The 57,671-nt window shown below is 67.6% G+C and carries 37 protein-coding genes and 1 tRNA gene (1 of these 38 running past the window's edge); 15 read left to right on the plus strand and 23 right to left on the minus strand.

Annotated features, from left to right (window positions below):
- Positions 1 to 151: 151 nt before the first annotated feature.
- Together clpB and VFK57_25220 are read right to left on the minus strand one after the other, a co-directional pair.
- Positions 152 to 2,785, minus strand: coding sequence for an ATP-dependent chaperone ClpB (gene clpB / locus VFK57_25215; protein HET7699044.1), 2,634 nt, complete (start codon positions 2,783 to 2,785; stop codon positions 152 to 154).
- A gap of 27 nt (positions 2,786 to 2,812) precedes the next feature.
- Entirely contained in the window at positions 2,813 to 3,835 is a 1,023-nt protein-coding gene (locus VFK57_25220) for a DnaJ C-terminal domain-containing protein (GenBank protein ID HET7699045.1), read from the minus strand.
- A 31-nt stretch (positions 3,836 to 3,866) separates the two neighbouring features.
- Here VFK57_25220 and VFK57_25225 point away from each other — a divergent pair, with 31 nt between their 5' ends.
- A complete protein-coding gene (locus VFK57_25225) occupies positions 3,867 to 4,604 on the plus strand; it encodes a hypothetical protein (protein ID HET7699046.1) in 738 nt (245 codons plus the stop codon).
- A 13-nt stretch (positions 4,605 to 4,617) separates the two neighbouring features.
- Here the strand turns inward: VFK57_25225 and VFK57_25230 are convergent, their stop codons facing one another.
- From VFK57_25230 to hemH, 3 genes are read right to left on the minus strand one after another with little or no spacing between them, the layout of a single operon-like run.
- Positions 4,618 to 6,453 (minus strand): carboxypeptidase-like regulatory domain-containing protein, encoded by a 1,836-nt coding sequence (locus VFK57_25230; GenBank protein ID HET7699047.1) that lies wholly within the window; start codon positions 6,451 to 6,453, stop codon positions 4,618 to 4,620.
- A 53-nt stretch (positions 6,454 to 6,506) separates the two neighbouring features.
- Positions 6,507 to 8,327 carry a carboxypeptidase-like regulatory domain-containing protein gene (locus VFK57_25235; protein ID HET7699048.1) on the minus strand — a complete coding sequence of 607 codons (1,821 nt, stop codon included), beginning with the start codon at positions 8,325 to 8,327 and terminating at the stop codon, positions 6,507 to 6,509.
- A gap of 29 nt (positions 8,328 to 8,356) precedes the next feature.
- The gene (hemH, locus tag VFK57_25240) at positions 8,357 to 9,331 is read right to left on the minus strand and encodes a ferrochelatase (protein HET7699049.1); all 975 of its coding nucleotides are present in this window, start codon (positions 9,329 to 9,331) and stop codon (positions 8,357 to 8,359) included.
- A gap of 29 nt (positions 9,332 to 9,360) precedes the next feature.
- On the opposite strand from hemH, the gene VFK57_25245 reads away from it, so the two are divergent.
- Together VFK57_25245 and surE are read left to right on the plus strand one after the other, a co-directional pair.
- Positions 9,361 to 10,659 (plus strand): MFS transporter, encoded by a 1,299-nt coding sequence (locus VFK57_25245; GenBank protein HET7699050.1) that lies wholly within the window; start codon positions 9,361 to 9,363, stop codon positions 10,657 to 10,659.
- On the plus strand, positions 10,631 to 11,392 hold the full coding sequence (surE, locus tag VFK57_25250) for a 5'/3'-nucleotidase SurE (protein HET7699051.1): 762 nt from the start codon (positions 10,631 to 10,633) through the stop codon (positions 11,390 to 11,392). Before VFK57_25245 ends, surE begins: the two co-directional genes overlap by 29 nt.
- Here surE and VFK57_25255 read toward each other — a convergent pair.
- Together VFK57_25255 and VFK57_25260 are read right to left on the minus strand one after the other, a co-directional pair.
- On the minus strand, positions 11,389 to 12,345 hold the full coding sequence (locus VFK57_25255) for a hypothetical protein (protein ID HET7699052.1): 957 nt from the start codon (positions 12,343 to 12,345) through the stop codon (positions 11,389 to 11,391). The two genes, surE and VFK57_25255, sit on opposite strands and share 4 nt — an antisense overlap.
- The gene (locus VFK57_25260) at positions 12,342 to 16,154 is read right to left on the minus strand and encodes an IPT/TIG domain-containing protein (protein ID HET7699053.1); all 3,813 of its coding nucleotides are present in this window, start codon (positions 16,152 to 16,154) and stop codon (positions 12,342 to 12,344) included. Before VFK57_25260 ends, VFK57_25255 begins: the two co-directional genes overlap by 4 nt.
- Positions 16,155 to 16,456: 302 nt before the next feature.
- Between VFK57_25260 and VFK57_25265 the strand changes: the two genes are divergently transcribed.
- The 5 genes from VFK57_25265 to VFK57_25285 all read left to right on the plus strand — a co-directional run bounded on the left by VFK57_25265 (position 16,457) and on the right by VFK57_25285 (position 22,235).
- Positions 16,457 to 17,590 carry a hypothetical protein gene (locus VFK57_25265; GenBank protein HET7699054.1) on the plus strand — a complete coding sequence of 378 codons (1,134 nt, stop codon included), beginning with the start codon at positions 16,457 to 16,459 and terminating at the stop codon, positions 17,588 to 17,590.
- A gap of 58 nt (positions 17,591 to 17,648) precedes the next feature.
- Complete coding sequence (locus tag VFK57_25270; protein ID HET7699055.1) at positions 17,649 to 20,099, plus strand: ADOP family duplicated permease; 2,451 nt, start codon at positions 17,649 to 17,651, stop codon at positions 20,097 to 20,099.
- Between the two features lie 69 nt (positions 20,100 to 20,168).
- Positions 20,169 to 20,245, plus strand: a tRNA-Pro gene (locus tag VFK57_25275).
- Between the two features lie 337 nt (positions 20,246 to 20,582).
- Positions 20,583 to 20,789, plus strand: coding sequence for an excisionase family DNA-binding protein (locus tag VFK57_25280; GenBank protein HET7699056.1), 207 nt, complete (start codon positions 20,583 to 20,585; stop codon positions 20,787 to 20,789).
- A gap of 9 nt (positions 20,790 to 20,798) precedes the next feature.
- Positions 20,799 to 22,235, plus strand: a complete 1,437-nt coding sequence (locus VFK57_25285) for a site-specific integrase (GenBank protein ID HET7699057.1) — start codon at positions 20,799 to 20,801, stop codon at positions 22,233 to 22,235.
- Between the two features lie 1,000 nt (positions 22,236 to 23,235).
- Here the strand turns inward: VFK57_25285 and VFK57_25290 are convergent.
- The gene (locus VFK57_25290) at positions 23,236 to 24,498 is read right to left on the minus strand and encodes a hypothetical protein (protein ID HET7699058.1); all 1,263 of its coding nucleotides are present in this window, start codon (positions 24,496 to 24,498) and stop codon (positions 23,236 to 23,238) included.
- Positions 24,499 to 24,974: 476 nt separating this feature from the next.
- On the opposite strand from VFK57_25290, the gene VFK57_25295 reads away from it, so the two are divergent.
- From VFK57_25295 to VFK57_25305, 3 genes are all read left to right on the plus strand, one after another.
- Positions 24,975 to 25,850, plus strand: coding sequence for a DUF3800 domain-containing protein (locus VFK57_25295; protein ID HET7699059.1), 876 nt, complete (start codon positions 24,975 to 24,977; stop codon positions 25,848 to 25,850).
- A 66-nt stretch (positions 25,851 to 25,916) separates the two neighbouring features.
- Entirely contained in the window at positions 25,917 to 26,906 is a 990-nt protein-coding gene (locus VFK57_25300) for a PIN domain-containing protein (GenBank protein ID HET7699060.1), read from the plus strand.
- Positions 26,907 to 27,595: 689 nt separating this feature from the next.
- Positions 27,596 to 28,279, plus strand: coding sequence for a hypothetical protein (locus VFK57_25305; protein ID HET7699061.1), 684 nt, complete (start codon positions 27,596 to 27,598; stop codon positions 28,277 to 28,279).
- Between the two features lie 126 nt (positions 28,280 to 28,405).
- On the opposite strand, the gene VFK57_25310 is transcribed toward VFK57_25305, so the two are convergent.
- The 6 genes from VFK57_25310 to VFK57_25335 form a co-directional block, all read right to left on the minus strand.
- Positions 28,406 to 28,735 carry a helix-turn-helix transcriptional regulator gene (locus VFK57_25310; protein HET7699062.1) on the minus strand — a complete coding sequence of 110 codons (330 nt, stop codon included), beginning with the start codon at positions 28,733 to 28,735 and terminating at the stop codon, positions 28,406 to 28,408.
- Between the two features lie 105 nt (positions 28,736 to 28,840).
- On the minus strand, positions 28,841 to 28,981 hold the full coding sequence (locus VFK57_25315; GenBank protein ID HET7699063.1) for a hypothetical protein: 141 nt from the start codon (positions 28,979 to 28,981) through the stop codon (positions 28,841 to 28,843).
- Positions 28,982 to 29,473: 492 nt separating this feature from the next.
- Positions 29,474 to 33,094: a hypothetical protein gene (locus VFK57_25320; GenBank protein HET7699064.1), complete on the minus strand. Its 3,621-nt coding sequence runs from the start codon at positions 33,092 to 33,094 to the stop codon at positions 29,474 to 29,476.
- Positions 33,095 to 33,110: 16 nt separating this feature from the next.
- Positions 33,111 to 37,649, minus strand: a complete 4,539-nt coding sequence (locus tag VFK57_25325; protein HET7699065.1) for a hypothetical protein — start codon at positions 37,647 to 37,649, stop codon at positions 33,111 to 33,113.
- 362 nt (positions 37,650 to 38,011) lie between these two features.
- Positions 38,012 to 40,321: a hypothetical protein gene (locus VFK57_25330; GenBank protein ID HET7699066.1), complete on the minus strand. Its 2,310-nt coding sequence runs from the start codon at positions 40,319 to 40,321 to the stop codon at positions 38,012 to 38,014.
- Positions 40,321 to 41,706 carry a phosphatase PAP2 family protein gene (locus tag VFK57_25335; GenBank protein HET7699067.1) on the minus strand — a complete coding sequence of 462 codons (1,386 nt, stop codon included), beginning with the start codon at positions 41,704 to 41,706 and terminating at the stop codon, positions 40,321 to 40,323. Before VFK57_25335 ends, VFK57_25330 begins: the two co-directional genes overlap by 1 nt.
- 201 nt (positions 41,707 to 41,907) lie before the next feature.
- Between VFK57_25335 and VFK57_25340 the strand changes: the two genes are divergently transcribed.
- Complete coding sequence (locus tag VFK57_25340; protein HET7699068.1) at positions 41,908 to 42,408, plus strand: SRPBCC family protein; 501 nt, start codon at positions 41,908 to 41,910, stop codon at positions 42,406 to 42,408.
- Between the two features lie 9 nt (positions 42,409 to 42,417).
- On the opposite strand, the gene VFK57_25345 is transcribed toward VFK57_25340, so the two are convergent.
- The gene (locus VFK57_25345) at positions 42,418 to 44,040 is read right to left on the minus strand and encodes an AarF/UbiB family protein (GenBank protein ID HET7699069.1); all 1,623 of its coding nucleotides are present in this window, start codon (positions 44,038 to 44,040) and stop codon (positions 42,418 to 42,420) included.
- A gap of 30 nt (positions 44,041 to 44,070) precedes the next feature.
- Here VFK57_25345 and VFK57_25350 point away from each other — a divergent pair, with 30 nt between their 5' ends.
- Both VFK57_25350 and VFK57_25355 read left to right on the plus strand, forming a co-directional pair.
- Positions 44,071 to 45,666 (plus strand): AarF/UbiB family protein, encoded by a 1,596-nt coding sequence (locus VFK57_25350; protein ID HET7699070.1) that lies wholly within the window; start codon positions 44,071 to 44,073, stop codon positions 45,664 to 45,666.
- Positions 45,667 to 45,770: 104 nt separating this feature from the next.
- The gene (locus VFK57_25355) at positions 45,771 to 46,595 is read left to right on the plus strand and encodes a hypothetical protein (GenBank protein HET7699071.1); all 825 of its coding nucleotides are present in this window, start codon (positions 45,771 to 45,773) and stop codon (positions 46,593 to 46,595) included.
- Here VFK57_25355 and VFK57_25360 read toward each other — a convergent pair.
- The 8 genes from VFK57_25360 to VFK57_25395 are packed head-to-tail and all read right to left on the minus strand — an operon-like array spanning position 46,552 to position 56,297.
- Positions 46,552 to 47,598 (minus strand): NAD-dependent epimerase/dehydratase family protein, encoded by a 1,047-nt coding sequence (locus VFK57_25360; protein ID HET7699072.1) that lies wholly within the window; start codon positions 47,596 to 47,598, stop codon positions 46,552 to 46,554. The two genes, VFK57_25355 and VFK57_25360, sit on opposite strands and share 44 nt — an antisense overlap.
- Positions 47,599 to 47,604: 6 nt before the next feature.
- Entirely contained in the window at positions 47,605 to 49,014 is a 1,410-nt protein-coding gene (locus tag VFK57_25365; protein ID HET7699073.1) for an aspartate aminotransferase family protein, read from the minus strand.
- A gap of 8 nt (positions 49,015 to 49,022) precedes the next feature.
- Positions 49,023 to 49,862 carry an alpha/beta fold hydrolase gene (locus VFK57_25370; protein ID HET7699074.1) on the minus strand — a complete coding sequence of 280 codons (840 nt, stop codon included), beginning with the start codon at positions 49,860 to 49,862 and terminating at the stop codon, positions 49,023 to 49,025.
- Positions 49,859 to 51,004 (minus strand): enolase C-terminal domain-like protein, encoded by a 1,146-nt coding sequence (locus VFK57_25375; protein ID HET7699075.1) that lies wholly within the window; start codon positions 51,002 to 51,004, stop codon positions 49,859 to 49,861. The genes VFK57_25370 and VFK57_25375 overlap by 4 nt, the downstream gene beginning before the upstream one ends.
- A complete protein-coding gene (locus tag VFK57_25380; GenBank protein ID HET7699076.1) occupies positions 50,995 to 52,707 on the minus strand; it encodes a GH3 auxin-responsive promoter family protein in 1,713 nt (570 codons plus the stop codon). Before VFK57_25380 ends, VFK57_25375 begins: the two co-directional genes overlap by 10 nt.
- Positions 52,704 to 54,131 carry an alanine racemase gene (locus VFK57_25385; protein ID HET7699077.1) on the minus strand — a complete coding sequence of 476 codons (1,428 nt, stop codon included), beginning with the start codon at positions 54,129 to 54,131 and terminating at the stop codon, positions 52,704 to 52,706. Before VFK57_25385 ends, VFK57_25380 begins: the two co-directional genes overlap by 4 nt.
- A complete protein-coding gene (locus VFK57_25390) occupies positions 54,094 to 55,227 on the minus strand; it encodes a GNAT family N-acetyltransferase (GenBank protein ID HET7699078.1) in 1,134 nt (377 codons plus the stop codon). Before VFK57_25390 ends, VFK57_25385 begins: the two co-directional genes overlap by 38 nt.
- A 2-nt stretch (positions 55,228 to 55,229) precedes the next feature.
- The gene (locus VFK57_25395; protein HET7699079.1) at positions 55,230 to 56,297 is read right to left on the minus strand and encodes a hypothetical protein; all 1,068 of its coding nucleotides are present in this window, start codon (positions 56,295 to 56,297) and stop codon (positions 55,230 to 55,232) included.
- A 266-nt stretch (positions 56,298 to 56,563) separates the two neighbouring features.
- Here VFK57_25395 and VFK57_25400 point away from each other — a divergent pair, with 266 nt between their 5' ends.
- Positions 56,564 to 57,671, plus strand: partial view of a thioester reductase domain-containing protein gene (locus tag VFK57_25400; GenBank protein ID HET7699080.1) — the 5' portion only. It continues 2,207 nt past the right edge of the window; the window shows 1,108 of its 3,315 coding nt (coding positions 1-1,108); the start codon lies at positions 56,564 to 56,566; its stop codon lies beyond the right edge, outside the window.

Below are 57,671 nucleotides of genomic sequence, written 5' to 3' on the forward strand. Positions count from 1 at the left end.
CGGGCCATCGGGCCATCGGGCCATCGGGCCATCGGGCCATCGGGCCATCGGGTGATCGGGCCATCGGGTGATCGAGGGATCGAGCTCGTCGGACCGCCCGATCACCGCGATCGCCCGATCACCGCGATCGCCCGATCACCCGATCGCCCGATCACCCGATGACCCGATTCCCTACAAGCGTATCCTGTTCCGCCTTCTCAAACGAGAGATCTCCCGCCTTGACCGTTATGCGCACGCGGTCGCCTTCGCGGAAGTCTCCCTGCAGCACGCGCATGGCCAGCGGGTCGAGGATGCGGCGCTGGATCGTCCGCTTCAACGGCCGCGCGCCGTAGGTCGGGTCGTAGCCCTCCTCGATGATCAGGTCCTTCGCCGGGTCCGCCAGCTCCACGTGGATCTTGCGATCCTCCAGCCGCTTGACCAGGCCGCGAAGCTGGATGTCGATGATCGTCCGCATCTGGTCGCGGGTCAGCGGATGGAAGACGATGATGTCGTCGACGCGGTTGATGAACTCGGGGCGGAAGTGGCCGCGCAGCGCGTCCATCACCTCGCGCCGCACCCCCTCTGACAGCGCGTCGCCGCGCAGCGCCGCGTCGGCGATGAAGTGGCTGCCGATGTTCGAGGTCATGATCACCACGGTGTTCTTGAAGTCGACGGTGCGCCCCTTGCCGTCGGTCAGGCGGCCGTCGTCGAGCAGCTGCAGCATCACGTTGAGCACTTCGGGATGCGCCTTCTCGATCTCGTCGAACAGCACGACGGAGTAGGGGCGCCGGCGGACCGCTTCGGTGAGCTGGCCGGACTCCTCGTAGCCGACGTACCCCGGAGGGGCGCCGATCAGCCGCGACACCGTGTGCTTCTCCTGGTACTCCGACATGTCGATGCGGATCATCGAGTGCTCGTCGTCGAACAGGAACTCGGCGAGCGCCCGGGCCAGCTCCGTCTTGCCGACGCCGGTCGGCCCCAGGAAGATGAAGCTGCCGAGCGGGCGATTCGGATCCTGCAGCCCGGCCCGCGCGCGGCGGATCGCGTTCGCCACGGCGGCGATCGCTTCGTCCTGGCCGACGACGCGCTGGTGGAGGCGTTCCTCCATCCGGATCAACTTCTGGATCTCGCCTTCCATCAGGCGGCTGACCGGGATGCCGGTCCAGCGGCCGACGACTTCCGCGATGTCTTCCTCGTCGACCTGCTCCTTCAGCATGCGCTGGCCCTTCTGCTGCTCGGCCAGCCGCTCCTCCTGCTCGCGGATGCGGCGCTCCAGCTCGGGAATGCGGCCGTACTGCAGCTCCGACGCCTTGGCGTAGTCGCCCAGCTGCTGCGCGCGCTGATGGTCGTTGCGCGCCTGCTCGAGCTCCTCCTTCAGCTTCTGCGAGCCCTGGATCGCCGCCTTCTCCTGCTCCCAGTGCGCGGTCAGCCGGTTCTTCTCCTCCTTCAGGTTCGCCAGCTCGCGTTCGAGCTTCTCCAGGCGTTCCTTCGACGCCGGATCGGTTTCCTTGCGCAGCGCCTCGCGCTCGATCTCGAGCTGCATGATCCGGCGGTGCACTTCGTCGATCTCCGCCGGCATCGAATCGATCTCCATGCGCAGCCGCGACGCCGCCTCGTCGATCAGGTCGATGGCCTTGTCGGGCAGGAACCGGTCGGTGATGTAGCGGTGGGAGAGCACCGCCGCGGCGACGAGCGCGGCGTCCTTGAACTTCACCCCGTGATGGATCTCGTAGCGCTCGCGGAGGCCGCGGAGGATGCTGATCGTGTCTTCAACCGTCGGCTCGCCGACCATCACCGGCTGGAAGCGGCGCTCCAGCGCGGCGTCCTTCTCGATGTGCTTCCGGTACTCGTCGAGCGTCGTCGCGCCGATGGTGTGGAGCTCGCCGCGCGCGAGCATCGGCTTCAGCATGTTGGCGGCGTCCATCGCCCCTTCCGCCGCCCCCGCCCCGACCACGGTGTGGAGCTCGTCGATGAAGAGGATGACCTGCCCCTGCGCGTCGGCGACTTCCTTGAGCACCGCCTTGAGCCGCTCCTCGAACTCGCCGCGGTACTTCGCGCCGGCGACCAGCGCGCCCATGTCGAGGGCGACGATCTTCTTCTGCTTCAATCCCTCCGGAACGTCCTGCCGCACGATCCGCTGCGCCAGCCCTTCGACCACCGCCGTCTTGCCGACGCCCGGCTCGCCGATCAGCACGGGATTGTTCTTCGTGCGCCGCGACAGCACCTGGATCACGCGGCGGATCTCGTCGTCTCGTCCGATGACCGGATCGAGCTTCCCCTTGCGCGCCAGCTCCGTCAGATCGCGGCCGTACTTCTCGAGGGACTGATACGTCCCCTCCGGGTTCTGCGAGGTGACCCGCTGCGAGCCGCGGATCGAAGTGAGCGCCTTCAGGATGGCGTCTTTCGTCCCCCCCGCCTGCTGCAGGACCCGCGCCGACGGCGCGGTGCGGCCGGTCTCGGACGCGAGCGCGAGCAGCAGGTGCTCGGTGCTGACGAAATCATCCTTCAGCCGCTGGGCCTCGGCCTCGGCGGCGTTGGCCACCTGCCGGAGCCGCGCCGACAGCGCGGGCTGGGACCCGCCGTGCGCGCGGGGATTTTTCCCCAGCTCCGACTGCACGCCCGCCGCGATGGCCCCCGGCTCGATGTTCATCTTGCGGAGGATCTCCGGGACGATGCCGCCCTCCTGGGTGACCAGGGCGAGCAGCAGGTGTTCCGGCGTGATCTCGGGGTGCCCTTCGCGGTCGGCCATCGACTGGGCGTTGATGACGGCTTCCTGGGCTTTCTCGGTGTACTTCTGGATGTTCATGGTCAGTCGGGCTTGCTGGTTGAAGTACTAATTACGACTCTCGGTTCGTCGGATCTGTTCCCACGCCTGCCGCTGATCCTTGGAGAGCGCGCGGGGGAGCTGGATGTCGGCGGTCGCGTAGAGATCTCCCTTCTGATCCGTCCGGCCGACGATCGGCATCCCGTGCCCCTTCAGCCGGAAGATCTGCCCCGGCTGCGTCGTCTCGGGGATCCTGAGGCGGACGGAGCCGGTGATCGTCGGCACCTGCGCCTCGCCGCCGAGGACGGCCGTGGTCACGGGCAGCGACACCTTGGTGTAGAGGTCATCCCCCTTGCGCTCGAACACCGGGTGCGGCTTGATGCGGACGCGCAGGAACAGGTCCCCCGACGCGGCGCCGCTCGTACCGGCCTCGCCTTCCCCGGACGCGCGGACGCGCGATCCGTCCTTGACGCCCGCCGGGATCCGCACGTCGACGCTTCGCGCGCTGCCGCCGAGGGTGATCGAGATGCGGCGCATCGCGCCGTGGTACGCCTCCTCGAGTGTCAGCTCGGCCTCCGACTCGATGTCGCGCCCCTTCTGCGCCCGCGGCGCGCGCCCGCTGCGGCCGCGCGTCTCGCCGCCGCCTCCGCCGCCGAAGAACGTGCGGAAGAAGTCCGAGAACGGATCCTCCGTTCCGAACATGTCGCGCATCTCTTCTTCGGTCATGGTGCGCGTGCCGCCGGGGCCGCCCATGTTGATCGTCCACGCGCCCCCTTCGCCGCCGCCGCCGCCGCCGAATCCGCCGCCGAACCCGCCGAAGGGGGAGCCGCCGGGGAAGGGCTGGCCCTGCTGCTGCGCCTGCTCGTACATCCGCCAGTTCGCGCCGAGCTCGTCGTACTTGCGGCGCTTGTCGGGATCGCCGAGCACTTCGTACGCCTCGTTGATCTCCTTGAACTTCGCTTCGGCCGCCTTGTCGCCCGGGTTGACGTCCGGGTGATGCTTGCGCGCCAGCTTCCGGTATGCCTGTTTGAGCTCCCTGTCGGTCGCCGTCTTCGACACTCCGAGCGTGGCGTAGTAGTCCTTAAACTCCATCACTTACTTGATAAAGTAATCCGGTCGCCACATGGACGTCCAATTCTCCGACTTCCTGACAATCGGCTTGCTCGTCCTGCTCGAAGGGCTTCTCAGCGCCGACAACGCTCTGGTTCTTGCAATCCTGGTGCTCGGACTGCCGCGCCGGCAGCAGCGCAAAGCGCTGCGCTACGGCATCCTCGGCGCGTTTGCGTTCCGGATCCTTGCCGTTCTGCTGGCGGTGCACCTGATTCAGATCGCGTGGGTGAAGCTGATCGGCGCGCTCTATCTTCTGTACTTGTCGGCGGCGCATTTTCTCGCGGCCGGCGGCGCGCAAGCTCGACGGCAGGTCAAGCCGGCCACGCCATGGATGGGCTTGACCGCGTTCTGGGCGACGGTGGTGAAGGTCGAATTGACCGACATCGTGTTCGCGGTCGACTCGATCCTGGTCGCGGTAGCGATGTCGCCGAAGACGTGGGTGGTGATCACCGGCGGCATCCTCGGAATCATCACGATGCGGCTGGTGATCGGCAAGCTGCTGGCGCTGGTGCGGCGCTATCCCGCGCTCGTGGACGGCGCCTTCATCATCATCGCGTGGGTCGGCGTGAAACTGCTGCTGGAGTACCTGTCGACCTCGGGAATCATCCATCTCGAGATCAACAAGTGGTTCTCGTTCGCGCTGATCGTGACGATCTTCCTGATCTCGTACGTCTACGCCCGGCGGCAGGGTCCGGCGGAAACCGACGATCCGGAGGACGAAGCCGCCGAGCTGCTCAACAAGGTGAGCTGAGTAGCTCGACCGATCAGGACCCCGACAGCTTCAGGTCGAGCGTCTTCGCCGCCCCTTCCTCGAGCGTCACCCGCGTCGCGTTCTTCGCCGCCCGCGCCAGCCATTCCGGATCCGTCCATTCGCCCGAGGCCACGTACTCGACCGCGATCGCGTGATAGCTGCCGGGCGGCAGGTTGGTGAACCGGAACCGCCCCTCCTGATCCGGCCGGGCGGACGCCGTCCAGCGGTTCATCGGCAGCACCCACTTCGACGGGTCCTCAGGGAAGATCACCACCGTGTAGTCCTTCAGCGCCTCGCCGCGCGCGCTGGTGACGGCGCCGCTGATGGTCGTGGAGCGGTTGGTCAGCTCGATCTCGATGCCGCTGACCTCCTCGCCGGGCTTGAACTCCACGCCCTTGTCCGTCACGTCCTCGCCGTTGTGGACGACGCGCTTCAGGAACCAGCCCTTCGGCAGATTGGCGGCGCGGAAGATGCGTCCGCCGATCAGCCCCTCGATTTCGAACGCGCCGGTGTCCTTCACGCTCGACGCGCCGAAGGTCGGCATCGGCATCGCGTCGACGTCGGCGGGCGGCGCGGTCACGCGAATCGCGGTGGCCCCCTCCGGCTTCATGCCTCCTTCGAACGCGATCGTGCCGATCGCCTTCGCCCCGCGCGATCCCACCACCACCATGCCGCTGATGTCTTCGCCGGCGACCGTGACGTTGGCCATCGCGAACTCCCGCTCCTGCTGCCCGGGGGCGCCGCCGGCCGGGCCGCGGTCGGCGGTGGAGAACACGAAGCGCATCGCATCGCCGGAGGCCGCCGTGAAGACGCCGCCGGACGACTGGACCTGCAGCGAGTAGTCTCCGGGAGTCACGCCGCTCAGCGTGAATTGCCCGTCGCTGTTCGTGCGCGCCGAGGAGCCGGGCAGGATCATGACCGAATCGGTCATCTTCGGCATCAGCATGACCATGGCGTTCGCCATCGGCTTGCCGTCGGACCCCACCGCGCTGCCGGAGATCTTGGCGAGCCGCACCGGCTGAAGCTGGATGTCGACGCTGGCCAGTTCCTGACCGACCGCGACCGAGACGCGCTGCGCTTCGGCGGGATTCGGCGTGCCCGGATAGTAGGTCGACGCGTAGCCGGTGTTCTGGTTCGAGCCCTGCGGACCGCCCGGGCCGCCGCCGAGCAGATCGACGACGAGCGCGTTCATGTTGCGGAGCGACGCGGTGACGTAGTACTCGCCGGGCGGGAGGCCGTAAATGCGGAACTGGCCGAGATCGTTGGTCGTGCCCATGCGGCCCGACGGCGTCAGCCGGCGCCTGCCGTTCTGGAACTGCAGCCGCATCGCCTGCACTTCGGCGTCCGCCACCGCTTCGCCGAATTCGTCGGCGACGCGTCCGGCGAGCACGCTGCCGCGCGGCAACGAGATGTCAGCCCGGTCCATCGCCTGCCCCTCGGCGAGGTCGATCGACTTGCCCTGCTCGAACGGCCGCGTCTGTCCGTACTGCATCGTCACGTAGCCGGCTTTGGCGACGGTGACGGTGAAGCGGCCGGCGGGGAGGTCGCGGAACTCGAAGCGGCCCTGCGCGTCGGTCATCGCGGTTTTGGTCCCGATGTCGGGGCCGCTGATCCGGACCTGCGCCCTGCGGACCGCGGTGCCCGTATCGGCCGCCGCGACGCGTCCGCGAAGCCGTGAGGTGCCGGTCTTCGCCTGCCGCCCCGGCGGCAGGATCTGGAACGGTCCCGTGTCGCCGCCGGCGCCGGTGATCTGAATCTGCTGACGGATTTCCTGCGCCGCGGCGGGGGAGGGGACTGCGGCCGCCGCCGCGAGCGCCCACACGACGGAGAGAGCGGTGGTTCGGAGCATACGTGGCATTTTGGACGAGTTTGCCCCGGAACCGGTTGATCGCGTGTGACTTTTTACGATTTTAACAACTTCAGATCGATCGTCGCCGACGCCCCCTCGTCCAGCGTCACCCTGGTGGCGTTCCTGGCGGCGCGTGCCAGCCACTCGGGATCGTTCCATTCACCCTGCGCGACGTACTCGACCGCCACGGCGAGGTACTTGCCCGCGGGCAGCGAGCGCAGCTCGAACCTGCCGTCCTGATCCGGACGCGCCGACGCGATCCAGCGGTTCGACGGCAGCGTCCACTTGGCCTGGTCTTCGGGGAACGCGACCACCGTGTACTCCTTCACCGGATCGCCGCTCTCGGAGGTCACGCGGCCGGTGAGCCGCTGCGTCCGCTGCGTCATCGTGATCTCGAAGCCGTCCACTTCCTCGCCCGGCTTGAAGTCGTGCCCCCTGTCGGTGATGTCTTCCCCGTCGTGCGTGACGCGCTTCAGGAACCAGCCCTTCGGCGGATTCATGAACTGGAACAGCCGTCCGCCCGCGAGCCCGTCGATCTCGAACGTGCCGTTCTCTTTGACGCTCGCCATCCCGAAGGCCGACGCGCCCGCCCCCATGTTGTCGGCATCGCTCGGGACCGCGATCAGGCGCAGTGAAGTGATCGGTTCGGCCGGCTTCTGATCCCCTTCGAAGACGACCCTGCCGGTCGCCCGCGCGCCGCGCGTCCCGGTCACGACCAGGCCGGAGATATCCTCGCCGGCGACGGTGACGCTGGCGACGGCGAACTCGCGCTCCATCGGCTTGGACGCGGGCGGCGGATCCTTCGCGTCGCCGCCGCCCATCATCGACATCACCTGCGTGGCCGCGTTCATCAGCGCGACGAGCGACTGCACCTGCAGCGTGTAGTCGCCGGGGGCGACGTTGCTGATCGTGAAGTTGCCGTCCTTGTCGGTGCGCGACGTGCCGCCCGGGATCATCGCGACCGCATCCTTCATCGCCGGGATCAGCATCACCATGGCGTTGCTCATCGGCTTGCCGTCCGAGCTCGCCGCCGTGCCGGTGATCTTCGCCAGCCGGACCGGCTGCATCTGCAGGTCCAGCTGCATCTCCTGCCCGACGACGAGCGACAGCCGCTGGGCTTCGGCGGGATTCGTCGTGCCCGGGTAGTACGTGGCGGCATAGCCGGAGTTGCTGTTCGAGCCGGTGGGCCCGCCGGCGGCGCCGCCGCCGATCAGGTCCATCACCATCGAGTCCAGCGTCCGCACCGTCGCCGTGAGGTAGTAGTCGCCGGGCGGCAGGCCGAAGACGCGGAAGTAGCCGAGATCGTTCGTCGTCGACGCGCGTCCCGACGGCACCAGCCGCCGCCTGCCGGAGGCGTACTGCAGGCGCATCGCGTTGACGCTCGCGTCCGCCACCGGCTCGCCGAACTCGTCGAGGATGCGGCCGGACACGGCGCTGCCGCGGGGCAGCGACACGTCCGCTTTCTCCATCACCTGTGCGTCCGCCAGCTCGATCTGCTTGCCCGACTCGAACGGCCGGCTCTGGCCGTACTGCATGGTGACGAACCCGGACTTCGACACGCTCAGGTTGAAGCGGCCGGCGGGGAGGTCGCGGAACTCGTAGCGCCCCTGCGCATCGGTGAAGGCCGTCTTGCTCCCGATGTCCTGGCCGCTGATCCGCACCTGCGCGCGGCGGACGATCGCGCCGGTGTCCGCGGCGGTGATCCGGCCGCGGAGCCGTCCGGTGCCGGTCTTCGGGACCCGCCCCGGCGGCAGGATCATGGGGAACTCGGCCTGCCCGCCGCCCGGACCGACGCCGACCAGCTGTCGCGCGTCCGCGGTGGACGGGGTGAAGAGGAGCGCAACGGCGAAGAAGAGGACGGCAACTCTACGCATGACCCTTCCTTTTCAGATCTCCACGGCAGCTACACCGCTGCAGCCAACGCCAGGGGACGTCCGCCCCGATACCGCCCGTATGTCCCGGCGACGGCATCGGCGAGCGCCTCGATGAAGGCGGGGTGCACGTTCACCGCCTCGGCGCGCGCCATCGCGATCCCGGTCTCGCGGCACACTGCCGCGGCCTCGACGTCGAGGTCGTAGAGCACTTCCACGTGGTCGCAGAGGAAGCCGACGGGGCACAGGACCGCGGCGTCCAGGCCGGCCGCCCGCTCCCGGCGCAAATAGTCGCATATATCGGGCTCGAGCCACGGATCTTCGGGGCGGCCGCTTCGGCTCTGGTACACGAGCGTCCAGTCGGCGCGGCCGGCGGCCTGGGCAATCAGCCTGGCGGACGCCTGCAGCTGCGCTTCGTAGGGATAGCGGCGGGCCATCGGCGTCGGGATGCTGTGGGCGGTGAAGATCAGGCGCGCGCGGTCGCGAACGCCGGGGGAGAGCGCTTCGTACGCGCGCCGCACGTGGTCCGCATGGGCGGCGATGAACCCTGGATGCTCGTGCCAGTCGCCCACGTAGACGATCTCGGGCGCGGGCGCCCCCGCCTGCCGCACCACGGCGCGGGCGTCGCGCACGTTCTCGCGATACTGCAGGCAGCCCGAATAGCTTCGCTGCGCCGCCGCGAGGATGCCGATGGCGCGCCTGACGCCTCGCGCCGACATCTCCGTCAGCGTGTCGGCGAGGAACGGATGCCAGTTCCGCATCCCGACGTGCACGGGGAGCGGCAGCCCGCGCGCCGCCAGCGTCGACTCCAGGGCGCGCGCCTGTTTCATCGTCAGGTCGGTCAGCGGCGACACGCCGCCGAACCGCTCGTAGTGGTGGGCGACTTCTTCCACCCGTTCGGGGCTGACGCGGCGTCCGCGCAGCACGTTGGCCAGGAACGGGCGGACGTCGTCCGGCCCTTGCGGTCCTCCGAACGCGACGAACAGAACCGCATCGAACGGCGCCATGGCCATGATTATGGTCCAATGGACGGATCGTGCAGGCACCGTACGGCCAGGATCCCTCCGGCAATCCGCTCGATCGCTACGGTCTCTCCAGGCCGGTCTGGCTCCTCGGGTGGGTGAGTTTCTTCACCGACATGGCCACGGAGATGATCTACCCGCTGCTGCCGTTGTTCCTGACGCGGACGCTGGGCGGCACGGCGATGTCGCTCGGCGTGATCGAAGGCGTCGCCGAGGCGGCGAACAGCGCGCTGAAGATCTTCTCGGGATGGCTGACGGATCGATCCGGGCAGCCGAAGACGCTGGTGCTTGCCGGCTACGGACTGTCGTCGGCGGTGCGGCCGCTGATCGGTCTGGTGACGTCGTGGCCGCAGGTGCTCGCGCTGCGCTTCACCGATCGGCTCGGCAAGGGGATCCGCTCCTCGCCGCGCGATGCCATGCTCGCGCGGTTCGCGCCGCCTGGGACGCGGGGGCGGGTCTATGGCTTCCATCGCGCGATGGATCACGCCGGCGCGGTGGCGGGCCCGCTGATCGCGACGGCGTATCTGTATTTCTATCCGGACGCGTACCGTTCGCTGTTCGCGTGGACGCTGGTGCCGGGGATCGTGGTGATCCTGCTGATCCTGCGCCTGCCCGCCCCGCCGAAAACGGGGACTGTCACCGTTTCCGCAGAAAAAGCCCCGCCAAAAATGCGGGATCCGCAGTTTTCCCAAGAAAATCGCTCCGCCGCGCGGGGAAAAGGGGACAGTCCCCGTTTTTGGCGCGGCGGACTGCCTCGGCGCTTCTACCTCGCGATGGCGATCATCACGGTCTTCGCCCTCGGCAATGCGAGCGACGCCTTCATCCTGCTGCGGCTCACCGATCTCGGGATCGCGCCGGTCTGGATCCCGCTGCTCTGGTCCGCGCTCCACGTCGTCAAGATGAGCGCCTCCGTGATCGGCGGCACGCTGTCCGACCGGTTCGGCCGCCGCGCGCTGATCATCGGCGGCTATCTCTGGTACGCCGCCATCTACGCCGCGTTCGCGTGGACCACCTCCGTGCCGATCGTGATCGCCATCTTCCTCGCCTACGGCATCTACTTCGGCTTCACCGAAGGCGTCGAGAAGGCCTGGGTCGCCGACATGGCGCCCGCCTCCGCGCGCGGCATCGCCTTCGGGATCTACAACGGCGCGCTCGGCGCCGGCGGCCTCGCCGCGAGCCTGATCTTCGGCGCCATCTGGACGCGCGTCTCGCCCGCCGCCGCGTTTCTCACCGGCGCCAGCCTCGCCCTCGCCGCGAGCGTGCTGTTATACTTGGCGTTTTCACATGCCCAGGATCCTGGTCACCAACGATGACGGCGTCCATTCGGACGGGCTCCACGTGCTCGCGGACGCGCTGCGCCCGCTCGGCGACGTCACCGTGGTCGCGCCGCACATCGAAGCGAGCGCCATCGGCCACGCGCTGACGCTCCGCCGCCCCCTGCGCCTCGAGCAGCTGCGCGCCGGCGTCTACGAAGTGGACGGCACGCCCACCGACTGCGTCAACATCGCCTTCACCAAGCTCTTCGACGCGCCGCCGGACGTCGTCGTCTCCGGCATCAACAAGGGACTCAACATCGGCGACGACGTGACGTATTCGGGGACGGTGTCGGGCGCGATGGAGGCCTCGCTGCTGGGCGTGCCCGGAATCGCGGTGTCGCTGGCGCGCACGCAGGGGAGTTACGACTTCGGTCCCGCAGCGGCCGCGGCGGCGACGATCGCCTCGCTGGTCCTCCGCGTCGGTCTCGCGCCGCGCACCTTCCTGAGCATCAACGTCCCCACGGGCACGCCGAAAGGCTTCCGCCTGACGGTCCAGGGCAAGCGCAACCACGTCACGATCGTGGACGAGCGCTGCGATCCGCGCGGACGGCCGTATTACTGGATCGAGGAAGGGCAGAACGACTGGGAGCCGCACGATCGGTCGGACTTCCAGGCGGTGCACGACGGCTACATCTCGGTCACCCCGCTGCAGCCCGACCTCACGGACTACACCGCGCTCGAACGTCTCGAAACGCTCGAGATCGACTCCACGCCGCTGCGCACCGCCTAGCGGATCCGGAACTGCACGTCGTTCGCGTGCGTGAATCCGTCGGCATCCACCGCCTGGACCTGCAAGCGAACCGGCGCGTCGGCATCGCGGCGCAGCGCCGCCATCACCGCTGAGACGTCCGCCGCGACGATCGCGCCGTCGGCAATCCTGAACAGCGGCGTGAGCGCCTGCGCGACGCCCCCGGAATGATCCAGAAGATCGATCTGCACGCCGCTTCGAAGCGCCACCGGTCCGGCGTCGGAGACGAAACGCAAGGTCAGTGATGTCGCGCCCGCGGCAACCACGCCGTCGCGCGCTTCCGCGAGCACCAGGTCCGTCTCCTCGATCACGTCACGGTCGCCGTCCAGCCCGATCGACGCGCTGCTCGATCCGCCGGGCTCGACCGTCACCACGCTGCGCCCTTCGGCCGTCGAGGGGACGACGGCCGTGAGGCGCACCGATCCGGCCGGGACCTCGACTCGCAGCGTTCCGCCTGCTTTCGTACGGCCGACGCCGACGTCGTCGACGCGGATGTAGATGCCCGCGCCGTCCCTGGCCCCCATGGCATCGAGTGTCCCGCCGTCCAGGCGGAAGACGCGGACGTCCACCGTCGCCAGTGCCGGCGGGGTCGCGGTCGACACGCACTTCCGGAGCGACGACAGGGCGGCGGTCATCCGGGCGGCGCGGCGGGCGAACAGACTCGGGTGGGCCTGAAGATCCCGCGCCGCGGCGTCGACCTGCCGGAGCGCGTCGGGCCGCTTGTGCAGACGGAAGAGGACCAGCGCCCGATCGATGCGCCGCCTCATCGATCTGACGCCGGGATCGTTCGCGTCGCCGGTTGCCCGGAGCATCCCGGCGCGCTCGCGCTCGCACGGCGGCGCAGCCGGCTGCCGGGAGGCGGCGTCCACTGCGTCCACGCCCGCCGCGGCGGCGCCGATGAGTGCGGCGAGCAGCGCCGCGCGGACAGGCTTCATTTCAACAGCTTCGAATCGTCGAGCGACACGTGGACGTGCGAGTTGTGAATCGTGTTGTACAGGAACTTGGAGCTGTTCGCCTTGTTCCAGGCGCCCGTACCTGTATCGAGCGTCAGTTGGCTCGCCGTCAGTGTGCCGGTCTTGATCAGGGTCGCCGCCCATCCCTCGGGCAGCGTGATCGCCCCCTCGGTCCGGCTGTTCCCGACGGCGTAAATGACATTGGTCACATCCGCCAGATCCATCAAGGCGCCAAGCCCGGTGCGCGATTCCGACACCCACGACGTGACGGCCGTCTTCGCCGCGGCGCTGCCGTTGAGCGCGGCGAACACGTTGTCGCGCAGCAGTTCGTAATTCTGCTGGCCGCTCTTGTTGGCGTCGAAGACATAGAAGTGGAACATGTCGATGTCGACGCCGCGCGCGTGCCCCTGATGCCCGAGATCGAGCGCGTGCTCCCCGGAGATGTCGTTGATCCGGCGCATCAGTCCGGAGTGCTTCGTCAGCCAGTCGAACGCGCCGCGCGACGCCCAGTCGTCCAGGCCGGTCTCGCGCTTCGAATACCGGCCGAAGATCTGCGGCATCCGCCAGAGCGCGTGCATCTCGGGCGACTCCTTCGGATCCGACTCCACCGGGTCGCCGTCGGCCGTGCCCTTGACCACGAACTCGTAGCGCAGGTAATGCGTCGCCGGCGGGATCGTCGGCACGGTCGACGAGACGGTGTGCATCGACGCGCGCACCTTGATCTTGCGTCCTTCGTCCTCGAACTGGACGTTCGCTCCCGGAGCTTCGTCGTTGAGCAGCGTCTGCAGCGTGGTCCCGGCCGCGTCCTTCAGCTTGAGCGTGACGCGCTCGACCGTCGTGTTCTCGGGCTTCTGTACGGTCAACGTGAACCACCGCTCGTAGACGTTCGTCGTGCCCGTCGGGATACTGTAGTACGTCGAGTCGCCTTTCGTCTGCTTCACGTCCGGATCGACGATGCTCGCCGGCTGCGGCTTGGCGACGTCCTTGTCGGCTTTCCGGATCGCCAGTTTGGGCTCGGCGCCCAGCACCGCGCTCACCGACGTCGGGAACAGATGATCCTTGATGTTGGTGGCGCTGGCGCGCAGCGTGAGCTCGACGTCCTGCGTCGTCGTCAGAGCTTCGACGTTGAGCTCCTCCTGGATTTCGCCCGTGCTGCCGTTGGCCTGCCACGCCGGATCGCCCGTGAGCTGCGCGTTGACCTGACGGCGGATGTTGAACAGACGCTGCCGTCCGGCGAACACGTCGATCACCCACACGTCGTCGTACGGGCTCTTCTGGCGCACCCATTCCGGATACTCGGCGCTGGTCACGGTGTACTTGAGCGTCACCTTCTTCGTGCCCTGCGGCACCGTCAGCGGCGCGCTCTGTTCAACCGGCTCACCCTGGCCGTCGGAGGTCACGAGCACCGACGCCGTCGGTCCCTCGGCCGCCGCGGTCAACGCGACAGCCGGCTGGCGGAACGCAGACGCACCGGACGAGGCGGCGCTCCTGGCGCTCGCCTCAGCCGGCGTCGCCAGTGACACCAGGGCGCTTGGCGGCACTTCGAGCGGCGGCACGCCGTTGCGAATGTCGGTCACGCTGCGCATGACGAGCGTCACCGACGAGTCCTCGGTGAGCGCCATCACGCCTTCACCGTAGTAGAAGTCGCCGGCCGCCTGCTTCTCGGCGTCGAGGCTGACGGTCGCGTACGGCATCAGCGGCAGCGTGATGCGTCCCTGCGAGTCGGTCGTCCGCTGCATCTGGATCGCCGTGCCCGCGACCGACACGGTCACATCGATATTCGACACCGCCAGAGCCGGGTTGGACGGCGGGGGAGCGACGGTCACATTCAACGCGAGCTGCCCGAGGCTGAACTCGACGCTGCTCTCGTGAGTGAACCCATCCGCATCCAGCGCGCGGACGCGGAGCACCGCCGGTTCGACGTTCGGCAGCCAGACGAAGAACCATGCGGGGTCCTGCGCGACCATCCGCCCGCTCGAGAGCACGAACATGCTGCTCAGCTCGAACTCGATGTTGCCGGCGCGATTGATCAGCTCGACCTGCTCCAGCTTCGCGACCGGGAGCAGCGTGCCGCCGCGCATGAACGACATCGTGAACGTCGGCGAGGTCACCGGGACGATGCCGTCGACGACTTCGCCGACGACCAGCGGCGTGGACTCCGCCACGTCCCCGGAGTCGGTCAGGATGACGGTCGCGATGGCGGTCTGACCGGCCACGACGGTGGCGATCGCGTTGCCTTGCGACGTGGACGGCACCGTGGCGGTCACGACCTTCTCGCCAGGGGCGACGTCTACCGACAAGGTACCGTCCGCCGCGGTCCGGCCTGCTGGCACACCGTCGATCGCGACGTACACGTCGGCGCCCGCCGGTGATCCCTGGTGGCCCGGAGCGCTCTCGTCGTACACGTAGGTCCGTATCGTCAGCGTCCCGGTGGTTGGCGGCGTGAGGACGGTGAACGGCAGCGCATTGCTCGATTGTCCGTTGGCGATCACGACGACGGGCCCCGACGTCGCCTGTGCCGGCACGGAGGTCACAATCGTGGTCGCCGTCGCGGACGTCACCGCGGCGGCAATGCCATTGAACGTCACCGACGAGCCTTCCGGCGCGAAACCGCTGCCCGAGATCGTCACCGGATCGCCTGGATATCCCGAGGAAGGCTGGAGGGCCGCCAGCGTCGGCGGCGGAATGACGGTGAACGGCGAACCGTTGCTCGTCAGTCCGTTCACCGTGACCACCACAGGCCCCGTCGTGGCACCCGCAGGCACGGTGGTGACGATCGATCCGCCGCTCCAACTCGTCGGCGTCGCGTCGACGCCGTTGAATCGCACGGTACTGCTGCCCTGCGCGCTGCCGAAGTTCGCGCCGGTGATCGTGACCTGCTGTCCGGCGATGCCCGACGTCGGATTCAACGCGCTGATCGTCGGCGGCTGGATGACGGTGAAGGTGACACCGTTGCTGCTCGTGCCGTTCACGGTCACGACGACCGGCCCGCTGGTCGCGCCCGACGGCACCTCGGCCACGATTCTCGTGTTGCTCCAACTCGTCACCGTGGCGGGCGTGCCGTTGAAGGTGGCGCTGCTGCTGCCTTGCGACGCCCCGAAGTTCTGGCCGTCGATCGTCACCGCCTGTCCGGCCGGGCCGGACGCCGGCGCGATGGCGGAGATGGCGGGCGCGACCGGCAGCGGCACGACGATCGTCGAATCGTAGTTGCCGTTGAGCACGCCTTCGATGCCCAGTTCGACCTGGACGCTCTTCCTGGCCGGCGCCGAATCGACCCACGCGCCGATCTCGGCGTAGAAGCGATCGCTGCTCGCCATCGCGCGATCGGTGGGAATCGTGCAGCTGAACGTGTACCTGGTGAACGTCGTCGTCAGCTTCGGGAGCGTCGTGTCCGGTCCCTGGCCGGCGCCGCAGAGGCCGAGGACCGGTCCCCAGTACTGATTGAAGTGGAGGACGGCCGTCGGATGAAAGATCCCTTCGACCGTGGTCTTTCGCAGCCAGACCGAAAACGTCACCACCGAGTTTGCCGGGATGGTTCCCGACAGGTTCGGCACGCCGGCCTGCGTCTCGAAGTAATCGAGCACGAGGAACCAGTTGGAGCTGGATCCTTTCAAGTCCGGCGAGCGCCGTACGACCGCCGCGACATCGGGAGGCGCGGCTTTCAACTGCTTCGCGGCGTTGATCGTCGACGCTTCGTTGTGCAGGCGATAGGTGACCGTCGCTTGCGCCTCCGCGGCGTACGGCAGGAGGCCGACGAACGCGAGGGCGAGTGCGGAGATTCGAGCCAGCATGATCGGACTCCTGGCGGCGGCGTGGCCGGCGACCTGAGATCAGTTGCGAAGAAGTGAGTGGAGAGTGGGCAGCAATGTGGATGCCGCGCCCGGGAGCGATGATTCCGGCGTGAATATGCGAAGGAGCGAGGCGTGGTGCGGCCATTCGATTGGCCGCCGGCCAACGGATTGGCCGACAGCCGAGGATCGAGGTTCGAGGGGCGAGGGTCGGTCTGCCCCCAGGGGGTGGGGCTCGTCCCGCACCGTCGAACGCTCGTCACCGAATCTCCCTGCGGGGCAGGGGCGCCGGTACACTGCGCTGCATGATTCGCCCAGCCGCGCTCCTTTCGTGTGTTCTGTCTGCGCCCGTCATGGCCGCGGCGCAGCAGCCGCCGTATGCCTTTCCGCCGCCGGCGCCGGGGATCACGGTCTCGGGGGACGTGGAGTACGCGAAGAGCGGAACGACCGTGCTCGCGATGGACGTCTACAGGCCGCCGGCGGCGGCAGCCAGGCGCCGGCCGGCGCTGATCTTCTTCAATCGCGCCGCGGGCGCCGATCGCAAGTGGGATTTCTACGCAGCCTGGGCGCGGACCGCCGCGTCAAAGGGGATCGTCGGGATCGTGCCCGACCTTCGCGGCGGGAGCGAAGCGGCGGACTTCACGCTGCTGCTCGCGCACCTGGAGCAGAAGGCCGCCGAGTACGGCATCGACAGCATCGCCGTCTACGCCGCGTCGGGGAACGTGTCGGCGGCCCTGCCGGCGCTGCAGGATCCGTCGCTGACCGCGGTGAAGGCGGCGGTCATTTACTACGGCGCCGCCACCATCCAGCGGTTCCGGCTCGACCTGCCGATCCTCTACGTCCGCGCCGGACTCGATCGCCCGCCGCTCAACGAACTGATCGGCACGCTGGCGTCGCGCGCCGTCGCGCAGAATGCGCCGTTGACGCTGCTGAATTACGCCGGCGGGCACCACGGCTTCGAGGCGCTGGACGACAACGATCTGACGCGGCGCGTCATCGACGAGACGCTCGAGTTCGTGATGGCGGCCACGTCGGCGCCGTACCAGTCGGCGCTCCGCGGCTCGCTCGGCGAGGCCACCGCCGCCGGCTACGCGCAGTCGGGGAAGTTCAAGGAGGCGGCCACCGAGTACGCGCGTCTCGTCGCCGCGCGGCCCGACGATCACCGCATGCGGCTGGCCTACGGCGAAGCCCTGCTGGGCGACAAGCAGTACGCCGCCGCCTGCGCGGAACTGGAGCAGCTGAAAGGGAAGGGGCTCGGCCCGCGCGATCTCGGCCTCCCCGCAGCGCACGCGTGCCTCATGAAAGGGGACCCCGCGGCTGCCGTGGCCTGGCTGAACACGATCCCGGCGCGGTATCTGCCGGCCGCCATCGCGGAAGATCCGCGCTTTGCCCCGCTGAAGGATCGCGAAGATTTCCGCGCCCTGTTCAGCCGCAAGTAGCGCAATTCCCCGGCGGCCTGGCTGCAACCCCGCGCGCGGCGCGGTCCGTCTAACCGGCATGGCCGACATCCTCTTCGATCTGCGCGATGCCTGGCGCGGGCTGCGCCGGGACCCGCTGTATGCCGCCGCCGTGATCGGGACGCTGGCGCTGACGCTGGGCGCCGCCACCGCCGTGTTCTCGATCGTGAACGGGGTGCTGCTGCGTCCGCTCGCGTATCCCGACCCGGAGGCGCTCGTCTCGATCCGCGAGATCATGCCGGGCGTCGCGCATCGCTATCCAACGCTGGCCGTGACGCCGCGCCACTTCGACGTCTGGCGGACCCGCGCGGCCTCGTTCACGGCGATGGCGCAGATGGACTGGCGGACCTCGACGCTGACCGGCGTCGCCGATGCGGCGCAGGTGCGCGTGCTTCGCACCTCCGGGACGCTCTTCGACGTGCTGCAGACGCCGGTCGCGCTCGGACGCGGGTTGACGCTCGATGACGAGCGCCCCGATCGGCCGCGCGTGACGGTCATCGGCGATGCGCTCTGGCGCGACCGGCTCGGCGCCGATCCTGCCGTGCTCGGCCGGGTGCTGACGCTCGGCGGCACGCAGTACACGATCGTCGGCGTGCTGCCGCGCGGCTCCGCGCTCCCCGCGCTCGCGACGCTGAACCCGTCCGGCACGCTGTCGACGACCGTCGACGCGATCGTCCCGTTCCGTATCTCGCTCTCCGACTTCGACTGGATAGGACAGTTCAACTACGGCGTCGTCGCGCGGCTGAAACCGGGCGTCACGCTGGCGCAGGCGCGGGCGGAGATGGACGTGCTCCAAGGCACTGTCGCCGAGATCGCGCGCCGCGAAACACGTGAGGCGGCGGAACTGCGCGCGTGGGTGATGCCGCTCACCGAGACCATCGTCGGCTCGTCGCGCCGCGGCCTCCTCCTGCTCCTCGGCGCGATCGGCGGCGTGCTGCTCATCGCGTGCGCCAACCTGGCGAACCTCACGCTCACGCGCGCCGCGGCGCGGAAGCGGGATGTCGCCGTGCGCGGCGCGCTCGGCGCGGCGCGCTGGCGGCTCGTGCGCGCGGTCATCGTCGAGCAGCTTGGGCTGGCGGCGATCGGCGCCGCGGCAGGCGTCGGCGTCGCGGTCCTCTGCTTGCGCGTGTTCGTCACCACCGCCCCCCGGGCGCTGCCGCGCGTGCAGGACGTCTCGATCGACGCCCGCGTCCTCGCGTTCGCCGGGCTCGCGGCCGGGCTCGCCGCGCTGGCTGTGGCGCTGCTCCCGGCGCTCGAGATCGGCGGCGGCACGCTTGAGTCGGCGCTGCGCGCCGGCGGGCGGACCAGCGATCGCGGCGGACGACGCGCGCGCGCGGCGCTGCTCAGCGCGCAGGTCGCGTTGTCGGTGATGCTGCTCGCGGTGAGCGGCCTGTTCGTGTCGAGCCTCACGCGGCTGCTTCGCGTCGACGCCGGCTTCTCCCCGGAGGGGGCGGTGACGATCGACATCGCGCCGGTCTCGGCGCGCTATCCGGGCATCGCGGCTCGGGCTGCGCTCTACGATCGCATTTACGATCGCGTGCGCGAGATCCCGGGCGTCACCAGCGCGGCGTGGACCTCGGCGCTGCCGCTCACGGGCGAGACGTGGGTGGACGTGATGGTGCGTCCCGATCGTCCCACCGCCGGCGCGGCGCGGCCGAGCGCGAACTACCGGTTCGTCGGTCCGGAGTACTTCCGCGCGATCGGGATGCCGCTGCTTCGCGGGCGGGCGATCGATCCCTCCGATCGGACGTCAACCGTACCGCCGGCGGTGATCTCGATGCGGGCGTCGCAGACGCTCTGGCCGGGGGAGGACGCGGTCGGCCGCGAGTTCGCTCGCGCCGACCCGGCCGTCCGCTACCGCGTCGTCGGGGTCGTGGGCGACGGCCGCGTGACGGCGCTCGAGACCCAGTCCCCGCTCATGGTTTACATTCCCTACTGGTCGAACAACGAAGGCAGGTCCGTGCTGGTCGTCCGCGTCGACGGGGACACGGGTGCCGTCGTCGCCGCCGTGCGGCGGGCCATCCGCGACATCGATCCGGAGGTGGCGATTGCCGCCGTCGCGCCGCTGCGGCAGGTCGTCGACACGGCCGTCGAGGGGCGCCGCTACCAGGCGTCGCTCTTCAGCGCCTTCGGCGGGGCAGCGCTGCTGATCGCGGTCCTCGGCGTCTATGCGACGACGGCCTATGGGGTCTTGCGGCGGCGCCGCGAGATCAACATCCGTGTGGCGCTCGGCGCGCGGGGACGGCAGGTGCTCGGTCTCGTGCTGCGTCAGAGCCTCGCGGCGATCGGCGGCGGCCTCGCCGTGGGACTGGCGGGGGCCGCCGCCACAGGCGGGGTGATCGCGAGTCTGCTGTTCGAGGTGCGTCCGCGCGATCCGGTGGTGCTGGGATTCGTCGCCGCCGGCGTCGGGCTGACCGGGATGCTGGCGGCGTTCGCGGCGGCGCGCGCCGGGCTGCGCGTGGATCCCGCGGCGGCGCTGCGCGACGAGTGAGATCCGGGCGGCTGCCGCGGGCGGGGCGGGGCGTGAAGTTGTGTTAGGATCGTGATTCACGCTTGGTGTCGGGGCGTGGCTCAGCCTGGTAGAGCACTCGGTTCGGGACCGAGGGGTCGGTGGTTCGAATCCACTCGCCCCGACCACTTCTCCGAAATCCCTAATAATTTCGAACGTCATGCTCGGTCATCATCGGGCATGAAGGGCTCAGACCGGGGTGTTTTGCCTCGGGATGTTGCTCCTATGTAACTCGAAATCACGGTCCGCCAGCGCCGGCGGACCGTTTGTTTTGTACGGGTTGAATCAACCCGACGGCCGCCAACGACCACCGATTGGAGGCTGTCATGACCTGCTTCGACGTCGCATTCCCGCCGCGCATGCGTTCCACAGCGCACGCACCAACACCGCTCCGCATCGACAGTGTCGGTCCCGCTGCAGACGCGATCGAGCCCACGCCGTACCGTCGGCGTGAGCAGACCCATGATGAAACCAGCGGATCCCACCCCGAAAATCGCCGTCTGGGTCACGCCGCGCGAAGCGGCGGAGTACCTGAAGGTCGGCGTCGACATCATCTACGACGGCTGCGCGTCCGGCGGCCTGAAGCACACGCGGCTCGGCCATCGCACGATTCGTCTACGCCGCGAATGGCTCGATGCCTGGGCGGAGGCTCACACACGCATCGCGAAGTGAGGTGCGGCCGTGCCTAGGCGTGGGCGCAGCGGCGTCAAGAACCTCTACAAGAAGCACAGCGCGATCTGCCGCAACCGCGATCCCCTGAAGTGCGACTGCCCGTGGTACGCCAAGTACAAGCACGTAAACGTAAACCTGGCGAACTGGTCGGGACAGTACGTCGATCCGCGGCGGCGTCAGCATGCCGTTGTCGTCCTGAACCGGCTGCGAGCCGCCGTCGACGAGCACTTCTTCCGCCCGGACGGCGAGTACGAAGTGCTCGGGGGCAAGCAGACGCTGCGCTCGTTCATCGCCGAATGGAAGGAGCATTACGCGAAGGTCCACGACCTCGACTTCGCATCTTTGACGTCGATGCTCCGTGCGATCGATCGTGAGTTCGGCTCGTACACGCTCGAGTACCTCGAGAACGCCTCGTTGCAGATTGAGCGCTGGCTCAACGAGCTCGGACGCCAACGACGCTGGGCGGACAACACCTGGAACCGCTACTACCAGATGCTCAATTCGCTCTTCGTGCGCGCGATTAAGTGGAAGAACGGCACGGTCGTGCGCATGAAGGTCAACCCGATGGCGTCCATCGAGCGCCGCACTGGGTGCAAGCGCCGGTTCCGCGTCCGGCTCGAGGAAGGGATTGAGGATCGGCTCTTCGCGGCGTGCGATCGCTTGGATGACGTGGCGCCAACCCCGTGGTCGAAGCTGGATTGGCACAAGGCCGAAGACATTCGTCGTCGCGCGGCGGCGGGGGAGTCGCAGCTGGCGATCGCGGCCGACTTCAAGATCTCGCCGTCCCTGTGCTGCGAAGTGATCGCCGGCCTGGTCTGGAATCCGGCGACACGTGTTCGCCGGCAGGGGACGATGATGCGCCTTCGTTTGATGATGGCGCTCGACACTGGTGTGCGCCGCGAAGAGCTCATGAAGATTCAGCTGAAGCACGTCGATTTCAATCCGGTGACCGTCACCATCGACGGCGAATCCCGCGACGTCATGGTGATCGAGGTTCAGTCAAAAGGGGAGAAGTTCACCGGCGAGAAGGAGCGCGTCTACGCGGGAACCGAGCGGCTCATCGCCGCCCTTCGCGCGAGACGGGACGCGCTGCAGAACAATCCCGACGCGTACGTGTTCGGAACCGCGTCGGGGTTCCGGCAGCAGCATTTCCAGTGGCACCGGCTGTTCAGGCTGGCGGGCATCAACCTCGGTCGGAACAAAGGCGTCGTCTGGCATTCGCTGCGCCACGAGTTCTGCTCGAGGACGGCCGAGAATACGGGCGATCCCGTGGTCGCGCAGGAGCTCGCGCGGCACAAGGATCTGCGCACCACGCAGGGCTACCTGCACGCACGCCGCGCGCGCATCCTAGCGGGGGCCGTGTCGCTCGATCGGAGTCGTCGAACAACACAGAGTTCGCCGGTCGCCGGATCCAGTGGCGCGGCACCAGCGAGGACATCTACGTGATCGGCGCGTGGCGCGGTCTGGACACGACCGAGGTCCTGGGTCCGCTCCGATAACGGCCAGAGACACGGAAGCGCGGAGGTCACGTCAAGGCCGCGCCAGCGGCGAGCGCAGCGAGCGAAGCCTTGACGTGACCGAGCACTTCCGCATGCTCTGGCGTCGGAGCGGCCGCGTCGCAGCCGCGGCATGATGCCGTCACCGAAGCAGGTGAGGCGATGCGTCCATGGTACGAGGGGGGAGCGACCCCCGGCGGGGGCGGGCTGGGGTCAAGGCCCACCCGAAATGAGGGGGTCGCTCCCCCCCAGTCGCGACCCCGGAGGCGGCCCAGCGGCGTCACACCGCGAGCCAGCCGCGACACAGGCCGCGGACGTCGATTCGATTGAGCGCATTCGGGTTCCCCAAGGCTTTTACGTCAGTCAGCGTCTCTTCGTGCATCACGGGAAGGGCTAGCGTAGGGGCCAACGTGGGGGCCACCGCACTGTTAGAGCGATAGCCCCCAGATTGCGCCGGGCAATCATGTGTTCTAGGCTTGCCGTCCTGACGGTTGTCCGCCAGCCGCGACCGATGACCGGCATCGGACGCGATGCTGGCATATTGAGACGTTCGCCACGCTGGAGCCGACGCAGCAGCGCTCCGGCCTCGACCCGCGCTTCCGCCGAGCAAATGGTGGTGTTTCTGCGGTCCTTGGACTCAGGCGGGTTCGGGATCACTAACGACGAGCCAGGGTTGGCCGTTCCCAGGGGAAGTTACGATCCAGCCATCGTCTTTCTCATTCAGGACGGCCACATTCAACGTACGCCGCCGAATTTCTCCAGGTACGTCGGAATGCCGATTGACGCCTTTCTTGGTGAATTGCGGGCTCTTCCGCGCGGCAAATAGACAGCGCGGTCGCGAGCGCGTCGAGCGTTGCCGTGCTCGTCGAGGCAGATCCACGACCTAGGCGAGGAAAGTGCTGCTCAAGAGGGCGAGACCCTGGAGAGTAGTAGGTCAACACTCAAGGATTTCATCGCTCCTGCCTCGGGCGATCGCGCTTCACCGCGGGCTGCAGTGCGATGCGAACGCCATCGACCGGTTTCGTCACGGGGATTCGGGTGTGGCCTTCCTGATAGCCAGTGTCTGTCCGGACGAAGGCTCGGATTACGTAGTTTGCACCGGCGATAACTCGGAGCCGGAATGTTCCGTCCCGCCCGGACGTGGCGGACGATACGCTGCGCCCGTCCCCCTCAGCGACCGCCACCGACACAGTCGCACCCGAAATAGGGCGGTCGTTGAAGACAACCCGTCCTGAAACGGTAGTCTCTGGCAGCGACGTCACGCGAAACGTGATGTGCTCCTTGCGCTCGCCCTCGCGCACGTCGATGGCCTGAGCTTGCTGTCGCGCGCCAGTTGGATAGAACGCCGTCGCGAAAACCGGTGAGGGGTCGTAATGCGGGCGCGGATTGACCGCGAGCAGGTATTGTCCGGGGGGCAGGAGCTCGATCGTGAACCGCCCCAGATCATCCGTGAATGTCGTGGGCGTAAGATTTCCACTGACCGGACGAACATTCTCAGGTACGTCGGCCGGGATGACACCCACTCGGACCCGGCGAACGGGACTGCCGTCCTGTCGGATCACACGTCCCTCGATGGCCCCATTGCTCATCAAGGAGAAGTGAACCGGTACACACCCTCGCTCACGCGCGATGATGCGTTCGGGGACGAGGCGCCGCGCGCCCTTGGGCACCCGAGGCGCGACGATGTACGCGCCGGGTGCAAGAGGCAGCTCAAATTTCCCATCCGCATCCGTCGCCACCGTGACGCTTGACGATGCGCTGTTGATAGAAACCTTGACGTTCGGTGCAGGGACGCCGATCAACGACGCCCGATTCTTCGGATCTCTGACGGAACGTTCGATGCGACCGATCAGGCGGGCCGGCGAGTTGACCGCTGGCAGACCCGCGATAAAATCGAGATCCGCCCGCGCCTCACTCAGCTGCTTCGTTCCGTCGCATTCAGACGTCGTCCATCGTCCGTCAGTGAGGCGCCTGGCGTACACCAAGTACTCGCGCCCCACGACAAACACGTAGTCGCAGCTAGTTCGGCCCGACCACATTTCGCCAGGACGAGCGGCGGCGATTTCCTCGGCATCGGGGCCTCCTCCCGCAGGCATCATCGTGACCGAGGCGGGCACCGTCCCCAGGAGCGTTTTCGTGACCGTCAACCTGGGTAACGTCCACTGGAGGTTCCCGCCGACGTTCTCCCGGACCCGCTCGGTGACGGTGGCCACGAATACCGCATCTGCGGCCCCGACCGCGTCGCACCGGCTGATGGGCGGACAGAAGCATGCCTCCGCTCTCTGTAGCGTCGCGGGACTCAGTGACAGCAGGAGTACTAAAACGGCACGAACGCGGCGTCTGGCGAAGGTGTCCATGCCCTCTCTCCTCGAACCATGGAAAAGCTCGGCACCAGAGCCGAGTATAACGGCGGCTTTGGGCGTAGCCGGTCAGCCCGGGGCAGATCGCCCGATGAGTGCTGCCCCAACATCTAGGAACTCCGAGTAACTGCCTGCCCATTAGTAGGGGCTTAGCCCTTGACTTCAGTTGCTATGGCGCGCACTATACTCCCGGGCCAGTTCTGGCCCACAAGACCGAGAGTCAAAGGGAAGTCGGCGCTCGCCCGTCCCCGTCTAGCGTTGCCCACCCGCTAGTCCCTCTGCCCTTTCGACTCGTCGTTCTGGTGAAAACGTGGAAGGAGTGTCGGCGTATGGCTGATTCGCGTGTCGTGCCGTTCCCCGAAGAAGAAGATCCGCCCGTTGGCGTGAAGCGTTGGCTGATCTCGTGTGACGAGACCGGACTGCACGGCGCCCGCTACTACGGTTTCGGTTCGCTTTGGATGGCATGGCAGCGCCGCGGCAACTTTCAGGACTGGATTCGCGAAATTCGAGCGGACCATCCCGAGTTCAAGAACTCAGAGTTCAAGTGGGAGCACGTCAACCGCCACACGCTTCGGACGTTCAAAGATCTCGTTGAGCTGTTCTTCCGGCGCGCACCGCTCTGCTTCCATTGCCTGCTCGTTGAGAAGGCCGCCATCGACAAGGAACTCCACAAGGGCGACTACGACCTGGCCCGCCGGAAGTTCTTCACGAAGTTGCTCACGCACAAGATCGGAAACGCGCTCCGGCTTCGGCAGGATCGTGATCAAACATTCCGTGTGTGGGTGGACCCGATCGCGTCACGCTACCCGAAGGCCGACGAGGTTGTCGAGATCGTCTCAAACTACGTCCTCACGAAAGCTGCACGCCAAGGTCGGACCAGGCCGGTCGTGGACGGCGTGAAGGAGCACGACTCGAAGGACACGCCGAGCATCCAGTTGTGCGATGTCTTACTCGGCGCCGTGGCGGCGGCCTGGCAGAAGGAAGAGGTGACCGGGCCGAAGCTGGAGCTTCAGCGCTTCATCGCTCAGCACATCGGCTGGCCAGAATTGCGGTGGGACACCTGGTCAACTGAGCGCAAGTTCAACATCTGGATTTTTCACGACCCGACGCGTCAGCGGCGTCGGGTGACCGCACGCGATGTCGTGCTTAAGTATCCTCTGCCGCCTCTGCCTCCTATGCGCCCGAAGCGCCGGCTCGCGGCGTAGTTCCACCAAGAGGCTGGAACGCAAAGAACGCAAGTCCGAAGTCGAGCCTCGCAGCGGGACCTAACGGTGCATCTGTTCATCGACACAAACGTCTACTTATCGTTCTTTCATTTCTCGAGCGACGATCTGGAGGAGCTGCGCAAATTGGCAGTCCTCGTGCGAAACGGAACAATTACGCTCCTCGTGCCGGATCAGGTTCGCTCGGAGTTCAGGCGCAACCGAGATGGAACTATCGCTGATGCTCTCAAACGGCTTCGCGAGCTGAAATTTGCCGTCCAATTTCCTCAACTCTGCAAAGAGTACGAACAGTACGAAGCGTACCGAGCCGCGTTGCGTGCGGCAGAGGCGGCAAAGTCGCAGCTACTCGAAGTTCTCGAAGCCGACGTCGAACACAGTCGCTTGAAGGCCGACGGCGTGATCGCAGAATTGTTTAGGCATGCCCGACGAGTGGCTGAGACGGACGCTCTACTCGCTCGGGCTCGAGATCGCATGGTCCGGGGCAATCCTCCGGGCAAGAAGAAGACACACGGCGATGCGCTGAACTGGGAGTCGCTTATTGAAACCGTGGATAACAGGACTGATTTGTTCTTCGTCTCCGGCGACGGAGACTGGGTATCGCCTCTGAACGACGAACTGTTCGACTCTTTTTTGACGCACGAATGGGAAGAGAAGAAAGGCAGCTCGCTTCGGTTCTATCGCCGATTGTCAGCATTTCTGCGTGAACATTTTCGAGACATCAACTTGGCGACGGAAGAGGAAAAGGACCACCTGATTCAGGACCTCTCGACAAGTGGGAATTTCGCCCGATCCCGCAGGCTCTTGCCGCAATTAGTCGGGCACGGGGACTTCACCCCTGTGCAGCTTAACGGTATCGCTCGAGCAGCGACCACCAATAATCAAATCTATTGGATTATGAGTGACCCGGATATTGCGAGATATATTCGAGCGCTGTTGGGTCCAGGTGCGCAGCACCTCGAAGCGGATCTGCTAGCGGAGGTGGAGCGTCTCCTCGGCGGGCAGTTGAACGAGGCCGATGGCATACAGCGGCCTGCCTGATTCGACGTACGCTTGGCGTAGGTCGCTGCCCGTTACTCTCAAACCAAATTTACGGCGGGCTTTGATGACGTCGAGGCGTTAGCGATTTGCCACGTTAAATTCGGCGCTGCGGCGCGGGCGAAACAGCAGCAGCCCGAACGGGCGACAACACCGAGCGGCTTACGCGAATGTGCTTCTTGGTTGCGCAAGGTCGTAATGGCGTTACAATGCGCATCGACGCTCGCGGCGCCGTGGGCATTTCGGGACCGAGGGGTCGGTGGTTCGAATCCACTCGCCCCGACCACTTCTCCCAAATTCCCTAAAGATTTCGATCGTCATGCTCGGTATGAATCGGGCGTCCATCACCCACATACAGACGCAAATGGCGCGAGCTCGGGCAAGTGCTTACCGCAATCGCCACGGCAACGCCCGATCTTCGTAACGATCAGCAGTGGAGACGGCTTCGACGGATTGCGGACCGGGCATGGGCTCCGTAGCGAGGAACCGCCGTCGCCTGTAGATTCTTTCATCGTCACCGTTGAAGACAGCCGCTCTCGCGGGCCGAAGCACAGTTGTGGGCGTTGTTGGAGGAGGTCCTGCGAACGTGGCGACCGCCTAAGACGGCCAGGAGGCCCGGCCGTCGATGTCCGCGATGTATGGCTGCCGCTTCACCATTCGACACCCTCCGACTACGGTACACTGCCGCCGCCATGAATCCGGACTGGCTGACCCGTGGCGCGTTCACCGACGTCGCCGTCACGCGCCCCTCCACCATGATGCAGATCCGCGATGCGCTTGAGCAGCAGTTGGGCGGAGAACAACGCAAGCTCCGCCTCGTTTACTTTCCGCCCTACCAGACACTGCGGCATGTTTATTGGTGGCGCCAAGGCGCGGAGCGCTTCGTCGAAGCGCAGTTCGTGGCCGAACTCTCCAGAATCCACGCAGTGCTCTCGCTTGGATTGTCGGTGGAGAAGGGACGCGAGGAGATGGATGCGCGGTGGGACTGGCATCGGTTTCTGAAGCAGCTGCCGGTGATTCTCAACCACGATCTGCCCAAAGTCGCGCGAGTTCTCCGCGCGCCGATCGAATTTCGCGTGCGGAGCCGTCGCGACGTGCGCGGCGCGTCCGACGCCTGGGAGATTCGGTCGTTCTGCTTGGCCGATAAGCGGTGGTTCCACCGCCACTACGGCGACACGACGGTCACAAAAATCTGCGACTACCTTCGAGAGCTGGGCGAGCGGGAAGACACGTGGGTGATCGTGCACTGCGTGCGCGACTATTTCCCCGACGACGTGAAGAATTTGAATGTGCTGGAGGCGGCCTCGACGCTGGCCGCGTTTGATGGCATTCGGCAGCGGATCAGGCCGCGGACGCGGCGCGGCCGGCGCACCTGAGCGGAGAACGAACATGACATTCTGTGCTTCGGGCTGGCAAGGTGCCTGATCTGGAGCGTCAAGTTCACCCTGCTGCTCATCGCAGGACGTCACGGGATCGATCGCCGCATCGGATGCGCGCTCGCCTCAGGCGGCCGTCCCTGTCCGGCGCTGCAGGGCCCGGCCGACGTCGCGTGGCTTCGCGCCAAGAGAAAACAGCGCTTTCACCAGCAAGTCCACAGAGACCGTCTTGTCGCCGGCCTCCATCTTTGCGACTCGAGACTGGCTGGATTTCAACCGACGCGCGAGCTCGCCTTGTGTCAGGCCGTGGGCGACGCGCCTCGAGCGCAGCGCCTGGCTGAGTGCCAGACGCGTCTCGACCAAGGCCGCCTCTTCGGCACTCAACCCTAGGAACGCCTTCGCCGACCCAACCCGCCACCCTCGCGCTTCGAGCCGCGTGCGCTTCGTCTTCTTCATGTCATCCCTTCACCGCGTCGTCGTAATGCCGCAGTCTCGCCTTGGACACGTCAATGACGGTCGTTGGCGTCGTGGTCGTCTTCTTGGAGAAGACGTCCGCGATGATCACGGGCTGAGACGTTCGCCGCGCTGCAGCCGGCGCAAGAGCGTGCCGGCTTCGATACGCGCCTCCGTCGAGAAGGGCGGCGTCCTGACCTCGCCGTGCAGCCAGACGAGCGGCTTGTCGGCGTGCGCCGTAGAATCCATAATATGTCATTACTGACATATTCCGCAAGCGGCGGTGTATTCCGGTCACATGGGTGACGGTGAATCCTCACGACAGTTCAGCGTCATGCTCGGGAGCAGCCGCACCTGAGCAATACCCTCGGACGCAGCGTCTCCGCATCGCCGACGGCTACGTCGATACCTTGTCCGAGTTGTGGACGCGCGACGTGAACGCAGACGCCTGATAAGATGCTCCAGGCCACTTGCCGCTGTCATGGCGCGGTTCCAGATTCAGCTGACGTCTCGCCGAACCCGATTGGCGCGTCCTCTCCGCCGGCCGGGCTTCGCTTATCGTCTCCGCGCGATGCTGGCGGCGATCGTGGTCATCTCGCTCGCCGGGGGAGTCCTGCTCGTCGCCCTCGTCTTCGGAGTCATCCTCGCGGTCGGAGTGACTGCGCTCGCGCTGGTCCTGGCGACAGTGACACGAGTCGCGCTCGCGATTCGGCGCAGAAAGACAGCCCGCAAGCACCCGGGCTACGCCGTGCAGCAGTCGCGCTCGACCGCTGCCAGCGGAGACGTGCGCAGGATCCGAACCTGACCCAAATCACCGGCCAGCGGATCGGCGAAGCTGCCGTTCGGCTCGGGTAGCACTTCCACCGCCAGCGCGCTGATCGGCGTGCCCAAGGGAATCCCGGCGGTAATCAGGGCATTGCGGACTTCGTCCCCCGTCCATCTCGCTTCTCCCTCGACGAACAGCCGCTTGGTCTCTCCTGGCCGCCGGCGCGGTGTCCGCAGCTGGCGCAGCCCAATCTGGATATTGCGCCTGGTGCTCGCATCGGCCTGCATCACCCTGGCATACAGGACGACCCAGATTTCGGTGTTCGGCGGATTCGGCAGCACGCTGCGCAATCCGACGTAGGGGGTGGCGTACGGAGCGCGAACCCGAATCGCGCCCTCCGGTTCCGCGAAGACCGAGCACGTGAGCTCCGGTCCCGGATGCTGGACGCCTTCCAGCACCAGCGACTCGCCAAAGCGTCCCTGCGCGGTGGACCACAACGGATTTGCGGGCGGCCCCTGATCGTGCCCGCAGCGGATGTCGTAGGTGTAGAACGAAAACAGTTCGGGCGAGGCCGGATCCGTATTCGGCGGCAGCGACACGAGGAAATGGCGGTCGCTGGTCGAACTCGGTTCCAGCCGCTGCATCGTCGCCAGCCCTGCCAGATCCTGAACCTGACCCGGAGTGATGACGCGCACCAGTTCCGGATCGAGCGCCACGCCTTCGACTTCGATGGGATCCGCCACCGGTTCCGTGTTCGGCAGCAGCATCGGATCGGGGGTGATCGTCAGCGGCTTCACGAACCAGGCATCGCGCGGGTCCGCGAGCGGCTCGGCGAACTCTATCCACAGCCGCTTGACGCGCGACGCCGTTTCCGCGTACTCCGAATCGCGTTCGTAGGGCGTCAGCGCGATTCCGGCGGCGACGACTTTCGGCACCTGTTTCGGCGGCGTGACGATGGGCAGCAGCGTCTCGATCGATCGATCGACGTGCCCGCCCCCCTCGAGCCGCACGCGCACGTCGTAGGTCACCGCCATTTCGTAGGGGAAGCCGTCCGGACCCAGCCGCGGCGGCAGCGCATCGATGAAGATCAGCCGCGTGAACGAGCGCTCAGGTCTGGTCCGGGCCTGAACGTTGATGCAGTTCATCAGCTCGATCGTTCCGACTGTCGTGGTCTGGACCGGCGCGCCGGCCGCGTCCGGCAGCGTCACGGCACGCGTGACCGTCACGGTCGGCGAGCCGGCGCCGCGCCAGGTCCAGTCGCGATCGATGACGACCTGCACCGCGTTGATCCACTGGCCGGCGAGCTCCGCCGGGTCGGCGAACTCCACGCTCGAGCCATCCGGCGCGAGGTGATGAGCCAAGCCGGCGCAGCCGAACACGACACGATCACCGACCCGCCCCAACAGCATTGGCCCGGTCGCGACGAGGTCGAGCGCGGAGGCGAGGCGTCCGAGCAGCGCCGGCGTCGGCTCGTTCTGCGAGACCACGGCGTGCACGGCTGCCCGCGCGCCGCTGGGGTCGGGGCGAAGGAACACGGACCGCAGCGTGTCGGACGGGGGCAGCGTGCTGAGCAGATCCGCCTCCGCCGCCTCCGCCGCAATCGCGTGCAAATCGACCACCTTGACGATGCCGAGGCGTGCCTTCGAGTTGGCGAAGTACGAGAGATCGTTGCGTCCGATTGCCCGGAGCTCCAGGCGGATGTCACGAGCGGTCGCCAGCGTGAGCGAGCCGGTGATCGTCCCCTCCGCGCCGAGCTGCGCCGACACGTCGATGTCGCGGTAGTCTGCGGCGTTCTGCCACGAGACGGCGACGTCGACGTGCTGCGTCGGATCGCTCGGGAACGAACGCGCGGTGGTGTACCAGTGGACGAAGCCATCCTGGTCGGCCGAGGGATCGAATGCCGGTGGCCGCACCAGCACGCGGATCTGCAGAAACGCCGTGTCGGGGTCGTGGATCGTCGGCGCCACGGCGTCGGCCGGCAGGCCGGCATCGTTGGCCGCGATCTGCGCAAGGAGGGAAGCGCGCGCCGCCGCTCCCGCGGCAAACACCGCCTCGGGGTAGCCGAGCCTTGGCCGTCGAACCCTGATGCTGGACACCGTGCCGTCGGCGGCAGGCGCGATCGTATCCATATCCAGCGCGCTGGGCGGGCGATGCCGCTTCATGTGGACGATCGTCGTCGGCGATTCACCGGCGCGGCTCGGTGCGGCGTCGGCGGCCGGCCCGCCCCCGGTCGTATCGGCAAGCCGTACCCGGAATTCGTAGCGGCGCCCGTACCGCAGCTCGACGGCGTCGGCATCGACCGGAACCAGGGAGACGGGCCGTCCTGGCGGGACGTTCATCAGCCGCTGATCGTCGGTCGTCGAGACGACCAGCGAACCGCCCCGCCAGTTCACGTACCAGGCCGGCAGCCACAGCTGATTGCTGTGCGTGGTTGGGGCGACTTCGGACCAGCGCTCCTCGAGGGCGACGCCGAGATCGACGCCGATCTTGAGCGGAGCATTCACCTTCGAAAGAGACGTCCAGGCGGCGCCGCCTGCCGGGCGCACGTCGACCCTGTAGCCGAACACTCCGCGCGGCGCCAGCACTGGATCCTCGCCGTCGGGCGGGGCGCCGAGCGCCCGATTCTGGCCCTCCAGAATGTCCTCGTCGTCCCACGCGAGCTGGATCCCCTCGTCGCGTCCGATCGGCGGACCGTTGCCCTCCTCGTCGAGGATGTCGGCACTGAGCGGCTGGCGCGCGTGGACGATCTTCGAGAAGCCATCGTCGAAACGGATCGCTTCGACGAACACCTTGTCGAAATTGCCGAGCGCGGCTGCCGCGGCGGCGTTGTCCGAGACCGGAAAGATCACGGGGGTGAAAATCGGGCGCGTCGCATCGACGGCCAGTTCCGGGACCCGGGTGGCAAACGAGCGCAGGAATCCGGGCGTCGCCGTCTGGGCGAAGAAGTCGCTGGCCGCGGCCAGCTCCACCCAGAGCCAGCCGCCCTGCTCCAGGCGCGGCGCGGGATCGAGCGGAACGTTCAGGTTGTAGATCAGGCCCAGGGCTTCCGCCAGCCGCGGCTGGCGCATCGCGAACGCCAGCGCCTCGCCCCAGCCAATCACCATGGGCGGCCGCGGCGGTTCCGGGTCGGGCGGACACTTCATCAGACAGTGGTAGGTGCTGTCGGTCACCGCCAGCGACGTTCTGGGCTTGACGAACGCAAACGCCTGCCGATAGGTCCGAGGCAGATACTTCCTCAACTGCCTCCCCGGATCGCGGGCCTGCGGCGAGAACGTGTCGGCGGCCGCGGAGTCCGGAATGGCGAGCACCTCCTTGATCCTGGTGAAGATCGCCCGCGCGTTCGGACTGCTCACCGCCGGCGTGACGGTGGTCTGATCCACCAGCGTCCGCTGCGGCAGTCCGCTGACGGCGTCCGAGATGTTCACCGAGAACGCCAGCGTCGCGTCGGCGAACGCCGGCACGCCGGGAGGCGGAGCGATCAGCGGCTCCAGCGGATTCCCAGCGGGAACGACCAGCACCCGGATTGACAGCGTACGGGTCGCGAAATCCCAGCGCTGGAGATACGGTACGAGTGTCAGCTTGAACGACGTGGCCATGACTCAACTCCGTCGGCTAGAGAGCTACCGTCTCAGTGACCTCGTAGCTTGCGCTAATCGAGATGATGAGAAAGATTTCTACTTCGATCTCGACCGACCCGCCGTAATCGCACATCGTCGTGCCCGCATCGTCGTAGACGAGGCCCTTCAGCTCCGCCCGGATCTTGACTTCGACGATCTTCAGGTCGACGCCGGCTTCGAGCGCGACGAGTCCGCCGTACTTCGTCACGCTCGACACGGCGTCGTACTCGAGGACGAATCCGATGCCCAGGAACGCGTAGGCCTCGAACGGTCCGATCTGCCCTTCGACGCCGACGCCGGCGAACGCCATCAGTTCCAGCGTCTCTTCGGTCACCGAACCGGACACGGACGTGATACTGAAATTGACCTCGCCGGCAATGATCACGAAGACGGTCGCGACCCCGACCGAAAGGACGGGTATCTTGCCTTCCAGCGCCGCGCCGAATTCGGCGGCGACTTCGACGCCCCCAGTGGCGAGATCGAAACCGGAGTTCGCCGCTGCCGAGAGCGTCAGCTCGACTCCGCTGCCGGCGGGGAACGTCGCGGTGACCTCGGGCGGTGGAATCGTGACCTTGAAGCCGATCTCGAGCTTGGCCTCGTGCGTGGCGTTGCTGGCGCCCAGGTCGATCGGTCCCTGAATGCCGCGCTGGCCAAAGATCGGGATGTACTGCAGAATGGCGTCGATCTCCTCGAGCAGCAGGGTCCGGATTTCAGCGATCTGCGGACGCTGCTCCGTGGACCCCACCACACGCATCTCGGATCCGCTCAGCCGCTGGAGTCCGACGATGTCGGACCAGAACTGCAAGCCGGTGAACTCAGCCTGCCAACGGTCTTCTTCGAGATTCAGGTTGAGCGTTGCCGAATCGTAGAGGAGCGCCGTGCCATGCCCCGTCGTTCCCGCGATCTGCAGCGGCGTCGGATGTCCGACGATCGAGATCGGCGACGACAAGGCCAGCCGGCCGCTGCTGCCCACATTGAAATGCAGCGAACCCGGCGCCATCTCGATCGTGTTGGTGGCCGGTGGGAACGCACCCTTCGACGTCGAGCGCGCGAAGAGATCGGCCAGCGCCGCTTTGTGCCCGCTCCGGATGGTCGGCGCACCGACGGACGGCGTGAACGGCCTCGGGAAGAGGAACGCGTGGGTCGGCGTGCTTTGCAGGAGCCCGTACTCATTCACCGGCGCGGCCGGCGTGAGGAGATCCGCGGCGTCCGCGAAGCGATAGTCTCCGGCGACGCCGGAGAGCGGCGGCGCGGTGAACACGGCGTCGCTGCCCGCGGGATACTGGATCGGATACCTGCGGATGAGCGGCACGCCGCGCTGCTCGGCGACCGTGACTGCTTCGCCGCCGTCGACCGGCACGCTGGCCACCGGCCGCGTGACGACGGACCAGGCGCCGGTCTCCGGCAGACGAGGAACGCCTCGCACCGTCGCGACGAAGAGCGGCGTGCCGGCATCGAGGGCCAGTCCCACTTCGACGCGCTGCGCACGGAAAGGAAGGCCGCTGCCGCCGAACGTCATCCAGGTGTCGATCGGCCCGCCGATCGGTCCCTGCGCGTCAATCAGCGCCTGTAGCGCGTCGGCGCCCGCCGGTACGCCGTTGGGCGCGATTTGCAGGTAGCCGAGCACGCCGATCGCCGCGGTTCTGCCCGGCACGCCTTCGAGCGCAACGTCCGCGTCGAAGTAATAGGGAACCAGCTGCGCCGTACCGTGCGAGAAGACCGTCCCGGGCGCGGGACGGATCGTGCGCACGTTGAACAGCCCGCGGAACACGCCGGCATCGAACGCGTAGGGCGCAACGACGATGTCTCCGACCCCGGTGTCGAAGTAGCGATAGTCGAAGAGGCCCGGCGTGAACGCCTGCCAGCCGCTGTCGCGGCGAATGATGCCGCCGCCAGGACGGCGCTCGATCGTCACCGAGCGCGTGACGCGGATCCCCCAGGGATGCAGCACGCTGTTGACCTTGATGACCTCGAGCAGCGTTCTCCCGATCATCACGCGGAACTGCACCTTGGCCGCCTCGGCGAACGCGGCGAACGGATTGTTCCAGTCGCTGAAGTTGGACCCGCCGTATCCGGACAGATCCACGCGTGACACCGGCACGCGGGGACGCGCCGCCATGTCGTTGTTGAAGACCGTCTCCACGCTGCCGGCCGGCTGAAGGGTCTCCCCCAGCACGGAGATCCCGAGCGGCGCTCCGGTTGGCAGATCGACGCCATTCAGCAACTGGCGCATCCTCCCGGCGAACATCGGCGAGATGCCGCCATCGTCCGGCCGTCCACCTTCGGCGTGGGCCGTCACTTGAATGCCGCCGCGTGACTGCTCGGCCGGGAACAGCGGCCGGGTGAGCTCGTAGAGATCCGCCTTGCGCTGCGGCGTGTCGGCCGGTTGCAGCTGGATGCCCGCAATCAGGCCGAACGGGAAGGTGGTGCGGATGCCTACGGCGACGCCGTCCCGGTACGCATCGAAGGTCCCGCGGAGCGCGTCGGCCGGGATGATCGGCATCAATCGCTGCGATCGCGCGCCGATCCGGGTCGCGCCGCCATCCGTCGCGGACGCGAGCGGCGTCGGAAACCAGCCCATCGTCATGATGTTCTGATCGGCGTCGAGCGTTCGGACCGGTTCCCACTGCACTTGCGGCAGCGCGATGACATTCATGTCGGCGACCTGAGAGTGAACCGCCAGGTCGGAAACAATGAAACCTCCAGGCGACAGGACGACACCCCTCGCGCTTTGAAGCGATTGGCCCACCGCGACACCGAGCAGATCCTGGTTCGTCGAAACGTCGAGCAGCAGGAGGCTGGGCGACGGGCCGATCACCTCCCTCATGAATCCGTCGATCATCCCGACGCTCTTGGCGTTCTCCTGCGTGGCAATCGTCGTGCGCTCGCGCCTGCCGTGCTGTTCGGTCTTCTGCGCCGCCTCCCACGCGATGGCTGACGGGCGATCGAATGTGCGCTGCTGCTGCTGCACCTGCGTCTCACCGACGTCCGCATGACCGTCACTGCGCCGGGCCGGCCGCGGCTCGCCGGTAGAGACTTGACGCCGCGTCAGCGCGGGCCCGCCGGCCAGCGTGCCGTGGAACGTGAGCGTGACGTGCGCCGGATCGACCCAGGCGATGAGCGCGGCCAGTATGCTCCGGATGACGCCTCGGCCATCGCGCGGGCCCTGCACGAAGCCGTTCGCCACGTACGGATCGGGCAAGCTCGGAGCCCACGCGAAGACACCAAAGAAGAGCAGCGCCATGCCCGCGTCAATCCGGGTGCCGCTGGAGAGCGCCCCGCGGACGACAATCAACGCCGGGGCAGTGGTCCAGACGAGAGCGTTCCGCAGCGCGAACTGCTGAATGGACTGTTGGAGATTGCCTGTCGCGCCCAGCGTGCCGGTGATGACACCGTTGAATTTGTTCAGCAGGATGACGCTGCTCGTCACCGGCGTCGCGACCGGCACGCCGTCGGTGGTGACGGGTCGATCGAGGGCGACGACCGCGCCGCCATTGACCATGAGGCTTTCACCGTTGACGACGTGACAGCTGTAGAACAGGGAGAAGGCCTGCTCATAGGTTTGCCGCCACGACAGCCGCCTGTCAGTGCCACCGGCGAGGGACCACAAGCGGTAATCGTGAGTCACGGCGGGGGTGAACGTCGCGATCTGCTCGGCTGCGATCACGCCGCCGAAGGCTGATATCCCGCACCACAGGTTCTCCAGGACGTGAGCGCGCGGATCCGGCTCGTACCACCGAGCCGTGAGCCGGTCCACCAGGAGGAACCACCCAGCCGCGTGGGCCGCTTCGCCGAGGATCGACGGGTCGGCGGCCGCCACCACGGGTAACCCGAGACCTCCCTTGACGACGTTTCCCGTCCCCTCGAAGTGGACGAGGTCGTCGCCAATCGGATCGGCGTCGAACGATGTCGGACTGACGGTGTGTTCGAGGACAACCGTCCACAGACGCTCGACGAACGTCCATGACGTGGCAGACAGTGGCGCAAACTCGAAGCGCTGGCCCCAGGCTTCGGCTGCGCCGGCGGCGCTCTCTACCGTCGAGGATCCGGAACTGAACTTGAACGTCAGGGCGCTCGGCAGCTCCAGCGTGGCGTTGGATTCCGAACAGGCGCCGGCGACCGGAGTGACGGCGTCTGGCGCGAGATCCAGTCGGAGCGTGCCTTTGAGGGGCGCGGTGATGGTGACGACGTTGCCGCTGAATGCCGACGTTTGCGACAGCGTCAGCGTGCCGCCCGACACTTTGATTCCGGCGAACGCCGATGCGGGAAGACCGCCGGCGAGGAGGCTCCCATCGATCCAGACAGTGCCAGGCTCGATGTCGATGGTGATCTTCGACGCGGTGATCCTGGGAGGGCGCGCTGACGACAACACGAGGTTCGGAACGGCGACGCCGTTCTGTTTCACCTCTATGCGTCTGGCGGCAAAAAAGACATCGAACCAGATGTCGAGGCCGCCGTAGGTCCGGAATGGACCGAGACGTTCGCTCGGCGCGAGACCAGTCAGGCCGTCGATGAGACTGCCTGACAGCAGCATCTCCCGCTCGCCGCGCCGGACGAGCCTGCGAACCTCACCCGGCAGATCCGCGGGTTCACCTGCCTCGAGACGTTCAGCCAGTTCCGCAGCAACCGCTTCGGGTGCCTCTGCTCGTAAGGATGCCGGACTTCGCGGCAGATCCTTGATCGAGCGCTTCTCGCGAAGATGTGCGCGTAAGGCGGAGGCCGTAACGGCGCGTAATCGTTTCGCGTCAGCTTCATTCGGAGCCTGGGTGATATCTGCAATGAGAGCACCGAACGCATCGACAATCTCGCGATCGTCATTAGCAGAATCTGACATGAGGACCTCCGATCATCGCGGCGCCGACGCCGGCCTGCGGCTGCCGGCGTTCACTTCGCGGTCTATTCCTCTTTGCGGGCCGGCACGCGCGGCGCCGGCGTCGGCTCGATGCGCTGCACGTCCATCGTCCGGACGCCGCCGGCGCGCCCCAGCCACGTGAGTGGGGCCGCGGTGTGGACGCTCGTGACGTCGAGCCGCTGGCGGCTCCGTACCACCAGCCAGGCATCGACGAACGGCGTCGGCAGGCTGCTGCCGAACACGCGGCGCATGATGTCTTCGCAATCGGCGACGAGGCCGGCCGTCGGAGCGAGCTCGTCCTCCGAGAACGGGAGCACCTCACCCTGGCGCTGATCTCTGACCAGCACCAGTTCTTTGGTAATCGTCAACGGATCCGGACCGGGATTCCGGATGTTCACGATCGTGCGGTAGGCGCCGCGCGCGAGGCGCAGATCGCTGCGGCTCCGCTGGACGCCGCAGACCAGCTTGGCCGCATACTCGAAGGGGCGGTTTTCCGCCTCGCCCGGGTCCTTCGGCGGTTGCGGTCCGCCGCGGACGTTCGCGGTGCAGTCCGCGGTCAAGGCCGTATTGTCGGTGCCCACCGTCATCAGGTGCAGTCCGTCGGCGGCCCACGCCGGGACGGACGTGGAGATCGATACGGATCCGGAGGCGTCGGCAAAGCCGTTGGCCACGTGGCGGTGCCCGAAGATCAGGTGCACGCCCCGGTTCGGCAGCAGACCGCTGGACTGGACGGTGATGGCGCCGAGCCGCTGCGCCGCCGCCGGCGTCACCGAACAGACTGGAAACGTCGGCGAGCGCCACCGGAACGCCCGCCCTGGCTTTGTCGGATCCTCGTCGAGCAGGTCGAGCACCTGCGGCTGGGCGGCGACCGTGACAACGGCGGCCTGCAGGCGGAAGTTCGAAACGCCCGCGCCGAAGATGCTGGTCGGCAGCTCGATCGTGATCTGATCGGTCAGATGCTTGTTGCCTCGCTGGCTGGTGGCGGTGATGGGGAAGCCATACGCCCGGATCCGGCGGTCCGTGACTTCCTGAAACGCGCCGCCGGTGAACCGCCAGACCGTGCCGGCGAAGCCGAAGCCCTGCGCGCCGAGCGAGGTGACGCGCACGCGCGTCGCGATTTCGGCGCCGGCAAAGTCTACCGGTGCGTTCAGCGACTTGGCGTCGCCGCCCGTCGCCGGGTTGGAATCCTGATCGATGAACGAGTAGTAGTCGATTGACTGGTCGTGCCTGTCCGTCAGGACGCCGGCCGCCGCGACCGGCCGGACGGCGGCCGTCGAAGCCGCCAGGCGCGGATCCACCACCCCGACGACGTCGCGCACCCGGCGGAGCGGTCCCATCGGCTCGTGAACCAGCTTGACCGTCTCGCCGGCGCGGGACGCGGTGAACGTCGACAGGTCGACGAAGTCGACGGCCGCATCCCTGATCCGATCGGCGCGGACGTCGCTGTGCGAGGTGCAGTCCGTGTCGGTGCCGGCGATCTTGCACCCGGGGACGGCCTGCGCCGCGTTGCGCAGCAACTGAATCTGATTCACCACGGCCGTGGTGTCATTGCCGCCGGCGCACTCGTCGCCGATGCCGTCGATCACATGCGCGATCGATGCGCTGAGATGGATATTGTCGACCAGCGCGTCCCCATTCGTATCGATCCGCCGGTTGCTCATCACGTTCTGATTGCTGCAGGTATGACGCAGACCGGCGAGCGCATGGCCCATCTCGTGGGCAAAGTGCTTGTCCACGTGATCGCTGACCGGAAACGTGTTCAGCGATGACCCCGGCAGCTGGTAGGCGTTGTCACGAAGCAGCATCCGGCGGCCGCTCAGGATCGCCACGCCCGGCTCCGAGTCACCCGCCAAGGTCCGCATGTTGTTCGCGTTGATCACGACGACGCCGATGTCTTCCACCATGTGAACGTCGCTCCAGGCAGCGACGCACGCGTTGTGCGCGGCGTTCCACTCGAACGCGGAGTCGTTCGGATGAAGGATGTCGCCGTACTGCCAGAATGCGTCCCCGGTCGGGTTCGGGTCGGGATCCGGAATGATCGGAAATCGCAGCGCCGAGCTTTCCACGATGTTGTACAGCGCCGAGCGGAACGTGATGTTCGCTTCGGGAATGAAGATGCTGTCGGTGGGACGCTCGTGCCGCCGCCAGAGCACGTTGTCTGCGTCCACTTCGCCGACGGTCCCGGGGGTGGTGAATGCCGGCGCCCCCAGCTCGCCCGGGTCGACGGTGCCGTTGCCATTCGCGTCGTCGCCGATGACGCACCAGCGCACGGGGACGGAGAACGTCTGGGCCGCGGCCCCCGGCGCGCATCCCAGAATGAACGCGAACGCGAAGCCGCATCGAATGAAGGACATCATCCTCCTCCTTCTCGTGTCGCTGGTGCCGTTCGAGCGCGTGGTGAGAACAGCGCACCGCCGGCCTGGTACAGGGCAATCGCGAGATCTCCGAGGTATCGCCCTTGACGGAGGCCCTCGGCCGAATCAAACGGGTAGTGAATGCCGGCTACTACCCGTGATTCGGCGGCTTCTTCCGCCAGTTCCACCAGCCTCCGCGCCTCGTCCGGGAAGCGGTACGCCAGGAAGGCAGACGCCGCGCCCGAGAACGCGGCGTGTCCGGACGGATACGACGGAAAGTTCGGCGGCGGGATCGTCGGAACCACGTTGCGATCCGCCTGGGACGGCCGGGGGTACCAGAATTCGAATTTCGTCCGCCAGCAAACGATGCTCGCGTCGAACAGCGCCATGTTCATCACCGCCAGCACCCGCGCCGCTTCCACGTCGTCGAGCCCGTATGTACGAATGAGCTCCGTGGCGATGGCGTTCCAGTGGCCCGGTGGTGTGTCGGTGCCCGGACCATCGGCCCACTTGCGAACCAACGCGTCCTGGCGCGCCGAGCCGACCCGGGTGTACGCGCGCACGGTGGCGAGCGCCGCGGTGAATTCAGGAGAGTCGGGCGCCGGCGGCGGCCGCAATGAGATCGATGCCGCGTCGCGCATGAGCACGGGACGCACGCGGCCCCAGTCCGGGCGCAGCGGCGGTCGTCCCTCCAGGCTGATCCAGGCGCCGCTCGCGGAGGGGCGGTCGGCCGCTTCCAGGCTGACCGCGCCATCCGTCGCGCGCTCGGCAATCACCCGACGTGCGATCGAGTCCGCCGTGGCGATCGCGGCCGCCAGCGCCGGCCCGGACACCCGCTGGCGCAGGGACTCCAGATCGATCTGCAGGTCCGCCGCGACACGCGGCACCTCGTGCGGATAGAGCGCCGCGAGCACCGTCGCAGAACTCGCGGTGACGGCCGCCGCGACGAGCGCCTCTCCGTCCCCGCCGTTGTGGTTGGCGGATGACGCCACGGCCAGGGCCGCGTCGTGTTGGGCCATGCTGACCAGCGCATACGTCCGAACCGCCCAGAGCGGATCGACGTAGCCGCGGCGAACCAGCGAGCGCGCCACGTCGTTCCATCGAACGGCTGCGCAGACGTGGGATGCGCGAGGCGCTGCTCCGGTCTGTGCGGTGCCGCGCAGGTCGGCGACCCAGCCCGCAGCCATGATCGCGAGGAGGAGTACGACTGTCGAGGGCCTGCCAATCTGTCCGGGTGGACGCGCGAGCACGATGCGCCCTCCTTGCATGCCGAGAAGCCGACGTGAACGGCGATCGCTGATCTGCGGTGGGTGGCGGTCAGTGCGACCGGCCGTCATGCTACACCCGTGAGTCGTCGACGAAGCATCCCATCTGTCACGCGTCATGCGGAACACCGACGGCCGTCGCGTGTGAATAAAGTTCCCGTCGAGAAGAGGGTCGCCGCGACGCGCCGTGCTGTATAACGCGCGTCAGCGGTGAAGCGAACAGCGCTGCTGTTCGCGAGAAGGCGTGGCGCGGAATCGCATCGATTCGGCCGGCGGTGTGTTGCGGCGAGGGGACGGGGTTGGGCGTAGAATCACGGCTGCGTGAGGTTCGATCCCGCCGTTCACCGCCGGAAGACGCGACCGAGGCACGTCTACACATACAGGCGCTCTGTACGGATCGAACAGCCCCGCGAGCGTGTCTTCACCTTCTGCCTGGATGGAGAGAACTTCCAGAGAATCTCGCCCAATCGCGTCGAGCCGGTGAAGGAAACCGACGAAACCATCGTCAGGCTGAACCACGTGTATCCCTTCCGGCAGTACACCGCCGGCGTCCCGATGCGCTGGACCATGCACGTCGTGGAGCTCGAGCCGTACGATCGCTTCGTCGACGAGTTACTGCAGGGACCGATGCGCTACGTGCGTCACACCCATCTCTTCGAGGCGCTGTCACCGACCGCGACGCTGTACACCGACATACTCGAATACCGCCCGTACGGAGGCGCGGTGGCGCAGCAGATCTTCGTCAAGAGCGAGATGGCGCGGACGTTCGAGCACCGCCAGCGCGAAATGAAGCGGCTGCTGGAGCACCAACCCGGACAGTAGCAATCCGAGCTAGTCTGCGTTCCCGCCGGAGCGCCATCGAATCAGGCTGTAGAACGTCATTACGCCGAGGGCGGTCGCCGCCACCAGGCCGTGACCCGTGTCGGGCGCCAGCCGCCACGCCGCGGCCCCGAGCAGACTGATGGCGAGCAGCCGCGCGCGATCGTTCCGCGTCGTCAGATCCGCGCGCGCGCGCCTGCGGCGTACGCGCACGACGCGCCGGCCGTCGCGAATGCGTTGGTGAACCTCCGCGATCTGCCGCGGGCCGCGGATGAACAATCCCTGTGCCGCCTCCACGCGCCGCCGATCGAAGCCGGCATCGATGATGCGTTCTTCGAGCGTGGGGCGAATGCTCGTGAAGAACTCGCCCAGCAGCTGCGCCAGGTCGAAGTGCGGCATCAGCTGCAGCACGGTGGCGTCGAGCACGATGATCGTGCGCCAGAACAGCAGCGTGTCGAGATCGAGCGTCACGTGATGCTGGTAGAGCAGCTGCGCCTTCTGGTCCGCAAGGTAGCCGACGTGGCGCTGCCAGACCGGCGCCGACGGATCGGTGACCGCCCGGCGCCACGCGGTCATCTCTTGCAGCACGGCCCGCTTGAAGGCTCGTCGGTCGCTCAGCGGAGAGAAATGAACCAGGTTCTCGTAATGGCGGTAGGCGACCTCCAGGCTGCCGACGGCGAGCTGCTCCACGTAGACGCTCAACGATTCGCGCTGATCCGGACCGAGGCGGCCGAAGATGCCGAAGTCGACCAGCGCCGTCAGCCCGTTGGCGCCGACGAGAATGTTGCCGGGATGCGGATCGGCGTGGAAGAAACCGGTGACGAACAGCTGGCTGAGCGTCGCGTACCCGAGCCGCCGGATCGCGTCGGGCAGATCGAATCCCGGCAGGATCGTGTCGACGGCCTCCGGCGCGTTCACCATCAGCTCGTGCAGCCGGGCCAGACTGATGCCCTCGATGAACGTCATCGTCAGCACGCGGCGCGTCGAGAGCTGCCAGACCACCTCCGGCGTCACGACATCGTGTACGGTGCCGCGGATGCGCTCGGCGGTCTCACCCTCGAGGAGGAAGTCGACTTCGCGCAGCGTGTACTCGGCGAACTCGTCGACCGCGCCGGTCAGCCTGATGGCCCGCGTCAGTCCCATCGCGTCGCCGATCACGGCGAGACGGCGCAGGTTGCGCAGGTCCGCGGCAATGATCCGATCCACTCCGGGCCGCTGAACCTTGACGGCGACGACGCGCCCGTCGCGAGTCGTCGCGCGATGAACCTGCGCGATGGAGGCGGCCGCGATCGGCTGGGGGCTGAACTCCGCAAACAGTGCGTCGAGCGGGGCGCCCAGCTCGCGCGCGAGATGCGCCTCGATCGCGTCGAACGGCACTGGCCGGACACGCTCGAAGAGATCCGCGAGCTCGCGGGCCACGTCGGCGGGGACCAGATCGTAGCGAAGCGCCAGGTACTGCCCGAGCTTCAGGTAGGTCGAGCCCATCGACTCGAGGAACCGGCGCAGCGCGACCGCAAACACGGGTCCGCGCCGGCGGCGCAGCACGGCCAGCAGCAGAGGGACGAGCACGTGCTGCGTCAGCCGTGCCGTGAACGCCGCCGCTCGGCGGAGGTCGAGCCCTATCCTCGCGAACATGTCGCCATCGCTTACAATGCGGCCATCGTCATGCCGGGCACATCCACCAGCGAGCGCGGCACCGAACCCCGGCGGCGCCGACCGGGGATGATGAGTCCCGCCCGCCTGCACGCGCTCCTGCTCCGGCAAGGACCGACCTTCGTCAAGATTGGCCAGTTCCTCGCGCTGCGCCCCGACATCCTGCCCAAAGAATACTGCGACGAGCTGTTGAAGCTCGTCGATCGGGTGCCGCCGTTTCCGTCCGCGGCCGCCACGACGATCATCGCCGCGGACCTCGGTCGCTCGATCGAGGAGCTGTTCGACTGGTTCAACCCGCAGCCGATCGCGGCCGGGTCACTGGCGCAGGTTCACGAGGCCGTACTGGCCGACGGGCGCCGCGTGGCGGTCAAGGTCCAGCGGCCGCAGATCCGCGAACGGGTCGAGCGGGATCTGCGCCGGCTGGGACGCCTGGTGCGCCTCCTCCGCCTCGCCGGAGTCGTCACCGTCGTCGACAGCGCCGATCTGCTCGCGGAGCTGCGGCGATGGATGGGGGACGAGCTCGACATGCGCCGCGAGCTGGCCAACGTCGAGCGGCTGTATCGATTGAACGCGGACAATCCGCGGTTGCGGATTCCAGCGGCGTTCCCGAACCTCTCAGGCGATCGGGTCGTCACCACTGAGTTCCTCCCCGGCGTTCCGTTCAGCGAACTGCTGCAGCACATCAACCGGGGCGACGCCAACGCCGTCGCGGCTCTGGGATTCTCGCGCGAGCAGCTCAGCGAGAACCTGCTCTGGAGCGTGCTGCAACAGATCTTCCGCAACGAATTCTTTCACGCCGATACCCACCCCGGAAACCTGCTCGCGCTGCCCGGCGACGTCGTCGGGTTCGTCGATTTCGGCTTCGCGGAAACCATCGACCCCACCGTGCGGGCCAAGCACGTCCAGTATCTGGCGGCGCTCTACCTCGGCGAACCGGAGACGGTGTATCGCGGCGTGCTCGAGATCCTCGAGCTCACCCCGCAAAGCGACGTCGACGGCTTCCGTCGCGACTTCATGGCGCTGACCCGCGCGTGGAACCGCGACAAGGATCTCCCCCTCGAGCGCCCCGGCGCGCACTCGCCGTTGTCCGCGTACATGGTCGGGCTCATGCGGTCGGCCCGCGATCGGCGGCTGGGCGTCCCGCCCGAGGTGTTGTCGATGTACCGCAGCCTGCTGACGGGGGAGACCGTTGCGCACCAGCTGGGGGGCAGCGCCGATCTCCGCTCCGTCGGCGCGGCGTTCTTCGCGTCGCTGCAGTACGACCAGCTGTTTCAGTTGATCCAGCCGGCGGCGTACCAGGCGCTGTTTCTCGACGTGCTCGGGCTGCTGCGCCACGGACCGGGCGACCTGCAGCGGATTCTCTCGGACCTCGCCGCCGAACGGCTCACGCTCCACGTCAAGACGGAAGAGGAACGTGAGGATCGACGGCAGGCCAACGCCCGCTCGGGCCTGATCAGCGCGGCGGTGATCTTTCTGGGACTCGCGGTGCTCGTGAGCGGCGGCGACGACGTGCGATTGTTCGCGCAGGTCCGGCTCGCGCACGTGCTGTGGGCGGCGATGGGTCTCGCGGCGGCTTTCCTGCTGATTCTCTGGAGGCGGTTGTCATGATGTTCGGGTGCTTCCCCTGGCATTCAATGAGCGCATGGCCACCGCCGCCGCTGCCCGTCGTCGAAGTGGCGGCAGGCCGTCCACCCCGCTATCCACCGACGCTGGTGCTGTGGCGGCTGAAGCGCGCGTTCGAGAGCGCCGCCGGCCACCCGGTCGAGGGCGGACTGGTCGCGCTGCTGCGTCGCCTGGGCGATCTCGACGAACCGGTCCGGTCGTCGATCCTGAACGCCGTGCGGACGCTCGAAATGCTGGTCCAGGCCGCGGAACAGCGCCATGCGGGTGAGCGCGGGCGCGGCGCCGACAAGAAGCGCGAAGTCGTGGCCGCCGCGACGCGGTTGATCGGCCAGCCCTTTCCTGACGTGATCCACGGCGCCGATCCCGGGCTGCGCCGGATCGTCGAAGCGTTCTGCGGCATGGTCGTCGATCTGATTGTGGGTCTATTGAACGCGAACGGGCTGTGGACGATCCCTCCTGCCGCCCCCGCACCCGTGTCCGTCGTCACGCGCTTTCTGCGCTGGCTGCTCGGGTGGATGATTCGCGCCCTATCGTTCCTGCTGGCTCTGGCCGTCCGGGCCCGTCTGCGCCTCGCCGGCTTCGATGACGAACTGCTCCGCGGAATTCCAGCGGAACTCGTGCGCGCGCTGCAACGGTCGCTGACTGCGCTCCGCGCGATGCTCGCCGAACTCTCCGCGCATCAGCGCGAGCTGGCCGGCTTCATCCAGGCGGTAGCGGTCGCCGTTCAGGAGGCGGAAACGTGGGTGGGAACGCCCGGCATCGAAAAACAGGCGCACGCGAGGCGGCTGATCGCGCTGTTCCTGCACGAACTCCGTGTGCCGGCGCCGGCACCGCTGATCGAAATCGCGATCGACGCCGTTGTGGACATCTTCAACCGGCGGGGCTTCTTCGTTCACCGCAGCCTGACGGCATAGCCGGGCGCCGTCCGGTCGCGGACGACCACCACGCATAAACGTCCTCGATGGCGACGCGCAGCGGCGTCTGCGACAGCCCGAGCTCGCGAACGGCCTTCGCCTGATCGTAGTAGACGCGTCGTGTCAGCAGCGGTACCGATTCCCACGTCAGGAGCGAACACGTCATGGGGTCGCGGCGCAGCGCGTTCATCAGACTGTTGGCGGCACCAGCAAGGCGCAGCAGCGGCTGCGGCGCGAGCCCGTGCGGCGGCCTGCCGCCGACGACGTCCGCGATGAGCGTCACGAGCTCGCGATAGGTGACGTTCACCGTGTTCAGGACGTAGCGTTCACCAATCCTCCCGCGCGCCATCGCACGCAGGTGGCCGTCGACCATGTCGCGTTCGGTCACGATGGCAACGCCGCCGGAGGGCACGAACGGGAGGCGCCGGCGCGCGACCGCGGCAACCACGCCGCCCCAGCTCACGCGCACGTCTCCGCCCGGCGCCATGACGGCGGTCGGATTCACGATCACGGCGGGAAGGCCGCGCGCCACGTACTCCAGCAGCGCTTCTTCGGCCTTGCGCTTCGAGTGCATGTAGCTGAAGTCGAACCGGTCGCCGTTGTACGTGAATTGCTCGGTCGCGATCGTTCCGTCGTCAGGAATGCCGACGGTGGAGGACGACGAGGTGTAGACCAGGCGCTCGACGCCGTGAGCCAGCGCCGCCGCCGCCAGGGTGGCGGTGCCCGCGACGTTCACGTCGAACATCTGGCGCCGCAGCCGGTTCAGCGGGACGGCGATGCCCGCCAGATGGTAGACGTGCGTCACGCCTTTCAATGCCGCGCGGACGGCTTCGGCACGGCGAATGTCGCCCACTCGCCAGTCGATCCGGTCCGCCAGCGGCGCCAGCGCCGCCGGCGGCGGCGTCGACGGCAGCCGCAGCGCCGCGATTCGAGTGCCGTCCGCGACCAACGCCCTGACGATGGCCGAACCGAGGCACCCGGTTGCGCCGGTGACGAGAATCATGATCCGCTACGCTCCCGCCTGCGATCGGACCAGGCGCGGCACGACGTCGAGCAGCACCTGGTCATAGCGCCCGACCGACGCACAGATCTGATCGAGGGCTTCGACGAAATAGTCGATCTGCTGCCGCGTCACCGCCAGCACGGGATAGACACGAAGCAGGTATTCGTCGGTCAGGCTCGGCGGCACGATGATCCGATGCTCGTTGAGCAGGCGCGACGCCAGATACGCGGTGACGATCTTCGGCGAGATGGCATCGATGAGCACATGGGACAGGCCGCTCAGCGGGTTCCAGCTCGCCAGATCGAAGACGATGCCGATCATCAGTCCACGGCCGCGCACCTCCTTGATGCAGTGGTGGCGGGACTTCAGTTCCGCGAGGCGCGCGAAGAAGTACCGTCCCTGCTCGGCCGCGCGCTCGGGAAGCCGCTCCTCGAGGATGGCTTCGAGCGCGGCCAGACCGGCGACGCACGCGAGCGTGTTGCCGCTGAACGTCGAGCCGTGCAGGACGAAGCGCTTCAACGTGCCGTAGGCCTTGGTCCAGAGACGCTCCGACGTCGTGATCGCCGACAGCGGCATCAGGCCGCCGCCGAGCGACTTCGAGGTCAGCAGCACGTCAGGCACAGCGCCGACGTGCTCGAAGGCGAACAACCGTCCGGTTCTGCCGAATCCGGTCTGGACCTCGTCGAAGACGAGGAGCGTGCCGTGGCGCGAACACAGCTCGCGCGCGCGTGTGAGGTAGCTGTCCGCGGGCACGTGGACGCCGCCTTGCCCTTGAATCGGCTCGAGAACGAGGGCGGCGACGTCGCCGCGGGCGAGGCGCCGCTCGATCGCCGACGTGTCACCGAATGGGAGCTGCTCGGCTCCGGGCAGCAGCGGCTCGAACGGCTGAGTGTATTGGGGCATCCCGGTGAGCGACAGCGCGCCCAGCGTACGCCCGTGGTAGGCGTTGCACGTCGACACGATGGCGCGGCGGCCGGTGGCGAGGCGAGCCAGCTTGATCGCCGCCTCCACCGCCTCCGACCCGCTGTTCTGGAAGTACGAGACGCTGAGCTCCTGCGGCAGCACCGCGGCGAGATTGTGCGCCAGTGCCGCTTCATAGGCGGACGGCGACAGCTGATGGATCATCGGCAGGCTGCCGTCGAGCGCCTCGCGAAGGGCGGCCACCACTCGGGGATGGTTGTGGCCAAGGTTGAGGCAGCCGAAGCCGTTGAAGAAATCGTGGTAGCGCTCACCGGCGTCGTCCCACAAGTACATGCCTTCGGCGCGCACATAGCGCCGCAGCAGCTTCAGCGGCTCCGCGGATCGCGGAAAGATGCTGTTGATGTGCGCCGCATGGAGATCCGTGGTGCGGCGCGCGGACAGTGCGGCCACCTCGGCCAGGGGAATGGGCAGGGACTCCGTGGTGTTGATGGGCATGCTCTGCCTCACGAGGATGAATGCGACGCGATCCAGCCGGCGACGTCCGCGGCGATCGGGTAGCGGTCGCATTCGAACATCAAGGCGTGTTCCGCATCGGCGTAGACGCGTTCGGCGTACAGTCCTTCCGACAACGCTCCGCGAAGCAGCTGACGGTTGCGCGCGTTGTCGCAGATGGCATCCTGGCCGGCGATCAGATGCAGTACTGGCGTGCGCAACCGCGCCGCGTGCCGCGCGAAGGTGCGCTCGAGGATCCATGAGTGCATCAGGAGTCGCGCGGTCACCCTGGACAGTCGGCGTGGATCCGCCCGGATGTAGGCGAGCGCCGCCGCGCGTGTGGTGAAGCACTCGTCGTGCGTCACCGGCGTGGGCACCTGCGCGGCGGGCCGGCACAGCGCGCCGGCCAGCACCGCGGCGCGCCGCCACGCCGGGTAGGGATCGCGCAGGCAGAGTCCCGGCGCCATCACGATCAGTCCATGCGACTCGGCGGGGCAGGTGACGGCCTGCGCCAGCGCCCAGCGAGCGCCCCAGGAGAAACCGAGCACGAACGTCGGCAGCGAGGGCGTCACCTCGCAGAGGACCGTGCGCAGCTGCGCGAACAGACCGCGCGTTCCTGTCAGATCGCCGCGGCGTCCGTCGCTGCGGCCGGCGCCGGCCCGATCCACCGCGACGACCGCGTAGCCGAACGCCGCGAGCCGCGCACCAAAGTCGTCGAACCAGCCGCTGTGGCTTTCGAGTCCGTGCAGCAGAACGACCCGCGCCCGCGGCGTACCGTTGTTCCAGAGCTGGTAATAGAGCCGCGCTCCGGGCGCGCCGAGATATCCCGCCGTCGCGGCCGCCGCCGTCATTGCGGCTGCTCCTGCAGGAACTGACGCGCATCGGCACGCGCATGGCGCGCGACGCGTGACGCGACGACGGCAACGCCGAGTCCCGCGCCGGGCAGCCGAGTGGCGGCGCCGTTCCTCCCGAAGCGAACCGACGGATCGGTAATGTCCTCCGACAGCAGCAGGTCGCCAAACGATCCTTCCGTCGTCCCCGGTTCGGTCATCAGCGCCAGCTGCCGTCCGGCGGCCGCGAGGATGCCGGTCTCACCGACCAGGGCGCCGACGTGATAGCGCAGGCCGCGCTCACGCGCGAAATCGTAGAGCCGAAGCGCGTTGCGCAGCCCGCCGACTTTGCTGACGCGAACGCTGAAGCCGTGGCCGAGATGGTTTGCGCAGGCGTCTTCCGCCTCGGCGATCGAACAGACCGATTCGTCGAGCACCACGGGAATCGCCGAGCGCGCCGCCACCGCCGCGGCGCCGGCGCGATCCCCGCGGGCGGTCGGCTGCTCGACGAAGGCAACGTTGAACGGCTGCATCTGGGCGATCGCGCTCAGCGCCTCGTCGGCCCGCCAGGCGCCGTTCGCGTCGACGCCGAGTACCGCGTCGGGGCCGAGCACGGCGCGGCAGTCGGCGAGCGCGGCGAGATCGGCCGCGCCGAAACCCACTTTGAGTTTCGCCGTGCCCAGCCCTGCGTCGCGCAGGCGGCGCAGCAGCAGACGCCGTGCCGTCCGGTTCATCCGGCCGACGACTCCGGCATACGTGGCGGTCTCGCGCTCCTGGCGCCCGAAGATCTCGCTGGCCCTGACGCCGAATGCCTTGCCGAACGCGTCGATCACCGCCAGTTCGACCAGACATCCGGCGGCTCCGCCGGCGTCCAGCGCGCCTCGATCGCTTCTCGTGATCAGCTCGGCGAGCGCGTCGCGATCGCGAAGGTCGAGCGCCGCGAGAAACGGCCGGCCTTCCCTGAAGAACCACTCCGCCACGGCGTCGGCGGTTTCCCCGGTCACGTACGAACGGGCCAGGCATTCGCCGTATCCGACGGTGCCGTTCTGAAGCGTGAGCTTCAGGATCAGGTTGTCGGAGCGCTGCCGCGTCGCGGCCGCGTGGGCAAACGAGAAGCGGAACGGGATGGCGAGCCGGACCAGCTCCGCGGCGACTACCCGCATACAGGTGATCGGGTGTCGAACGCCGCCACCGTCTCGTGGAACAGGGCGTCCGGGTTCAGGTGCTTGAACTTGATCTGCGCATCCCGTTTCGTACGGTGTGTCGCCTCGCGATACTGCTCGAAGAACCCCGGCGGCAGGAACACCACCTGTGTCGACGCCAGCCGACGCGATTTCCGCTTGCCCTCGAACTCGACGTTCAGGCGCGACAGCTCGGCATCGATCGCACCGGCCAGCAGGTTCGCCGGCACGGACGTCCCTGACGCGGGGCCTTCTACCATCACGCGATAGTGCGGCGGCTCCCCGAAGATCGGCAGCGCCGTGAAGAAGGTGGGGGTCACCCCGTGGGCCGACGTCGCGGCGGTCACGGCAGCGATGATCTGCGCTTCCGTCAGCTTTTCGCCGGTGAACGAGTAGCTGTTCGTCCCCTTCTGCACGAAGCGCAGCGCCGGCGTCCGGTTGACGAAGCCGCGGACCTCGACGATGTCGTCGATGTGATAGCGGTAGAGGCCGCCCGACGTGGTCATCACGATGAAGTAGCGATGGCCTTCCTCGAGCTCGTCGCACAGCCGCAGGGGACCGGCGCTGCCCACGGCGCCGTCGATCTCGTCCACGTCGCAGAACTCGAACAGGTGGCCGGTGATGGCGAGCACCTCGTCGCCGGCGCCGGCGAGACGGAACGTGCCGAGCCCCTCGCTCGCGGCGTAACCGAGGTTGTACACCGGCACGTCGCCGAGCGACGCTTCCAGCGCCGGCAGATACAGGGCCGCCGACGCGTCCCGCCAGCAGACTACGGCGCGCAGGCGCGGCCAGACGCGGACCGGCGGAAGCGTGCCGCCGTCGGCGTCGCGAATGCGCGCGAGTTCACGCGCGCGCTGCGGATTCGGGCGGAGGCGGCTCGCGAGGCGCCGGCGAACGTCCGGATCGATCGGCGCGGGGGCGGTGATGCGCCCGTCCGCGATGTCCTGGATCAGCGACTCGGCGTGCTGATTCAGCTCCTTGAGCAGCAGTCCGAGCGTGCTCGGATTGGCCATCAGAATCACCCGCAGGTCGCGCTCGACCGCCATGCGCAGGATGACGTAGTACTTGGCCGCAAAGTCCTTGATCGTGAAGGCGTCGTAGGGAACGGCGTAGAGCGTGCGGACGAGCGCGTTCTGACTGAGATACGTGAGGCCGGACGCCGCTCCGTACGGCACCCCCGCCGCCGTCCAGCCCTCGATCGCCGGACTGACCATCGACAGGATGCCGCCCGGCCGGAAGATGTCGGGATGCTGCCGGTACAGATAGTAGAACTGCAGCGGCGTGGCGTACTCGCGGCGAAACGATCGCGTCACCGGCACGTACTTCGGTTCGTTCGTCGACCCGCTCGTCAGCAGGTACTGATACGGCCGCTCGGCGGTGAGCACCCCTGGAGCGCCGTCCATCATCTTCTTGATGTGCGGCCGCACCTGATCGTAGGTCACGATCGGCACGCGCGTCTGGAAGTCGGCGATGGTCCTGATCGACGAGAAGCCGTAGCGGACGCCGTATTCGGTGGCGGCGTTCGTTCGCAGGATGCGGTGCAGCCGTGCCGCCTGCGCGGCGCGCGGATCCGCGGTCGCGGCAACGAACCGGCGATGCTGCGCGCCCACGGTGATCAGCATCATCCGGCGCATCGTTTCCGTCGTGGCGGCCAGCGCATGCCGTTTGACGATCGACGGTGTCATGTGCCCACCTCCACCTGAATGGCTTCGCGTGCCAGCATGTCGTCGTACGTCTCGCGCCGGCGCACCAGGGTCGGCCTGCCGGCGGCGACGGCGACGACCGCCGCGCGCGGAAAGCCGAAGTTGCCTTCGAACGGCAGGAAGTAGGCGCCGGCATCCATGATGGCCAGCACGTCTCCCTCGCTCAGCGGCGGCAGCCGGCGGTCGCGCGAGACGACGTCCGCCGCGTGACAGCCGGGACCGATCACGTCGACCGGCGGACCCGCCGGCGCGAGCGGCTGACGGCACGACAACATCGCGTGATACTCGTAGAACGTCGGGAAATTGACCGTCATCTGCCCGCCGTCGGTGACGATCCACCGCCGGAGTCCGACCCGCTGCTTGGTGCGGAGCACGCGCAGCAGCAGCAGCTGATTCGGGCCGGTCAGGCACCGCCCCGGCTCCAGGACCAGCGTTGGCAGCGGCAGGGACCGTCGCCGGCAGTGGTCGACGATTGCACGCGTGATCACGGTGGCGAAATCCTCGAATGCGGCGACCCCGTCCGGCGGCGCGAGACGCGGCAGCCGGTGGCGGACGTGGTAGCGCAGGAACTCGAGCGCCGAGAACTCGCGCACCATCGGCGATCCGAACCCGCCGCCGACGTCGAGGCAGGCGATTGGCGCACCGGTCTCGCGCGCGATCCGCGCCGCGGTCTCGCAGAGCCGGGCGCAGGCCGGCGCGTAATCCGCTGCCTGTCGAATGCCGCTGCCGATGTGCATGTGCAGACCGCGGAACTCGAGGTGGCGCTGGCGCAGGCAGAAGCGGACCGCCGCGGTCAACTCCTCGCCGCGCCACTCCATGCCGAAGACGCTGCGGCGTGAACCGGTCGCCGTTCCCGGGTTCATGCCGCGCGGCACGCAGTCCACGTTGACGCGCAGCAGCACACCGATCCGGCGCCCGGCCTCCGAGGCGATCGCCGCCAGATCGTGCAGCTCGATCGGCGAGTCGACTATCACCAGATGCACGTCGGCCTCGACGCAGTCTTCGAGCAGCTCGCGCGTCTTGGCCGGACCGTTGACGATGATCTGTTCAGGCGGGTAGCCGGCGGCGCGCGCCAGGCGCAGCTCGAACGACGTGAACACCTCGACCCGCAGTCCGGCGGCGCGCGCGAGCTCCAGCACGCCGCAGACGGCGTTCGCCTTCGCCGCCAGATACACTTCGACGGGCCCGGGATAGCGGGAGGTGAACGCCTCGCCGAACGCCCGCGCGTCGCGATCGAATCGCGCCGCGTTCACGACGTGCAGCGGGGTCCCGAAGCGATCGGCGAGCGCCACCGCGCGCACGCCGTCGACGGCGAGTTCGCCGTCGGCGTCGACGTCGACGCCCCATTGCGCGCGCAGCGTCGCCGCGTCAACGCGCAGCGGCGAGCGCTTTCCGATAAATGCCATAACGCTTGTCCGGCCGCGAACGCCGAAAGCGCCGAATGCCCGACAGCATCGCGCCGTTCTGCTCGTCGACCCACGTCGAGTGGAACCGCTCGTAGCCGGCGCCGAGCCCCTGCTTCAGCAGCTCGCCAAGGAGCACGCGTGACAGGCCCAGGCCGTGCGCCTCGCGGCGGGCGCCAATCAGCACGATCACCGCGGAGCGGATCGAGCGCAGCACCGCCCTGCGTTTCAGCAGCATCGGCAGCGTGATCCGGCCGCGGTACCGCAGCAGCACCTCGTTGAAATTCGGGAGCGCGAGCACGAAGCCGACCGGCGCGCCGTCCCGCTCGGCGATCAGCACCAGCCGCGGATCGACGATGGCCTCGAGCGCGGCGGTCTGGAACCTGAACACCTCGTCTTCGATCGGCACCACGTCGCGATTGCGGCTGAACGCATCGTTGAACAGGGCGAGCAGGCGCGTGCGCTCCGCGTCCAGGCGGCTGCGGTCCAGCGGTCGAACCGTGAGGCCGTGGGCGCGGGCGACCCGTCTGCCTTGCTCGATCAGCGCTCCGGTCCGGTCTCGCAGGGCGTCGACCTCGCCGGAGAACGTCTGGATCGTGAACGACCGCTCGTACCCCGCGTCGCGGATCAACCGCTCGTAATACGGCGGGTTGTAGGTCTGCAGCAGCGCGGGCGGGCCGTCGAAGCCCTCGACCAGCAGCCCGGCCTCCTGCGTCGGGCAGTACGAGTACGGTCCGGCCACCGTGTCGAGACCTCGCGCCGCGGCCCACTCCTCCACGGTACTCAGCAGCGCGCCGGCCACCTCGCCGTCGGGGACCGACTCGAAGAACCCGAAGAACGCGTGCCGCCGATCGAGGCAGCGGTTGTAGGCGTGATGCACGCATGCAGCAACGCGCCCGACCGCCCGGCCCCGCGCGTCGACCGCGAGGAAATGTTCGATCTCGGCGACGCGGAAGAACGGATTCCGACGGCGATCGAACGTCTCCGCCAGCTCCGGCCGGTACGGCGGCACCCAGCAGGGATCGCCGGCGTAGAGCTTCGCCGGCAGGTCGATGAACTCGCGCAACAGTCCGGGCGACGACGCAGAGACGACCGGCATGGCTAGGCCGGACGTGCATCCGTCAGCCCCAGACCGACCTTCAGATCGGCGTTCGTCCCCGGTTTCCAGATCAGACCGTCGAAGTAGAAGTGGTGCAGGACAATGATCAACGGGATCAGTCCGTCGGCAAACAGCTCGAGGACGGCACACACGCCGCCGAGGACCAGCATGAACGCCACGTACATCGGCAACGCTTCCCGCCGCGACAGGTACGCCAGCACCCTGGCCGATCGATCGTCGCCGCCGACGACGGTGCGGCGATGGTTGTACGACCAGCAGATGGCGTGGTACTGCAGGCTGTGGACGGACGACGCGATGAGAATGGTCGCGTAGAGGTTCGAGACGAACAGATACGCCACGTTGTAGGACACGACCGCCAGCGCGAGATTCGCGGCGGCGCCGGCCGCCATCGTCGGCTGCCCGCGGCGGGCCCGCAGCCACTGTTCCCTCAGCAGCAGCACCGTACACCCGGCCAGCAACGCGTACGCGAGGATCACGACGGGCCCCGACACCGGCGGCGTGGGAATGGTGAGGTTCGAGAACGGCAGCCGCCGGCCGAGGATGATGTACTCGTCGAACTGGAGCCCGGTCAGGAAGATGCGCGCCAGGATCGGGCTCACGCATCCGAGCCACAACGTATAGTCGGCCAGCGGCGAGGGGCTCCGGTAGCCATTCTTGGCGTTGTAGATGCGTGTGATCCCGATGTGCTGCTTCAGCACGTGGAACGGCTGCCAGTAGATCCACACCGCGATGAGCAGGACCACTTCTCCCGCGGCATAGAGGTAGGTCGCACAGGCCGCGATCAGCGCCAGGCTGGTCAGGAAGCCGCGGCCATACACCTTGGCTTCCCGCGCGTCCATCCAGATACGGACGTAGGTCTGCATCACGTGCGGGAAATCGAGAACGATGGCGAACCCGACGGCGAGCACAGCGAAGCCAGAACCGAGCGCGACGAGCGCGAAACAGAGCGCCGACACGAGCACCGCGCCAATCAGCACGAAGACGATGTCGAAGCGCTTGTTGACGAGCCATCGGGGATCGAGAACGGAAGGCGTGGCGGAGAGCGACATAACGTACTCCAGTGAATCCAGCAGTGCGCTCGGAGCAGTCCGTCGTGAGTAGACGCGGATTCTGCGCTTGCCGTACGACGCATGTCAATGGTGAATCGAACGTGCGGGAGAAAAGATCGGAGCCGATGCGACTCGATCGTGCGATCGACGCGGGTATCACGTTCCCACAAGTAGCAACTACCCGCACCGCATGCTCAGCGTTACTTTTTCGCTCGCCGACGATTTTTTTAAATCTCGTATTGAGCGCGCGCGCGGAATGAAGTACCGTGCCGTCCCTCACGAAGGATCGGATGCTGAACATGAACTTCCGTTCCGACGAGACGGCGCGCATCGCCGCGCCATCGGCTGGTCTGGTGAACGCCGCCGACTCCGACGTGCGCGTCGCCGCGAACTTCACCGTCGAACCGATCAAGTCCACGCTCGAGTTCTGGCTGCGCATGCTGTCGATTGCGGCGCCGATCACGTTCGCGCCGTACAACCAGGTGCTGCAGCAGCTGCTCGATCCGGACAGCGCGCTGAATCGCGGCAGCTGCCTCTGCCGCGTCGTCCTGGTGCGGATCGCCGATTGGCTGCGTGATGCGCCGCGTGCGGGCGACGCCGAACGCGCGCGCCTGTTGCACGACGTCACCGCGCAGTTCGTCGACGCGGTGTTCGCCGCCGCCGGCGGGGCGCCCCTGATCGTCGGCCTGTGTCCAAACCAGGCGCGGGTCGGGCCCGACGACGCGCGCTGTCACCGGCAGATCCACGCGCAGCTGGCGGCAGTGCCTGGGGTGGTCTGCGTCGATCTCGCCGAGACGGCCGCGCGCTACGGCGTCGCCGAGGTCGTGAACCCGCACGCTCAACACGAAGGTCACATTCCCTACACCTCTGCATTCTTCGTCGCGATCGGCACCCATGTCGCGCGGACGATCGCCGCGCTGCGGCGCCGGGCGCCCAAAGCGATCGCGGTCGACTGCGACAACACGCTGTGGCTGGGCAACTGCGGCGAGGACGGCGCCGACGGCGTCGTCGTGACGCCGTCGCATCGGCGCGTGCAGGCCCGGCTGCAGTCGCTGGCGCAGGGCGGCGTGCTGCTCTGTCTGTGCAGTAAGAACAGCGAAGCCAGCGTCGTGGACGTGTTTCGTCACACGCCGGGCATGGTGCTGCGGCTCGAAGACGTCGTCGCGCACCGCATCAACTGGCTGCCGAAATCGCGCAACCTCGCCGAGCTGGCGCGCGAGCTCGACATCGGGCTCGACACGTTCCTGTTCCTGGACGACAGCGCCAGCGAGCGCGCCGAGATCCGGGCCGAGTGCCCGGAGGTCCTGGTCGCTGAACCTCCGGACGACATCGACGAGTGGCCGGCGTTTCTCGACCACTTCTGGGTGCTGGATC

The organism is Vicinamibacterales bacterium (genome assembly GCA_035699745.1).
In the GTDB taxonomy this organism is placed as follows: Bacteria; Acidobacteriota; Vicinamibacteria; order Vicinamibacterales; family 2-12-FULL-66-21; genus JAICSD01.

Excerpts from the sequence above, each read along its gene's own strand:
- hemH (HET7699049.1), bottom strand. The coding sequence starts at position 9,331 with ATGGCGCCGTTCGATGCGGTTCTGTTCGTCGCGTTCGGAGGACCGCAA.
- VFK57_25315 (HET7699063.1), bottom strand. The coding sequence starts at position 28,981 with ATGGATTCTACGGCGCACGCCGACAAGCCGCTCGTCTGGCTGCACGGC.
- VFK57_25385 (HET7699077.1), bottom strand. The coding sequence starts at position 54,131 with ATGGCATTTATCGGAAAGCGCTCGCCGCTGCGCGTTGACGCGGCGACG.
- VFK57_25395 (HET7699079.1), bottom strand. The coding sequence starts at position 56,297 with ATGTCGCTCTCCGCCACGCCTTCCGTTCTCGATCCCCGATGGCTCGTC.
- VFK57_25260 (HET7699053.1), bottom strand. The coding sequence starts at position 16,154 with ATGCTGGCTCGAATCTCCGCACTCGCCCTCGCGTTCGTCGGCCTCCTG.
- VFK57_25335 (HET7699067.1), bottom strand. The coding sequence starts at position 41,706 with ATGACGCGTGACAGATGGGATGCTTCGTCGACGACTCACGGGTGTAGC.
- VFK57_25390 (HET7699078.1), bottom strand. The coding sequence starts at position 55,227 with ATGCCGGTCGTCTCTGCGTCGTCGCCCGGACTGTTGCGCGAGTTCATC.
- VFK57_25370 (HET7699074.1), bottom strand. The coding sequence starts at position 49,862 with ATGACGGCGGCGGCCGCGACGGCGGGATATCTCGGCGCGCCCGGAGCG.
- VFK57_25350 (HET7699070.1), top strand. The coding sequence starts at position 44,071 with ATGCCGGGCACATCCACCAGCGAGCGCGGCACCGAACCCCGGCGGCGC.
- VFK57_25330 (HET7699066.1), bottom strand. The coding sequence starts at position 40,321 with ATGTCCTTCATTCGATGCGGCTTCGCGTTCGCGTTCATTCTGGGATGC.
- VFK57_25235 (HET7699048.1), bottom strand. The coding sequence starts at position 8,327 with ATGCGTAGAGTTGCCGTCCTCTTCTTCGCCGTTGCGCTCCTCTTCACC.
- VFK57_25265 (HET7699054.1), top strand. The coding sequence starts at position 16,457 with ATGATTCGCCCAGCCGCGCTCCTTTCGTGTGTTCTGTCTGCGCCCGTC.
- VFK57_25305 (HET7699061.1), top strand. The coding sequence starts at position 27,596 with ATGAATCCGGACTGGCTGACCCGTGGCGCGTTCACCGACGTCGCCGTC.
- VFK57_25310 (HET7699062.1), bottom strand. The coding sequence starts at position 28,735 with ATGAAGAAGACGAAGCGCACGCGGCTCGAAGCGCGAGGGTGGCGGGTT.
- VFK57_25270 (HET7699055.1), top strand. The coding sequence starts at position 17,649 with ATGGCCGACATCCTCTTCGATCTGCGCGATGCCTGGCGCGGGCTGCGC.
- VFK57_25380 (HET7699076.1), bottom strand. The coding sequence starts at position 52,707 with ATGACACCGTCGATCGTCAAACGGCATGCGCTGGCCGCCACGACGGAA.
- VFK57_25220 (HET7699045.1), bottom strand. The coding sequence starts at position 3,835 with ATGGAGTTTAAGGACTACTACGCCACGCTCGGAGTGTCGAAGACGGCG.
- VFK57_25375 (HET7699075.1), bottom strand. The coding sequence starts at position 51,004 with ATGCGGGTAGTCGCCGCGGAGCTGGTCCGGCTCGCCATCCCGTTCCGC.
- surE (HET7699051.1), top strand. The coding sequence starts at position 10,631 with ATGCCCAGGATCCTGGTCACCAACGATGACGGCGTCCATTCGGACGGG.
- VFK57_25345 (HET7699069.1), bottom strand. The coding sequence starts at position 44,040 with ATGTTCGCGAGGATAGGGCTCGACCTCCGCCGAGCGGCGGCGTTCACG.
- VFK57_25255 (HET7699052.1), bottom strand. The coding sequence starts at position 12,345 with ATGAAGCCTGTCCGCGCGGCGCTGCTCGCCGCACTCATCGGCGCCGCC.
- VFK57_25360 (HET7699072.1), bottom strand. The coding sequence starts at position 47,598 with ATGATTCTCGTCACCGGCGCAACCGGGTGCCTCGGTTCGGCCATCGTC.
- VFK57_25320 (HET7699064.1), bottom strand. The coding sequence starts at position 33,094 with ATGGCCACGTCGTTCAAGCTGACACTCGTACCGTATCTCCAGCGCTGG.
- VFK57_25325 (HET7699065.1), bottom strand. The coding sequence starts at position 37,649 with ATGCTGCTGTCAGGCAGTCTCATCGACGGCCTGACTGGTCTCGCGCCG.
- VFK57_25280 (HET7699056.1), top strand. The coding sequence starts at position 20,583 with ATGAAACCAGCGGATCCCACCCCGAAAATCGCCGTCTGGGTCACGCCG.
- VFK57_25295 (HET7699059.1), top strand. The coding sequence starts at position 24,975 with ATGGCTGATTCGCGTGTCGTGCCGTTCCCCGAAGAAGAAGATCCGCCC.
- VFK57_25230 (HET7699047.1), bottom strand. The coding sequence starts at position 6,453 with ATGCTCCGAACCACCGCTCTCTCCGTCGTGTGGGCGCTCGCGGCGGCG.
- VFK57_25225 (HET7699046.1), top strand. The coding sequence starts at position 3,867 with ATGGACGTCCAATTCTCCGACTTCCTGACAATCGGCTTGCTCGTCCTG.
- clpB (HET7699044.1), bottom strand. The coding sequence starts at position 2,785 with ATGAACATCCAGAAGTACACCGAGAAAGCCCAGGAAGCCGTCATCAAC.
- VFK57_25365 (HET7699073.1), bottom strand. The coding sequence starts at position 49,014 with ATGCCCATCAACACCACGGAGTCCCTGCCCATTCCCCTGGCCGAGGTG.